Source organism: Paraburkholderia lycopersici, from assembly GCF_900096975.1.
GTDB lineage: Bacteria > Pseudomonadota > Gammaproteobacteria > Burkholderiales > Burkholderiaceae > Paraburkholderia > Paraburkholderia lycopersici.
On the sequence record NZ_FMYQ01000014.1, the window covers coordinates 114497 to 167393 of the forward strand.

Sequence of the window (52897 nt, forward strand, 5' to 3'; positions counted from 1 at the left end):
CGGAAAAATTCGCGCTGCCCGGGCCGATCGATCACTGGCGCGAACTGCGCGCGACGATCCACGCCACCATTTGCGAGCGCAGCTTCAACAGGGAGCTGAACTCTTTCACGCAGATCTACGGCGGCACCGACCTCGACGCGAGCCTGCTGCTCATGCCGCTCGTCGGCTTCCTGCCCGCCGCCGATCCGCGCATGGCCGGCACGGTGGCGGCGATCGAACGCGACCTCATGTGCGAAGGCTTCGTGATGCGCTATCGCACCACCGAATTCGACGACGGTCTGCCGCCCGGCGAAGGCACCTTCCTCGCGTGCAGCTTCTGGATGGTCGACAACCTCGCGCTTCAGGGCCGCATGGACGACGCACGCCACATGTACGAACGCCTGCTTTCGCTCGCCAACGACGTGGGATTGCTCGCGGAGGAATATGACCCCATTGCGGGACGCCTCGTCGGTAATTTCCCGCAGGCGTTCTCGCACGTGGCGCTCGTGCACACGGGTCTGAACCTCATGCGGCACGAACAGGAAATGGCGAAGGAAACGGGTCATCCGGCCGTCGACGGCGCGGCCGCCGAGCCGGCTGTTGCATCCGCATCGTAATTGTTCGAAAGCGCCTGGACGTTTGCACGAGCTGGGGTACACTAGGGTTGCTGCGTTGCACAACGGCGAGGCGTAGTAGACTGCCCGCGCCGCCTTGCAACGGGGCGCTCGCGTGCGCCACCTTGCAGCAAGCTTTCAGACAATCTCTGCCGGCGCATGCGGGTCAGCCCGCGCTAAAGCCCCCCGTACGCCGGCCGATAAACAACTTGACCGACCAACCTTGCCGGCCCGCATCTGCTCCGCGCTTCACTTGCGCGCGACCCGGGTGCGAACCGCACCTTGAAGATGCCGGAGCGCCCATGCTCTATCAAATCCGTGAATTCCAGCGCGCGTTGCTGAGCCCGCTGACTGCCTGGGCCCAGGCCGCTTCGAAATCGTTCTCGAATCCGTCGAGCCCGTTTTCGCTCGTGCCGGGTGCAACGCGCCTCGCCGCAGGCTACGAACTGCTCTACCGTCTCGGTAAAGACTACGAGAAGCCCGAATTCAACATTCGGCAAATCGTGAAGGACGGCTTCAACATTCCGATCGTCGAGCAGACCATCATCGAGAAGCCGTTCTGCCGCCTGCTGCGCTTCAAGCGCTATGCCGACGACACGGGCGCCGTGGCGGCGCTCAAGGACGAACCCGCCGTGCTGGTGTGCGCGCCGCTCTCGGGCCACCACGCCACGCTGCTGCGCGACACCGTGCGCACGCTGCTGCAGGACCACAAGGTGTACATCACCGACTGGATCGACGCGCGCATGGTGCCGCTCGAAGCCGGTCCGTTCCATCTCGACGACTACGTCGCGTACATCCAGGAATTCATCCGCCATATCGGCGCGAAGAACGTGCACGTGCTGTCCGTTTGCCAGCCTACGGTACCGGTCCTCGCGGCCATCTCGCTCATGGCGAGCCGCGGCGAAGACACCCCGCTGACCATGACGATGATGGGCGGCCCAATCGACGCTCGCCGCAGCCCCACCGCCGTGAACTCGCTCGCCACCGAGCATTCGCTCGAGTGGTTTGCGAACAACGTCATTCACCCGGTACCCGCCAACTATCCCGGCGAAGGGCGCGAGGTGTATCCGGGCTTCCTCCAGCACGCGGGTTTCGTCGCGATGAATCCGGGCCGTCACACGACCGCGCACTGGGACTTCTACAAGAGCCTCTTGCGAGGCGACGAAGAGGACGCCGAAGCACATCGCCAGTTCTACGACGAATACAACGCGGTGCTCGATATGGCCGCCGAGTACTACCTGGACACCATCGAGACCGTGTTCCAGGCCTTCCGCCTCGCGGAAGGCACGTGGGACGTGGCCGGCGAGCGCGTGCGTCCGCAGGATATTCGCGACACGGCCCTCTTCACGATCGAAGGCGAGCTCGACGACATTTCCGGCGCTGGCCAGACGCGTGCCGCGCACGATCTGTGCACCGGCATTCCCGAGACCAACCGGCATCATCTGACCGCCGAAAAATGCGGCCACTACGGCATTTTCTCGGGCCGCCGCTGGCGCACGATCATCTATCCGCAACTGCGCGACTTCATCCGCAAGCACGAGGCGGCCAGCGGCCACACGGGCAAGCAGCCTTCCGCGCGCGGTCGCTCCGCGCAAGGCGCCGTCGCCTGACGATGCCTCGCGCGTGTCGCCGGCGCGCCGACTCGAAAACACGTTCGCAGCAAAACGCCGCGCCGTCCCTGGACGGCGCGCGGCGTTTGTAGGGCGTGCAACGCTCTCGCAAGCGAATGCGCGTTACCTGCGCATCAGATACGCGAGCAGCATCTCGGTATTGAGCTGGATGATTTCCGCGCGCTCGGCAGCCGTGCTGAAGTCGCGCCCGAGCGTCGCGTTGAGCGTGTAGCGGTTGGAGACGATGTAGTAGCCCATGCCCGAGAGCGTCACATAGAGCCGCAACGGGTCGATGCTCGGGCGAAACAGTCCCGCGGACTCGCCGCGCGTGAGGATCGCGCCGAGCGTGGCCACGATCGGCGAGATCATCTCGCGTATGCGCGTGGACTTCTGCATGTAACGCGCTTCGTGCAGGTTCTCGTTGTTCACGAGCCGCAGCAGTTCGGGATGGTCGCGATAGTAATCCCAGACGAAATGCGCGAGTCGCGTGATCGCCTCGACGGGGGCGAGGCCGCCGAGATCGAGTGCCCGCTCCGCTTCGTTGAGCGCGCCGAAGGCATATTCGAGTACGGCGGTAAACAGCTGCTCCTTGCTGCCGAAGTAGTAATAGAGCATGCGCTCATTGGTTTCCGCGCGACGCGCAATCTGGTCGACGCGTGCGCCGAACAGGCCGCCATTGGCGAATTCTTCCGCCGCGGCAAGCAGAATGCGGCGGCGCGTGCCTTCAGGATCTCTTTTGATTTTTGGCTGATTCATGGTGGCAGGATCTCGGTAAGCCGCGTTGTCCGGTTGACGCTGTGAGCGATGCCACGCCGGACCTCTCCTGGCGTTCGTGGCGACAGCGTTATGCGGGGCGCGCCAGGTTAATGGACAGACACCCTCCGACCTACGGTCTTGCGTTCCTTCTTGCTTGTTTGATGTCGTTGCGATCCGGCATCGTTCTTCCCCCTGTCTGCTCCATGCAATGCGCTCCGCCTGCCGTGTATCGCTTACGTCTATTGATTTCCCCTGGATTGCATAGCGCTTCGCATTAAGCGCTTTGATTATGGCACATGGTCCGCCGATGGCAATGCGGGAAATCGGCGATAATGCGAGCTTTGGCGCTGTGCGTATGCGCCCTGTCGGGCCTGTGCGCCCAAGGTCATGCCGCCGCACGGGCCACCCAGAAGTTTGCGACCGTGAACGATTCCAAAACACTCGCAGATCGCATCGAAGATCTGCTGCCCCAGACCCAATGCACGAAGTGCGGCTACGACGGCTGCCGGCCCTATGCCGAAGCCGTGGCCGCCGGCGCTGCCAACTATAACCAGTGCCCGCCCGGCGGCGTTGAGGGCGTCGCGCGCCTCGCGAACCTGCTCGGCAAATCCGTCATTCCGGTCAATCCGGACAACGGCGTGGAACGTCCGCGCCCGGTGGCGTTCATCGACGAGCAGTTGTGCATCGGCTGCACGCTGTGCATGCAGGCCTGCCCCGTCGACGCGATCGTTGGCGCTCCCAAGCAGATGCACACCATCGTCAAGGATCAATGCACGGGCTGCGACCTGTGCGTCGCGCCCTGTCCGGTCGACTGCATCGCAATGATTCCCGTTACAGGCGAGGCAACCGGCTGGGACGCATGGACGCAGCAGCAAGCCGACGAAGCACGCGCGCGCCATGACCGGCGTGTTGCGCGCCAGGCCGCCGAACGCAACGCAGCCGAGGCGCGCGCGGCCGCGCGGCGCGCCGCCACGAGCGCGCAGGTGCGGGCGCCCGCGCTGGAAGACGACGCCAAACAAGCGAACGCCGCACAGCCGGCAAGCTCCCCCGCAGACGACGCCGAAGCGAGGAAGAAAGCGATCATCCAGGCGGCGCTCGAACGCGCGCGCCGCAAGAAGGCTGAGATGGCCGAACAGGGTGTGGGCCCGCGCAACGTCGAGCATGTAAGCGCCGACGTGCAGGCGCAGATCGACGCCGCCGAGGCGCGCCGCAAACGCATCGGCATCGGCATCGGCTCGGATGCCGCGGACGCTCACGGCGAAAAACACGGCGCGCCCCATGACGACGACCCGTCCGCGCAATAGCGAACCACCGACCACCGCACGACCCACGGCCCCACGCACAACGAGCATGAACGCCACCAAGCGCCGCGCCATTTACGAAACGCTGCAAAGTCTCGATCCGCATCCCACCACCGAGCTCGAGTTCAACACACCGTTCGAACTCCTGATTGCCGTGATGCTCTCGGCGCAGGCCACCGACGTTTCGGTGAACAAGGCCATGCGCAGGATGTTTCCGGTAGCCAATACGCCGGAGACGCTGCTTGCGCTCGGCGAGGAAGGCGTGGCCGACTACATCAAGACGATTGGCCTCTATCGCACCAAGGCAAAGAACGTCATTGCGACCTGCCGCATCCTGATCGATCAGTACGGCGGCGAGGTGCCGCAAACGCGCGAGGCGCTCGAGGCATTGCCGGGCGTCGGGCGCAAGACGGCGAACGTCGTGCTCAATACGGCGTTCGGCCAGCCGACCATCGCCGTCGACACCCATATCTTTCGGGTTGCGAACCGAACGGGACTCGCGCCCGGCAAAGACGTGCGCGCCGTCGAAGCCGCGCTCGAAAAGTTCACGCCGCCCGAGTTTCGCCAGGACGCGCATCACTGGCTCATTCTGCATGGCCGCTATGTGTGCAAGGCGCGCCGGCCCGAATGCTGGCATTGCGTGATCGAGCCGCTGTGCGAGTTCAAGCCGAAGACGCCGCCGCCGGAACTCTGAGCGGGAATGCGCCCCCGGGCGTAAAATGAGCGGCCCAGGCGCCGCAGCAGCGGCGCCGCATGCCTGCGCTTCACCAATAGAACCGACCCGAGATGTTCAACCCCAGCCGCGACGAAGTCCGCCGCTTTTTCACCGAGACCTGGCGCAAGCAGCGCGCGGGCGAGATTCTCACGCCGCTCGAGGCGATCGCCGCCGACTGGATCGTCGAGCACCCCGAGTATCACGCCGAACTCGCCGATGCCGATGCGGCCGCCGCGCAGGATTACTCGCCCGAACGCGGCCAGAGCAACCCGTTCCTGCATTTGTCGATGCATCTCGCGATCAGCGAGCAGCTCTCGATCGACCAGCCGCCCGGTATCCGCGCCGCGCACGACCGGCTCGCCGCACGCCTCGGCTCCGCGCACGACGCGCAGCACGCGATCATGGAATGCCTCGGCGAAACGATCTGGGAAGCGCAACGCACGAACACCCCGCCCGACACCGACGCCTATCTCGCGCGCATCGAGCGCCGCGCTTCGCGCGACTGACCGCGCGACCGAACCGAAACCGCCCCAAAAAAACACCCCGCGCGGGCCTCGCCGAAAACGAGGCCCGCGCGGGGTGTTTCGCATGACGCGGCACGCGTGGCGCGCGCCGCCGCCGCGCTTACTTCTTGTTGACGAGATCGCCCTTGAGCGACTCGATGTACGCGGCGAGATCCCTCATGTCGTTCTGCGAAAGATTCTGCACCTGCGCCTGCATGATCGGGTTGTTGCGGCCCAGATGCGGGTTGCCGCTGCCCATCTGGTACTGGCGCAGCGCCCAGTAGATGTAGTCGGCGTGCTGACCGGCGAGCTTCGGATATTCGGGGCTCACGGGCTTGTTCAGGCCCGGACCGTGACAGGCCGCGCAGTTGTGGCCCTCGGCGAGGACCTTGCCGTTGGCGGCGTCGGCCGCATGCGCGGGATTGAGCGCGAGCGCGGCGGCCAGCGCGAGCCCGGCGCCCGCGAGCTTGATGGTTGCACCGGCAATCGAAGGCACAGCCGTGTAGGGCTTGTTCATGGATTCTCTACCTGCCGGTTATTTATTGGGATTGTCCTTCGACGCGGCCGTTTGCGACGCATAGTAGGCCGCGATGTCGGCGATGTCCTGCTCGGTGAGCGAGGACACGATCGCGTGCATCGTCTCGAAATGCCGGTCGCCCTTCTTGTAGGCGTGCAGCGCGCTCATGAGGTACTGCGCGTTCTGGCCGCCCAGGATCGGCACGTGATAGACCTCGGGATAGGCGGTGCGGTAGTCGGGAATACCATGACAGCCGATACACATCGCCACTTTGTCCTGACCCGCCTTCGCGTTGCCCACGACGTCCGCGTGAGCCGTGACCGCGAAGCCCGCCAGCACCGAAAATGCGCCGATGACGACGTGCTTGCCGACAATTTTTTTCATAGCATCCAACCTGGCTTGAGGGGATTCGAACACCCGAACCGCAGGCCACGGCCTGCGCCGCATTACTGCTGTTTTACTTTTGGGGTCGCCGTGCAGGCCGAAAAAAATCGGTCCGAGTATACCGCGACGCCGCGCCGGCCGTCCACCGGCGGCCCCACGCCCAGCGGGCCTCGAACGGGCCTGCGGCGGCGCCCGCGCGGCCCTGGGGCGCCCGCAGGCGCCGGCTGCGCGCGCCTTTGCGGCGGCCGGCCGGGAAGAAACCCGGAGGAACCCTGGCACGAGCGGTGGGCCCGCATGAATGGCACGGCGACCGGCGCGACCGCGCCCCAAAGCGCGGACCCAACGATACGCGAGGCGCCTCCGACGCAACACCCCATCTGACTTATACTGGGATTTTTTTCCCAGCGAGCGGATTGACCATGCGCGCCACGCGTTTCGAAGGCTCATCGCAGTACGTCGCCACCGACGACCTCAAGCTCGCGGTCAACGCCGCGATCACGCTGAAGCGCCCCCTGCTCATCAAGGGCGAGCCCGGCACCGGCAAGACCATGCTGGCCGAGGAAGTCGCGGCGGCGCTCGACATGCCGCTCATGCAGTGGCACATCAAGTCGACCACCAAGGCGCAGCAGGGGCTCTACGAGTACGACGCGGTCTCGCGCCTGCGCGACTCGCAGCTCGGCGACGAGCGCGTGAAGGACATCGCCAACTACATCGTGAAGGGCGTGCTGTGGCAGGCATTCGAGGCCGGGGAACAAAGCGTGCTGCTGATCGACGAGATCGACAAGGCCGACATCGAATTCCCGAACGACCTCCTGCGCGAACTCGACCGCATGGAGTTCTACGTGTACGAGACGCGCGAGCTCATCAAGGCGAAGCAGCGTCCGCTCGTCATCATCACGTCGAACAACGAGAAGGAGTTGCCCGACGCCTTCCTGCGCCGCTGCTTCTTCCATTACATCAGTTTTCCCGATCCGGCCACGATGCAGCGCATCGTCGAGGTGCACTATCCGGGCATCCGCAAGGAGCTGCTCAATGCGGCGCTCGAGAGCTTCTTCGAGCTGCGCAACGTCGCGGGCCTGAAAAAGAAGCCTTCGACCTCCGAACTGCTCGACTGGCTCAAGCTGCTGCTTGCCGAAGACGTGCCGCTCTCCGCGCTGCGCGCGGCCGACGGCGCGAAGACCATGCCGCCGCTCGCAGGCGCGCTGCTCAAGAACGAGCAGGACATGACGCTGTTCGAACGCCTCATCTACATGAACCGCCACAACCGTTGACACGGACCGCGCAAGAGGACCCCGCAGGCAAGAGCCGGAGACACCGCATGCTGATCGACTTCTTCTACACGCTGCGCGACGCGAAGCTGCCGGTTTCCGTGAAGGAGTACCTCACGCTCGTCGAGGCGCTCAAGGAACGCGTGATCGCGCCTTCGCTCGACGACTTCTACTACCTCGCGCGCATGACGCTCGTGAAGGACGAGCAATACTTCGACCGCTTCGATCAGGCGTTCGGGGCGTATTTTCGCGGCATCGAGAAGAAGTCGGCACTCGCCTTCGAGATTCCCGAAGACTGGCTCAAGAAGCGGCTCGAACGCGACTTCACGCCCGAGCAGCGCGCGCAGATCGAAGCGATGGGCGGCCTCGACAAGCTGATGGAGCGCCTCAAGCAGCTCTTCGAGGAACAGAAGGAGCGCCATGAAGGCGGCAGCAAGTGGATCGGCACGGGCGGCACGTCGCCGTTCGGCAACGGCGGCTACAACCCCGAGGGCATCCGCATCGGCGGCGAAGGAGGGCAGCGCAGCGCCGTGAAGGTGTGGGACGCGCGCGCGTTTCGCGACTACGACGACCAGGTCGAGATCGGCACGCGCAACATCAAGGTGGCGCTGCGGCGCCTGCGCCGCTTCGCGCGCGAAGGCGCGGCCGAAGAACTCGATCTTGCCGGCACGATACGCAGCACCGCCGCGAACGCGGGCTGGCTCGACCTCAAGATGGTGCCCGAGCGCCACAACAACGTGAAGGTGCTCATGCTGCTCGACGTGGGCGGCTCGATGGACGACCACATCAAGCGCACCGAGGAGCTGTTCTCGGCGGCCAAGGCCGAGTTCAAGCATCTCGAGTTCTACTACTTCCACAACTGCGTCTACGACTATCTGTGGAAGAACAATCGCCGCCGCCACGCCGAACGCACGCCCACGTGGGACCTGCTGCACAAGTTCACGCCCGACTACAAGCTGATTTTCGTCGGCGACGCCACCATGAGCCCGTATGAGGTGCTGCAGCCGGGCGGCTCGGTCGAGTACAACAATCCGGAAGCGGGGGCCGTGTGGCTGCGCCGGCTCGCCGACCAGTTTCCGCATTTCGCCTGGCTCAATCCCGAGCCCGAGCGACTATGGGAGTACCGCCAGTCGGTGTCGATCATTCGCGAGATTCTCGGGCACCGCATGTATCCGCTCACCGTCGCCGGGCTCGAAACAGCCATGCGCGTGCTGAGCAAGTAGGCGCGAGCCCCTCCCTCTGCTTTTGTCCGGGGCGGCGCGTGCCACGAGGCCGCGCCGCCGCTTCCCCTCGCCGCTCCCCATACGCACAATCCGGAGACCACCAGCATGACCGCGCCCTCCTCTCCCAACCTGCCAGCAAGCGTCAGGCCGGGACCGCTGCGCCCCTTCGCCGACACGTCGATCGCGACAGTCGTGGCTGGCTTCGTCGCGATGATGACCGGCTACACCAGCTCGCTCGTGCTGATGTTCCAGGCCGGCCAGGCCGCGCATCTCTCCGACGCGCAGATCTCCTCGTGGATCTGGGCGCTCTCCATCGGCATGGCGTTGAGCACCATCGGCTTGTCGCTGTGGTTCCGCGCGCCCATCGTGGTCGCGTGGTCCACGCCGGGCGCGGCGCTCCTCATCAGCTCGCTGCCGCATGTGCCCTACGCCGAGGCGATCGGCGCCTACATCGTCTGCGCGGTGCTGCTCACGGCCGTGGGTCTCACCGGCTGGTTCGACGCGCTCATGAAACGCATTCCCGCCGGCATCGCCGCGGCGCTGCTCGCGGGCATCCTGTTCGAGATCGGCATCGAGATCTTCCATGCCGCCCAGGTGCAGACGCCGCTCGTCCTCACGATGTTCTTCGGCTACCTGATCGTGAAGCGCCTCGTGCCGCGATATGCGATCGTCGCGACGCTCGCGATCGGCATCGCGGCAGCCGCCGCGCTCGGGCTGCTCGATTTCAGCCACTTCCGCGTGGCGGTGGCGCGGCCCGTGTTCACGATGCCGGCGTTTTCGGTCACCGCCGTCGTGAGCATCGGCATTCCGCTCTTCGTGGTGGCGATGGCCTCGCAGAACGTGCCCGGCATCGCCGTGCTGCGCGCCGACGGTTACGACCACACGGTCGCGCCCTCCTCGCCGCTCATCGCCACGACAGGCCTCGCCTCGCTCGTGCTCGCGCCGTTCGGCTCGCACGGCGTGAATCTCGCGGCTATCACCGCGGCGATCTGCACCGGCCCGCACGCGCACGAGGACCGCACGAAGCGCTACATGGCGGCCGTGTGGTGCGGCGTCTTCTACCTGATCGCGGGCACCTTCGGCGCGACGATCGCGGCGCTGTTCGCGGCGTTTCCGCAGGCGCTCGTGGTATCGATCGCGGCGCTCGCGCTGTTCGGGTCGATCATGAGCGGCCTCACCAACGCCATGCAGAACCCGAGGGAGCGCGAGGCCGCGCTCATCACGTTCATGGTGACCGCCTCGGGGCTCACGCTGCTCTCCATCGGCGCGGCGTTCTGGGGACTCGTGGCGGGGGTCGTCACGCAGCTCGCGCTGCACGCGCGGCGCGCGTGATGCGTTCGGCGCGCCGTGGATCGCAGCGCCCGGCACGGGCATGCGGCCTGCGGCCCCTGGCGCTGCCGTCGCGCCCGCGTCAAAACGCTACGCCACCCGTTTCCGCCATAAAATGACGATGTGAGCCGCGCACGATCCGCGCGGCGAATCGCGCCGCTGCCGGTCGGGTTCGCGCGCCTCACCGCCCAAGCCGGCCGGCAACGACGCAGCGCCTTTTCGCGTTCCGCCCGGCGCGCCCGAGTTCACGCTCGGTGCGCACCGGCCGTCCAACTCTCACCGATGCCGGCGCGCACGCGCCCCACAAGGCCTGACATGACTACCGCACTCGATCAGCTCAAGCAGTACACCACCGTCGTCGCCGATACGGGCGACTTCCAGCAATTCGTGCAATACAAGCCGCAGGACGCGACCACCAATCCGTCGCTGATCCTCAAGGCGGTCCAGAAAGCCGAGTACAGGCCGCTGCTCGAGAAAACCGTGCGCGATCACGCGAGCGAATCGCTCGAGTCGATCATCGACCACCTGCTGATCGCGTTCGGCACCGAAATCCTCAAGATCATTCCGGGTCGCGTCTCGACCGAAGTGGACGCGCGCCTCTCGTTCGATACGAAGCGCTCGATCGAGAAGGCGCATCACATCATCGACCTCTACAAGCAGGCCGGCATCGAGCGCGAGCGCGTGCTCATCAAGCTGGCGTCGACCTGGGAAGGCATTCGCGCCGCCGAGGTGCTGCAGAAGGACGGCATCCGCTGCAACATGACGCTGCTCTTCTCGCTCGCGCAAGCCGCCGCGTGCGCCGAAGCCGGCGCGCAACTGATCTCGCCGTTCGTGGGCCGCATCTACGACTGGTACAAGAAGGCCAAGGGCGCCGACTGGGACGACGCCAGCGACGGCGGCGCGAACGACCCGGGCGTTCAGTCGGTGCGCAAGATCTACGCGTACTACAAGAAGTTCGGCTACAAGACCGAGGTGATGGGCGCGAGCTTCCGCAACACGAGCCAGATCGTCGAACTGGCCGGCTGCGACCTGCTCACCATCAGCCCGGACCTGCTGCAAAAGCTCCACGACAGCAACGAGAAGGTCGAGCGCAAGCTCTCGGCGCAAGCGTTCAAGGACGCGCACATCGAGCGCGTGGCCGTGGACGAGCCGTCGTTCCGCTTCCAGCTCAACGAAGACGCCATGGCGACGGAGAAGCTCGCGGAAGGCATCCGCGCTTTCGCCGCCGACGCGATCAAGCTCGAAAAGATGATCGAAGCGCTGCGCGCGAAGTAACGCCCCCTAGTAACGCCCCCTCGCGTGCGACAGGAAGCACGAGTCGCGCGAAGCGGGCGCCGCCGGCCCGATGCCGACGCCCCCAAGGGCCGCACATGCCGCATGTGCGGCCCTTGGCGTTGCTGGCGCCGCCGCAACGCCCGTTCCCGTCCGCGCTCTCGCAAACCCTGGCGAAGATCGCTCGGCGGCGGCCCGGCGCGCGCCTAGAATCAGGGCTGCGGCGCGAACCGCCGCGCGATCCGGCCCCGCGTCAACCCGCGCGCCAAAGAGCGAAGGGGCCGCCCCACGTCCACTCCGCAAGGAAACCGACGATGCACATCCAGCCCTATCTCTTCTACCCCGGCAATTGCGACGAGGCGATCGCGTTCTATCGCGAGGCGCTCGGTGCGCAGGAGCTGTTCAAGATGCGCTTCAAGGAGGCGCCGCCCGATCCGGAGCGCCCCATGCCGCCGGAGCTCGCCGAAAAGATCATGCATGCGACGCTCCAGATCGGCGACGCGCAGCTCATGATGTCCGACGGCGGCTGCATGACGCAGAACGACAAGTTCCTCGGCTTCAGCGTCTCGCTGACCGGCTCCGACGCCGCCACAGCAGAGCGTTATTTCAACGCCCTCGCCAAGGGCGCAAACGTGACGATGCCGTTCCAGAAGACCTTTTGGTCGCCGGGCTTCGGCATGCTGACCGACAGGTTCGGCGTGCCCTGGATGGTCACGGCGCCCCCGCTCCAGCAACCCGCCTAGCCAAGCCTCGGCCTCGGCGGGCGAGGCGCGCGAGACGTCACACCATGCGGTGCGACGCGGCGCGCTCGATGTTCCAGCGCGGCTCGATGTCGAGAAGCAACGCGCGCAGGCGCTCCACCTGCTCTTCCACGCGCAGGCTGAGCCAGTATGGCCCTTGCATCTGGGGCGCCAGTGCGCCGCCCGCGGCCTCGGGCAAAGCGCCTGCGCTCGCCCCTCGCCCGTCCCCAACGCGTCCTCGCCCGTTCGCGACTGCCGTGCGCAACGCCTGCGCCGCCGCGCCGGGTTGACGCCCGCCGCCAAAGCGCAACGCGCGCGCCGTGGCGAGGAGCGCGCGGCGCACCGTGTCGCCGCGCTCGGCGAACGCCACGCGCACGAGCGCCTGTTCGTAACCGCCCGTACCGGTCGAAAGCATTTCCAGCGCGCTCAGGATCGAGCGATGCAGCCGCTGCACCTGTTCGAGCCGCGCGAGCGGTACGTCGATCTCCCTGGCCACCGACGGCATCAGGCCGCGCAACTGCACGAGCCGCGCGTTCAGACGCATGAAGGTCTGCGCCTGCTCGTCGGCGTCCACGTGCTCGCCGTTCGCCGCTTGGGCGTACATGCGCGCGCATTCGCGCAGATTGTCGGCGAGGCGGTAGCGCCACGAATACGTGGCGTGCAGCGGCAAGGCGAACGAAAACGCGAGCGCGATGACGATGCCGATCATCACATTGAGCGTGCGCCAGAGTCCCGTATCGATGAGGTTGTCGCCGTGGCCCGCGACGATGCACATCGTGATGGCGGCCAGTAGCGCGACGTAGCCCGGCTTGCCGATCGCGTAATAGCCGCACACGGCGGCGGCAAGCGACATCAGCGCATAGGTGAGCGGCGCGGAGCCCGTCGCGGCCTGCACGACGATCAGCACGAGGCCGATCGCGGCGCCGAGCAACGTGCCGAGCGCGCGCTCCGCGGCCTTCTTGCGGATGTTGCCGTGATGCTGAAGCCCGCCGATCACGACGAGCAGCGTGACCGACGCCCAGATGCCGTGAGGAATGTCGATGCCCGTGGTCGCGAGAATCGAGGCGAGCATCGCGAGGCCGACGCGCACGCTGTGAATCACCTTGGCGTTGCGGTAGCGGTAATACGGCGAGGTCAGCGAACGCCACATGCGCGCGAAACGTGAACGGCGACGCGGCGGCCGCAGGCGTTGGGCGCCGCCGTGCGGGGAAGAGTCGGTTTCGGATGAGGCCATGGCGCGAGCTGGATGTGAGCCGGTTGAAAACCGGACGCCCGGCAAGGCAGCGTCCCAGCGGCCATCGTGCACCAGAAAAACAAATGCCCGCAACCGTTCGTTGCGGGCATTGCGGCAAAGGACCAGGCAAAACCCGGCCCGGCGGCGCGCGCCGGGCCGGATCCGCTCAGCTCTCGACGACGTCGAGATAGTCTTCCGGACGCGTGCGGTCCTCGCCCTTCTGCATGCCGAACACGTGCACGAGCGCGGACACGGCGACCGAGACCACGAGATTCACGATCAGCGACCACACGGCGGCATAACCCGGAACGGCCATGCCGAACAGGTGGATCGTGAAGATCGAGCCCGCGAGCTTGAGCGAAATGGCCATCCACGTGCCGGTCGCGATGCCGGCCGCCCAGCCGACCAGCAGGCCGCGATAGTCGAGCACGCGCGTATAGAGGCCGAGCACGATGGCAGGCAGCGTCTGGATGATCCAGATGCCGCCGAGCAGTTGCAGCTGGATCGCGTACGTGAGCGGCAGCCCGAGGATGAACGCCACCGCTCCGACCTTCACGATCAGCGAGACCAGCTTGGCGATGTTGGTCTCCTGCTCGTGGTTCATGTTGCGGTTGATGAACTCCTTGTGGATGTTGCGCGTGTACAGGTTGGCCGCCGCGATCGACATGATGGCCGCGGGCACCAGCGCGCCGATGCCGATCGCCGCGAACGCCACGCCCACGAACCACGACGGGAAGAAGTGCAGGAACAGCGCCGGCACCGCGAAGTTCGGGCCGAAGGCCTTGAAGTACGGCGCGAATTCCGGCATGTCCTTCACGCCCGCGGCGAGCGCCATGTACCCGAGCAGCGCGAGCAGGCCGAGCACGAGCGAGTACGCGGGCAGCATCGCCATGTTGCGGCGGATGGTGTTGCCCGACGACGACGAGAGAATCGCCGTGACCGAGTGCGGGTACAGGAACAGCGCGAGCGCCGAGCCCACCGCGAGCGTCGCGTACGCGCTATAGCCGTTCAGGCTCGCGGCGTCGGGCGACTTCAGCAGCAGCTTGGCGGGCGGGACCGCACCGAAGATGTGGCCGAAACCGCCCATCTGCGCGGGAATCACGATGATCGCCACGATGATCGTGATGTAGATGAGGATGTCCTTCACCACCGCGATCATGGCCGGCGCGCGCAGGCCCGACGTGTACGTGTACGCGGCGAGAATCGCGAAGGCGATGATGAGCGGCAGGTCGCCGACGAAACCCGTGGTGTCGAAACCGAGCGCGCCGATCACCACTTCGATGCCCACGAGCTGCAGCGCGATGTACGGCATGGTCGCGACGATGCCCGTCACGGCGATGGCGAGCGCGAGCATGCGGCTGCCATAGCGCGCGCTCACGAAGTCGGCCGAGGTGACGTAGTGGTGGCGCTTCGCGATGGCCCAGAGCTTCGGGAACACGACGAACGCGAACGGATAGATGAGGATCGTGTACGGGAGCGCGAAGAAACCCGTTGCGCCCGCACCAAACACGAGCGCCGGCACGGCGACGAAGGTATAGGCGGTGTAGAGGTCGCCGCCGAGCAGGAACCAGGTGACGACCGTGCCGAAGCGGCGGCCGCCGAGGCCCCATTCGTCGAGGTGCGCGAGGTTGCCCTTGCGCCAGTGGGCGGCCACGAAGCCGAGAACCGTGACGCCGAGGAAGAACAGGACAAAAACGATCGTTGCGGTGACGTTCATTGTGCGCCCCCTGCGTCGCCCTTGCGGGTCTTCGTCTTGTGATAGACGAGCGCGGTAATGACGGCGCTGATCAACACCCAAAGAAGCTGATACCAGTAGAAGAACGGGAAGTCCCACAGTGTGGGCTCGACCCTGTTGTATGACGGCACCCAGATCATCGCGATCCAGGGCAGCAGCAAAAGCCATAGCCAATGCTTGCTTGATTTTCCGGCGTCGGCGTCGTGAGCCATGACGTCTCCTCGTGCTTATGTAGTTATGCGACCTTGCTTCGTTTGCGGTCCGGCGCCCGACGTGAGGCGGCGGATGGCCTCGCGAACGGATAGCCCGCAAGGTCCCCGAAAGCGCTGAAAAGAGTATAGAGGCCACGCCGCATGGTCAAGCAGGGCGGACCCCAATCAGAAGGCCGTTGTCAAGAGCCGACGCTTGCGCTACGTCCTAAAAACCGTCCGGAATCGCGGTGAGGAGCCCGCGCGGACGCAAAAAAGCCGGCCCGTGGTTGCCACGTGGCCGGCTTTCAGGGTGATGAAGCGGCGCCAGCGCCGCTCGCGCGGATCAGATCGAGAACGTCGCGCCGTTCTGGCCGCTCGATTCGCGCAGCGCCTTCACCCACTGGTGTGCGGGCAGACCGAGCTTGCTTTCGAGCAAACGCGCGCGCTTTTCGAGCGCCTCGTAGGTCACTTCGAGCGCCGGGCCCGAGAACGCCAGCACCACGCGATTGCCTTCGTGCACCTCGGGCAGCGCGATCACGCGGCCGTCGAAGGCTTCCTTCAGGCGCTTCATGTTGCGCACGAAGCTCGGATGATCGCCGAACAGGTTGATCGTCGCGACGCCCGCATCGGCGAGACACGCGCGCACGGCGCGGTAGAACGCCACGCTGTCGAGCACCGGGCCGCGCGCGGTCGCGTCATAGACGTCGATCTGCAACGCGCCGATCGTGCCGTGATTGGCGCGGTCCTGCACGAAGTCCCATGCGTCGAGTTCGCGCACGGTGAGGCGCGCGTCGTCGCTGGGCAGCTCGAACATCGTGCGCGCGGCCACCACGACCGCCGGATTCAGCTCGATCGCCTCGACCTTCGCGGGACGCAGGTAGCGGTGCGCGAACTTGGTGAGCGCCGCGGCGCCGAGACCCAGTTGCACGATGCGCGCGGGCGTGGCGAGAAAGAGCAGCCAGGCCATCATTTGCTGCGCGTATTCGAGCTCGATGTGCTGCGGCTTCGACAGGCGCATCGCACCCTGCACCCATTCGGTGCCGAAGTGCAGATAGCGCACGCCGCTCTCCTCCGAAAACGTGACGGGTGCGAAACGCGGCTTGCGCGGCGCTTCGATGACCGGAGCGTCGTCGAGGTCGTCGGCGGCAGCGGTGGCGCGGCGCGGGCTCTTCGTCACCCTTGCGGTCTGGCTCGTCTGCGTTGCGGCGCTGGCTTTCTTGAATGCGCGTGCCTCGGCGGAGGCGCGCTTGATGAGAGTCGTCATGTAAAAAATCGCTTGCTGTGGGGGCGCAGATGCAGGTGCATCTGCTCGGGCGACCGAGAGCATAGCATTCGCGGCGCATCGAGCCCGGTATCGCAGGCACGCCGAGACCCGGGCCGCGACGCGTGCGTCAATGGCTATCGTCCGCAAGTGCCCTGCCATTGTGCTCGCCGCCGATCCCCGGCTGCCCCGGCTGCAACGCAAGCGGATCGACCCGCACTCGATGGAAATGCATGTCGATGCGCGCGAGATGCAATGCGCGCGGCACGGCGGGCAACGGTCCGGCGGCATCGATCGCGCGTTCGACGGCTTCGTCGAGATCGTCGTTGCCGCTCGGGCGCAACAGCTTCACGGAGACGATGGAGCCGTCGGACGCGGCGCGGATCGACACGATGGCTTCACTCTCCATCGGCACTTTCTTCGGATTGACGAGCATGTTGCCGCCGAGCTTGCAGCTCACGTAGCGCTTCCATTGCCAGGCGCCCAAGGTCGCCTCCGTGGGCGGCGCGAAGCCTGGCGTCGCGACGGCCGCGAGGCACCGGTTCATGACCTCCTGCGGCGACGGGCGCACGTGCGGCCCCACCGACGAGACGTCGTCGGACGCGCAGGCACTCAGAAAAAGCGTAAGGGAAAAGACGATCGGGGGCAGGCGTTTCTTGTTCATTATGGTCTCGTGTCCCGTCGGTGGACGCGCACCGAGGCGTTCGCGAGACCATGCTAGCGCGGCCAGATTGCAGCGCGCTTACGCCTGTGTTCGCTAGCGCTCGCATGACCCGCATGCCCGTTATACGAACGCATCCCATGCGCGCCATTGCGCGCGCTTCGCGGCGAATGTCATCGGCGCGCAGGCCGCAGGGGCGGCAAGGAAGGCGATATCGTTCGGCGCGGGTTACCCCATCGACGCAAAGGGTTTGTGCATCGGAGCATCAGGCGGGCGTAGCATGTATCCATGCACTACTCATGCATGTTTGATGTTCCGCCCTGCGCCGGGACTGGAGGCATTTCCATGCCGGCGTGACGTTAGTCACACTCATCTGATTCCAAGAATCATGTCCATCGTTACCACGCTGAAGCACGAGCACCAGGAAATTTTCAAACTACTCGAGAAGGTTCAGACACTCGGCTTGTCGGATGAAGGGCGAAAGTACCTCAAGCAGGCGCGCAGCCTGGTCGTAGGTCACCTCGCCCGCGAGGACAGCAAGCTGTACCCTCAAATGCTGGCTCGCGACCAGACCAGGGAACTGGCGGCGTCTTTCGCATCGGAGATGAAGAACATTTCGAAAGAAACCTTGTCTTTCTTCGACGCGCTCGAAAGAGGGGAATCCGGTCTGGATTTTGCGCGCCAGATGGGCGGCGCGATTGCCCATTTGCGGCAGCGCATGACGCGCGAAGAGGTGCGCCTGTACCCCGCCTTCGACCGGCATTGCGCCTGAGCGCTGCAAAAGCGGCGACGATGCATTGGATGCGTGCCCGCACACATGCCGGCCGCCAATGTCATCCTTCCCGCCAGTCTCGCAGCTTGCACCAGATCGCCAGTTTTTCCTTATATGGCATTGCCGCGTACGCGGGGCTGCTCGACGGCAAATGCACGAGGTGGTAGGCGGCGGCCTTTTCTCCGAGCGCCCGCGTGCCGATTCTGGCCGCCGTTCCCCCGTTGAAGGCGATGACGGCCAGATTCGGCAACGTCTCCACCAGCGCGACGAGATCGTTGCTCGCATGATTGCGGATACGGCTGTCGAGACTGCCGATGCGCTGCGCTTCGGCCACGACGTCCCACAACCCGATGCGATGTTCGAGTAGCGCATCGAGCCGGGCGGGATATGCCATGCCTGCCAGATCCCGTTTGATAACGTCGCCGATCAGATGCCAGAACCTGTTCTGCTTGTGCGCGTAGTACTGCTGATGCGCGAGCGACACCTCGCCCGGCAGGCTGCCAAGGATGAGCACGCGCGTATGCGCGTCGACGACGGGATCGAAGCAGCGCTTGAAGGTCATGGCGAGGCGCGAAACGTTCAACGCGGCGCGTGATGCGCGCGCGACGCGGTGTGATCGAGCGGCCCGCGCTCGCGTCCGAGGTGCACGGCCGTTTCGGGCATGAGCGGGTCGCGCGAGAGGCGCGACCATAGCGCGGGAAGCATGCATTCGGTCACGAGCAGCGGCGCGCCTGCCCGCTCGAACACCGAGCGGCGCGCGACGAACACATGATGTGCCTGCGCGGCCGGGGTCTCGCGCGCCGCGAGCGCGTGGAGCGGGTGCCGCGCGCTCACACGCCGGCTCACGAGCGCCGACCGCGCCACGCCGCTATCGCTATAGAGCAGTTCCGCGAGCGGCCGCGTGCGCAGGCGGCGCATGGCCTGCCACACACCGTGACTCGCGGCGAGCGGCGTCGCGCTGTGCGCCGCGACGAACGGCACGCCATCGACCGCGAGCACGATCTCGCGCACCCACGCGCGCGCGCGCGGCGCAAGGCCGAGCGCCGCGTATTCGTCGGGCCAGGGCATATCGACGGCTTCGCGCGTCACGCGAACTTCGACGCGTCCGAGCGTGCGCAAATGCGCCGTGAGCGAACCGCCGCGCGTGAGCCAGTCTTTCTGGCCGGCGCTCAAGGCGGGCAAGGGCTTGACGCACCAGCGCGCGTCAGCGGCATCGAATCGGAGAGGCATGGCGCGCATTATAGGCCGCGGGGGTTTCGGTCCGCCGCGAGCTTGCCGGTCAAACGAAAAACCCCTTGCGGCAAATAACCGCAAGGGGTTCGCGACTGCGGGAAACCGCGCCTCAAGCCCGCGCGATCAACAGTGCGTTCGTGCGCTTCACGAAGCTCGCGGGATCTTCCAGCACGCCGCCTTCGGCAAGCAGCGCCTGATCGAACAGCAGATGGCACCAGTCGCCGAAGTCGGCGCTATCGGCGCGCAGCGCCTTCACGAGCGGATGCTCGGGGTTCACTTCGAGAATGGGCTGCATCTGCGGCGCCTGCTGACCCGCTGCCTTGAGCATGCGCTGCAGATAACCGCTCATGTCGCCTTCGTCGGCCACGAGGCACGACGGCGAATCGGTCAGGCGGAACGTGAGGCGCACGTCCTTGGCCTTGTCCTTGAGCGCTTCCTTCATGTGCTCGACGAGCGGCTTGAACGCCTCGTTCACCTTCTCCTGCTGCTGCTTTTCCTCGTCGTTGAGCGCGCCGAGGTCGAGGTCGCCGCGCGCCACGCTCGCGAGCGGCTTGCCGTCGAACTCGTTGAGGAACGACAGCATCCACTCGTCCACGCGGTCGGTGAGGAGCAGCACCTCCACGCCTTTCTTGCGGAACACTTCGAGGTGCGGACTATTCTTCGCCGCCTGCCACGTGTCGGCGGTGACGTAGTAGATCTTCGTCTGCTCGGGCTTCATGCGCGCAACGTAGTCGGCGAGCGAAACAGTCTGCTCGCTCGTGTCGTTGTGCGTCGACGCAAAGCGCGCGAGCTTCGCCACGCGCTCGCGGTTGGCGTGATCCTCGCCGATGCCTTCCTTGAGAACCTGACCGAACTCGGTCCAGAACGTGGCGTACTTCGCCTTGTCCTCTTCCTTTGCTTCGGTGTCCGTAGCGACGTTCGCCATCTCTTCGAGCATCGAGAGCACGCGCTTGGTCACGCCGTCGCGAATCGCCTTGACGTCGCGGCTTTCCTGCAGGATTTCGCGCGAGACGTTGAGCGGCAGGTCGCTCGAATCGACCACGCCCTTCACGAAGCGCAGATAGTTCGGCAGCAGCTGTTCGGCGTCGTCCATGATGAACACGCGCTTCACGTAGAGCTTCAGGCCGCTCTTGTGATCGCGGTTCCACAGGTCGAACGGCGCATGCGACGGCACGTACAGCAGCTGCGTATATTCGCTGCGGCCTTCCACGCGGTTATGCGTCCACGCGAGCGGATTCTGGTGATCGTGCGCGAGGTGCTGATAGAACTGCTGGTACTGCTCGTCGCTGATGTCGCTCTTCGCGCGCGTCCAGAGCGCGCTCGCCTGGTTGATGGTCTCGTATTCGTCCTTCGTGACCATCTCGCTCTTTTCGGCGTCCCATTCTTCCTTCTTCATCTCGATGGGCAGGCCGACGTGATCCGAATACTTCTGGATGATCGACTTGAGCTTCCACGCGGAAAGCAGCTCGTCCTCGTCTTCGCGCAGATGCAGCGTGATGCTCGTGCCGCGTTGCGCGCGCTCGATCGCCTCGACCGAGAACTCGCCCTCGCCCGCGCTCGTCCAGCGCACGCCTTCGGCCGCCGGCAAGCCCGCGCGGCGGCTTTCCACCGTGATCTTGTCCGCGACGATGAAGCCCGAGTAGAAGCCCACGCCGAACTGGCCGATGAGCGCCGCGTCCTTCTGCTGGTCGCCCGAGAGCTTGCCGAAGAACTCCTTCGTGCCCGAGCGCGCGATCGTGCCGAGGTTCGACACGGCTTCGTCGTGGCTCATGCCGATGCCGTTGTCGTCGATCGTGATCGTGCGCGCGGCCTTGTCGAAGCCCACGCGGATGCGCAGGTTCGGATCGTTTTCGTAAAGCGCGCTGTTCCCGATCGCCTCGAAGCGCAGCTTGTCCGCCGCGTCCGACGCGTTCGAAATCAGCTCGCGCAGGAAAATCTCCTTGTTGCTGTACAGCGAATGGATCATCAGGTGCAGAAGCTGTTTCACTTCTGCCTGGAAGCTCATGGTTTCTTGTGCCATGGTCGGGGTCCTCTTTCGTTGCAGTTCTGGTCTGACAGATCGTGAGCCGCGAGTTCGATGGAAATCGCTTCGCGGCGCGCCGCCCGCCCACTTGGGGACAGGCGGCGACGTTTTCAAGAGCCGCCCTCCGGATTCACATTTGCGCGCCGCCGCGCCGCTCGACGCCGCCCAGATAGTCGCCGAGAAACGCCGGCAGCGCCGGGTCGCCGCAATTGGCGATGTTGAAGCGCATCCACGTGGTAGGCGACTGGTGCGGCGAGAAAAGACTCCCCGGCGTGAGCAGGAAGCCCGCTTCGTGGCCCGCCGCGGTCAACGCGTCCGCGTCGACGCCCGTGTCCGCCCACAGGAACATGCCCGCGCCGGGCGCCGAGAAGAGCCGGCAACCGGCGCGCTCCAGCATCCGCGCGGCCTTGTCGCGCACGCCGTCGAGGCGCGCGCGCAGGCGCTCCACGTGGCGCCGGTAGTGGCCTTCGGTGAGCACGCGGTAAAGCACGCGCTCGTTGAGCTCGGGGCTCGTCATGCCGACGAGCATTTTCTGGTCCGCCACGGCCTGGGCCACGTCGGGCGCACTGGCGATGTAGCCCACGCGCAGATTCGGCGCGAGCGTCTTGGAAAAGCTGCCGAGGTAGATCACGCGACGCAGCTGGTCGAGGCTCGCGAGCCGGGTGGCCGGATAGCCCGCCGGGCACAGGTCCCCGTAGATATCGTCCTCGACGACGATGAAGTCGTGCTGCTCGGCGAGCCGCAGGATGCGAAACGCCTGCGCGGCCGTGAGCGAGGTGCCCGTGGGGTTTTGCAGCACCGAGTTGATGACAAGCATCTTCGGCTGCCAGGTTTCGACCAGCGCTTCGAGTGCGTCGAGGTCCGGGCCTTCGGGCGTGTACGGCATGCCCACGAGCCGCGCGCCCTGCGAGGCAAAGCGGCCGAACATCTGGAACCACGCGGGATCGCCGACGACGACCGTGTCGCCGGGTTGCACGTAGATGCGCGCGAGCAGGTCGATGGCCTGGGTGATGCCCGAGACGAGCACGATCTGCTCGGGCGTCGCGCCGATCTCCAGCTCCGCCATGCGCGTCTGGAGCTGCTGCCGCAGCGGCAGGAAGCCTTGCGGCGAACCGAAGCCGAGCAGTTGCGTGCCGCTCTGGCGGCCGAGCGAGCGCATCGCGCCCGTCAGCAGCTCGCCGTCCAGCCAGCGCGCGGGCAGATAGCCGAGACCCGGCCCTTTTTCGGGGCGCGTCGACGTATGGAGCATGTTGCGCAGCAGCCAGACCACGTCGATGGTGGGAGGCGCGGCACCGGCAGCGTTGCCGTCGGCGCGCGCGGAAGCCCCTGCCGCCGCCGGCGCGCGTTCGCCCGCGACAAGCGCGAGCCGCTCGCGCACGTAGAACCCCGAGCCGCGCCGCGAGTCGAGATAGCCCTGGGCGACCAGCCGTTCGTACGCCTCGACCACGGTGAAGCGCGACACGCCCTTGTCGAGCGCGAGCTTGCGGATGGACGGCATCCGCATGCCGGGGCGGAACACGCGCTCCTCGATGCGGCGGCGACCCCACTGCACGAGCTGGTCGACGAGCGTGAGCGTCGCCGCGTCATGCGGCGCGGGAATCTGGTCTAGCGGGACGGCGGACATGACTTCTCCCGGAACTTGAACTGTACAGTGCACTATCGGGCCGATTGTACCGTTACTGTCCGCAGCCATACCGGTACATTTGATCGCACGCGTACCGGTAAGGATCCGGCTGCGGCCCTTTGCGCACCGTTCGGGCGCAGGGGTCCGCCTTCTTCCTTCCGGCTCCGGCCCGCTCCCTGCTCCGCTTCCCCATGAACGTGAATGCCTCGCCGCTTCGCCTCGATCATCTCGTCGTCACCGCGCGCACGCTGGAACAAGGCGTGCAATACGTGAGCGACGCGCTCGGCGTCGCGCCCGCAGGCGGCGGCGCACACCCGCTCATGCGCACGCACAACCGGCTGCTCGGGCTGTGGGGCGACGCATATCTGGAAGTCATCGCCGCCGATCCCGGCGCAAAAAGCGGTGCGAATGCCCGCGCGCGGCTCTTCGCGCTCGACGACCCCGCCGTACAGGCGCGGCTCGAACGCGGCCCGTACCTCGCGCATTGGGTCGCGCGCGTCGAGCCGCCGAAGAACCTCGCGCGCTGGCGGGACCAATACCCGCAGCGCATTCCCGAACTCGTGCCGATGACGCGCGGCGACTTCTCCTGGCAGCTCACGGTGGCGGACGACGGCGCCTTCCCCGCGTGGCAAGGCGCGGGCGACGGCGTCCTCCCCTCGCTGATCCAGTGGGACACCGCCCGCCACCCGGCGCAGTTGCTCGCCGATAGCGGCATCGCGCTCACGTCGCTCACCGGCTTCCATCCGCAGGCGCAGCGCGTGCGCGAACAGCTCCAGTGGCTCGGCGCCACGCACCTGATCGCCGTGGAGGCAGCCCTTTCCCCCGCGCTCGTCGCGCAGTTCGAAACCCCGTCCGGACCGCGCACGCTCGGCGCGCCGGCATGCTGATCCGTCGAGCGCAAGCCACGCAAGGCATCGCATGAAAGCACGCGAAACCCAAGGCATGCTGCTCGGCCTCGTCGGCGTCATGATCTTCAGCCTGACGCTGCCGATGACGCGCATCGTCGTCGCCGAATTCCACCCGCTCCTCAACGGGCTCGGCCGCGCGCTCGCCGCCGCCGTGCCGGCCGCGTTGCTGCTCGCCATCCGGCGCGAGAAGCGGCCCACCTGGCCGCAGGTCAAGAGCCTCGCGGTGGTGTCGCTGGGCGTGATCGTCGCGTTCCCGGTGTTTTCGGCCTTGGCGATGAAGACCGTGCCGGCCTCGCATGGCGCCATCGTCAACGGGCTGCAGCCGCTCGCCGTGGCCATTTACGCGGCGTGGCTCTCGCACGAGCGGCCCTCGAAGGCGTTCTGGGCCAGCGCGCTCATCGGCAGCGCGCTCGTGATCGCGTTCGCGCTCCAGGCGGGCGGCGGCGCACTGCACGCGGGCGACGCGTGGATGCTCATCGCCGTCGGCATCGGCGCGCTCGGCTATGCAGAAGGCGCGCGCCTCGCCCGCCAGCTCGGCGGCTGGCAGGTGATCTGCTGGGCGCTCGTGGTTTCCGCGCCGTTCCTCGCGCTGCCCGTGGGCTGGCTCGCATGGGCGCACCACGTCGCGCACCCCGGGCCCGTCGCGCTCAAGACCTGGCTCGCCTTCGGCTACGTCACGCTGTTCTCGCAGTTCATCGGCTTTTTCGCCTGGTACGCGGGGCTCGCCATGGGCGGCACGGCGCGCGTGGGCCAGGTGCAGCTGTTGCAGATTTTCTTCACGATGGCCTTCTCGGCGCTGCTGTTCGGCGAGCAGGTCGCACCCTCGGCATGGCTCTATGCGGCCGCCGTGATCGCCACGGTCATGCTGGGCCGGCGCGCCGCGATCGGCGCCGTCCCCGCTCCGGCGCGCGCGTGAACAGGTTTCGCGTCATAATCGACGGTTTTCGGCGGCAGCCGGCCGCACGCGATCGCGCCCGGTACCGCCGCCTCGATTCGCATCCGGATATATGTATTCGTATCTTCTCGCCCGACCCCAATAAAGGAGACCCCATGGACCAAAGCGATCTCAAGGCCGCCCCCGCGTGGCAACTGTCCGAGCGCGCGATCAAGCTGACCAGCTCGGCAATTCGCGAAATCCTGAAGGTCACCGAACGCCCCGAAGTCATTTCGTTCGCGGGCGGCCTGCCCGCGCCGGCCAGCTTTCCGGCCGAGGAAATGCGCGCCGCCGCCGACCGCATCCTGCGCGAGGACCCCGCCGGCGCGCTCCAGTACAGCGCGACCGAAGGCTACATGCCGCTGCGCGAGTGGGTGGCCGCGCGCCACTCGGTGGGCGGCGCGAAGGTTCGCCCGTCGCAGGTGCTCATCACGACGGGTTCGCAGCAGGCGCTCGACCTGATCGGCAAGGTGCTCGTCTCGCCCGATAGCCCCGTGCTCGTGGAAACGCCCACCTACCTCGGCGCGCTGCAGTCGTTCTCGCTCTACGAGCCGAAATACGTGCAGGTCCCGACCGACGAAAAGGGCCTCGTGCCCGAAGGCCTCACGCCCGAACTCACGGCCGGCGCGCGCCTGCTCTACGCGATCCCGAACTTCCAGAACCCCACGGGCCGCCGCCTGCCGCTCGAACGCCGCCAGGCGCTCGCGGAGTTCGCCAGGCGCTCGCCCTTCCCCGTCATCGAAGACGATCCCTACGGCGCGCTCGACTACGCGGGCAACCCGCTGCCCACGGTCCACTCGCTCGCGCCCGAGCACGTCGTGCATCTGGGCTCGTTCTCGAAGGTGCTGGCGCCGGGCCTGCGCGTGGGCTACATCATTGCGCCCGAAGACCTGCACTTCAAGCTCGTGCAGGCCAAGCAGGCCACCGACCTGCACACGCCGAGCTTCACGCAGCGCATCGTCTACGAGGTGGTGAAGGACGGCTTCCTCGACACGCACATCCCGAAGGTGCGCGCACTCTATCGCGACCAGTGCGAGGCAATGCTCGACTCGCTCAAGCGCAACATGCCCGAAGGCGTGAGCTGGAACCGCCCCGAAGGCGGCATGTTCGTGTGGGTGACGCTGCCCGCCCACGTCGACAGCATGAAGCTCCTCGCCGAAGCCGTCGCGCAGAACGTGGCCTTCGTGCCCGGCGCGCCGTTCTTCGCAAACGATCCGCAACACAACAAGCTGCGCCTGTCGTTCGTCACGGTGCCGCCCGCGAAGATCGAAGAAGGCGTCGCGAAGCTCGCGGCCCTGATCCGCGCGCACGCCTGATACGACGCCGGGCCTTTATCGATTCACCACCCGAACGAGGAATCCTGATCATGGCTGACATCAACATCTACGACCGTCTCGAACAGCTCGGCATCGAACTGCCGCAGGCCGGCGCCCCCGCGGCGGCCTATGTGATGAGCGCGCAGAGCGGCAACACGGTGTACCTGTCCGGTCACATCGCCAAGAAGGACGGCAAGGTATGGGCCGGCAAGCTCGGCGACTCGCTCACGACCGAGGAAGGCAAGGCCGCCGCGCGCTCGATCGCCGTCGACCTGCTCGCCACGCTGCACGCCCACACGGGCGACCTCAACAAGGTCAAGCGCGTGGTCAAGCTCATGAGCCTCGTGAACTCGACGCTCACCTTCACCGAGCAGCACATCGTCACGAACGGCGCTTCGGAGCTGATCGCGGACGTGTTCGGCGAGAAGGGCAAGCACGCGCGCTCGGCCTTCGGCGTCGCGCAGATTCCGCTCGGCGCGTGCGTCGAGATCGAGCTGATCGCCGAAGTCGAATAAGCGGCCAGCGGTAACTCGCGCGGGCCGTCTCGTCGCCCGCGCGTTCCCTGCGCTCCGTGGTTGAGCACTCGCGCAATCGCTCCTCCGTCACTCCTCGCCCCGCCATGACCCAGCACAGCGTGCGCTTCAAACAGGTCGACGTCTTCACGTCGCGTCCATTCAAGGGCAACCCGCTCGCCGTGGTGTTCGACGCCGACAAGCTGAGCGGCGACGAGATGCAGGCCATCGCGCGCTGGACGAATCTTTCGGAAACGAGCTTCCTGCTCGAGCCGACCGACGCGCGCGCCGACTATCGCGTGCGCATCTTCACGACCAAAGGCGAGCTGCCCTTCGCGGGCCACCCCACGCTCGGCACGGCGCACGCGTTCCTCGAAAGCGGCCGCACGCCGAAAAGGGCCGGCCGCCTCGTGCAGGAATGCGGCGCGGGCCTTGTCGAGCTCGCCGCCGGCGAGCACGGCGCGTGGGCCTTCGCCGCGCCGCCCGCGCGCACGACGGCGCTCGCAGCCGCGCAGCACGACGCGTTGCGCGCGGCGCTGCGCTCGGACGCCATCGACTTCACGGCGACGCCCTGCGGCGTCGACAACGGCGCGCCGTGGCTCGTCGTGCGGCTCGCATCGGCGCAAGCGGTGCTTGCGCTCGACATCGACTACGACGCGCTCGAATCGGTTGCCGCGAGCGTCGGCGCGCACGGCCTCGCCGCCTACGGCCCGCATGAAGCCGACGGTCCCGCCACCTTCGAAGTGCGCTGCCTGATGACGGGCCTCGGCAAAGGCGAAGACCCCGTGACCGGCAGCGCGAACGCCGCCATCGCCATGCTGCTCGAACGGCAGAACCGGCGTCCGGGCGCGCGCTACACGGTGCGCCAGGGCACGGTACTGGGCCGCGATGGCCGCGTGCAAATCGATTACGGCAACGCCGCAGGCGTCGATGATGCAGCCGGCAAGATCTGGATTGGCGGGCATTCGGTGACGGTCGTCGACGGGACCTGCCGGCTCGACTGAACAACGGCGAGCGCGAGGTGCCCCCCGCGGCCTTCGCCTCCGTCCTCATGCGCGCGGCATGGTCCGCCGCCATGCGCCGCGTCGCGTTTATGCACCGCACATGGGCATCGCCGGGCCGTCGAGACGACCCTCGTGTATACCCGGGGGACCATAGCTTCCTTAATCCATCCCCAACCAGTAATATCGAAACATCGGACGCGTGACGCGTCCGGCGTTCATTGTCCGCGCGCAATGCGCGTCTTCCCCAGCCGTCCGTCACTCATGCCGCCGATCCATCCGAGCGCTCCGTTGCCATTCCGGCCGCCGCATCCGCGGTGTGGCGCTACGCGCGTGCGGCGGCCGCGATGAGCGCGATCCGGAGTCCGTTCTCCCGCGATTCGAGCCTGCGCGGCGCGCCGGGTCCAGCCTGGACGCGGCCGCGCGCGCTGCTCGCCATTCCGCTGCTCGGCGTGCTGGTGCTGGTGCTGTTGTGGGCGGTCATCTTCGCGCGCCTCTCGGTCGAAAAGGATGCGACGATGCGCGAGGCCGCGGCCTCGGCGGCCATCCTCTCGGCGGCGCTCGAACAGCACACCGTCAAGGCGATCCACCAGGTCGACCAGATCACGCGTTTCGTGAAGTACGAGTTCGAGAAGTCGCCGGGGCGCTTCAATCTCGCGAGCACCGTCGAGAAGGGCGTGGTGCAGAGCGACTCGCTCGTGCAGGTGTCGATCATCGACGAGCACGGCAAGCTCGTCGCCAATACGGCCGATCCGAACCCCAAGCCCATCGATCTCTCGGACCGCGAGCACTTCAAGGTGCACGAGCACGAGAACGACGACCAGCTCTATATCAGCAAGCCGGTGCTCGGCCGCGTGTCCGGCCACTGGACCTTGCAGATGACGCGCCGCCTCAATCATCCGGACGGCTCGTTCGCCGGCGTGGTGGTGGTGTCGGAGGACCCGGGCTACTTCACGAGCGACTTCTACAACAACGCGGCGATCGGCCGTGACGGCGTGATCGCCGTGATCTCGGACAGCGGCGCCGTGCTCGCGCGCCGCACGGGCAACGCCGAACGCGCGGACGGCACGTTCTCGGCGAGCGGCGTGTACCCGATCTCGGAGCATGTTTCGGGTACCTACGTCGACCCGATCGACCACGTCACGCGCATCGTCTCGTACCGCCATATCGACGGCTATCCGCTCGCCGTGCTGGTCGGTCTTTCGCAGGCCGAAGAATTCGCCGACTACAACCACACGCGCGACGTCTACCTGATGATGGCGACGTTCATCTCGCTCGCCATGCTCTCGTTCTTCGCCGTCGCCACGGGCCTGATCGGCAAGCTGCTCGGGCGCGAGCGCGAGATGTCGCAGCTCGTGCAGTACGACCTGCTCACGGGCCTGCCCAACCGCTACGCCACGCTGCAGCGCCTGCGCCACGAAGTCTCGCAGCCCGGCAACCTCGGGCGCCTCGCCATCCTCTTCATCGATCTCGACAACTTCAAGACGGTCAACGACACGCTCGGCCACAACGCCGGCGACATCGTCCTGCAGATGAGCGCCGCGCGCCTTGCCGACGCCGTGAGCGGCGCAGGCACGCTCGCACGCATCGGCGGCGACGAGTTCGTGGTGATCGTGAAGGGCGACGACATCGAAAAGCGCGCCATCGCGCTCGCCGAGGCCACCAGCGCCGCGTTCACGCATCCGTTCGACGTGCGCGGCAGCGCTTTCGTGCTGCACGCGAGCACGGGCATCGCACTCTTCGCGGTCGCGCACGAAAGCGAAATCGATCTGCTGAAAAAAGCCGATCTCGCCATGTACGCCGCGAAGGAGGCCGGGCGCAACTGCTTTCGCTTCTACTCGCCGCAACTCGCCCACCGCGCCGACCACTTGATGAAGTGGGAGCAGCAGCTACGCGTCGCGCTCGCCGAGGACCAGCTCTTTCTCGCCTACCAGCCGAAGATCGATCTGCGTCGGCGCTGCATCACGGGCTTCGAGGCGCTCGTGCGCTGGAACCACCCGCAGTACGGGCTCATTCCCGCAGGCGAATTCATTCCGGTGGCCGAATCGACGGGCCTCATCGTGCCGGTGGGCGACTTCGTGATCCGCACCGCGTGCGCGCAGCTCGCGCGGTGGCAGCAGCAGGGCTACGAATCGCTCACGCTCGCCATCAACATTTCGGCGGTGCAGTTCTGGCGCGGCGACCTCTACGAGACCGTTGCGCGCGCAATCGAAGAGACCGGCATCGCCGCGCACCGGCTCGAACTCGAAATCACCGAAACCGCGATGATGGAGTACCCGGAGCTCGTCTCCGAAAAGATCTTCGCGCTGAAGCGTCTCGGCGTGCGCGTCGCGCTCGACGACTTCGGCACCGGCTATTCTTCGCTGTCCTACCTGAACCGCTTCGCCGTCGATACGCTCAAGGTCGACCGCTCGTTCGTGCAGGCCATTCCCGCCGACCGCAGCGTGTGCGTGATGGTGTCGGCGATCGTCAATCTCGCGCGTTCGCTCGGGCTCACCGTGGTCGTGGAAGGCACCGAGACCGAGGAGCAGATCGCCTGGCTCTCCGCGCTCGGGCCGATCGAGGCACAGGGCTTCCTGTTCTCGCGCCCGGTGCCCGTGGAAGGCGTGGCCGCGCTGATCGAGCGCTTCGGCGTGTGCAGCGCCGCGCAGCCGCCGGGCGCGAATGCCGCGCGCGAAGCACGCAACAACGAGCGCCTGAGCGACGCGCCGCAGTCGCACTGACGCCCCCGCAGGCGAGCCGCTTGCGCGCGACGCGCACGCGCACGCATCTTGCGCATGCCGGTGCAGATAGATTCACACGCTCCCCCGCATGCATGATCCGGTCATGCAAACCCGCACCGACGACGCACTCGCGACGCCCGCCCGCGACGAAGACGAACCGCTTCCGACGCTCTTTCGCATCGTGCTGACCTTGTCATCGGTGTCGTGGGGCGGCCTCGCGCTCATGGCGCAACTGGAGCAGCACGACGTGGCGCGCGGCTCACGCAAACGGCGTTTTCCGATCTCGCCGCGCTCGCGTGGTTGGTGCCGGGGCCGATGGGCTGCAACGTCGCGGTGCAACTGGGTCACGTGCTGCGCGGACGTGCAGGCGCCTGGGCCGCTCCTGAACGTGGTGCCCTTCTTCGGCTATCTCGTGTGGATGGCTAGGTAGGCGCGCTCGTCGCCACGCTCGCGCAGTTCGTGCCGTCGGGCTGCCTCGCCGCGCCTTCCGCGAGCGCCTCTTCACCGGCAGGCGCGACTTTTCGGACGTTGCGTGAGATTGCGCGCCGGAGCGCCGGGTTCAGAACCCGCGTGCGAGTACCGCGAAGCCGATCGTCACGAGACCGAGCACGAGGTTGATGACGACGAGCCGGCGCACGGTGCCCACGGCGCGCGCGCCATCGGGCCACTTCTGCGCCTGCACGGCGCGGCGAATGCGCGGAAACACGGCGAAGCGGATGTGCCCGAAGATCAGCATCATCAGCACGCCGAGGCCCGCCATCGCATGGAGTTGCCAGGTGGCGCGCTCGCCGCCGAACTGCATGAGGAGGAAGCCGCCGGAAAGCAGGATGACGATGACCGCCGCGCCCACCCAGTTGAAGAAGCGCCCGAACACCGATTCGATGAGCGGCAACCGCAGTTGCGGCGAAAGGTCTTCGAGCGCCGGGCGCAGGCAGAAGTGCGCGAAGATCATGCCGCCCACCCAGACGGCGACGCCCAGAAGATGCAGATAGAGCGCGATTGCGATCGCGTGACCCATGCTTGATATCCCTCGTAACGTATATGTATCCGGCCGTCGGCGGGAGCAAGCGCTGAAGCGCCCGCTCCCGTCCCTTGCAGCGCCGTCCGCCGGCCTTGCGCGGCATTATTCCATGCCGCGCCGCCTGTCGCGCGGAGTCGGTGCGCCGGCACGGACGCCGGCCCCTGCGCCGGACAAGCTCGCCCGTTATTGCGTCAGCACCGGACGCATGCCCGTAATGACCTTGAGCTTCGAGTCCGGCGCGCGGCCCTTGCGCGCGCGCTTGCCGATCTGCGGGGCCAGCACCGCGCCTGCCATCAGGTCCTCGCCGGGCTTGTTGCCGCGGCCCGTGCCGATCAGCACCACGCCGGCCGCGCCGATCGCGAGCGCCTGCAGGAGCTTCTCGTTGTCGTCGAGCTGCATCAGCGTGACGCCACGCCCGCCGCCCGAGAGCGTCTTCAACTCGTCGAGGCCGAACACGAGCAGACGCCCGCCCGACGACAGACACGCCACCTGGATCGCGCCGGGCAGCATGGGCATCGGCGCGAGCGGCACGCTGCCTTCGTCGATCGTCATGAACGCCTTGCCTGCCTTCACGCGGCTCACCATGTCGCCGATCTTCGCGATGAAGCCGAAGCCGTTGCTCGACGCCAGCAGCAATGGCTGCTCCGCGTTCGCCGCGAAGTAATGCAGCAGATGCGTGCCCGCTTCGAGCTCGATCAGCGAGGTGACGGGCACGCCGTCGCCGCGGCCGCCCGGCAGTTGCGCGACCGCCACCGAGTAGACGCGCCCGTTGCTGCCCCATGCGATGAGCGTGTCGGGCGTGCGGCACAGGAACGTCGCGTAGAGGCCGTCGCCGGCCTTGAACGTGAAGCCCTGGGGGTCGAGCCCGTGGCCCTTCAGCGCGCGCACCCAGCCCTTCTGCGAGACGACCACCGTGACCGGCTCGTCGGCCACGCGCACTTCGAAGCTCGCGCGCTTTTCCTGCTGGATGAGCGTGCGGCGGTCGTCGCCGTACTGCTTCGCGTCGGTTTCGATTTCCCTCACGATGAGCCGCTTCATCGACGACTCGTTCGCGAGCAGTTCTTCGAGCTTCGCCTTTTCCTCGCGCAGTTCGGCGAGTTCCTTCTCGATCTTGATCTTTTCGAGCCGCGCCAGCTGGCGCAGACGGATTTCGAGAATGTCCTCGGCCTGGCGCTCGGAGAGGCCGAACGCGCTCATGAGCGCGCTCTTCGGCTCGTCCGACTCGCGGATGATGCGGATCACCTCGTCGATATTGAGGAAGACGATCATCCGCCCTTCGAGGATGTGAATGCGGTCGTCGACCCGGGTCAGGCGGTGCTGCGTGCGGCGCGTGACCGTGGCGAAGCGAAAGCCGATCCATTCGCCGAGGATTTCGCCGATGCCCTTCTGGCGCGGCCGGCCATCGGCGCCGATCATCACGAGATTCAGCGACGCGTTCGATTCGAGGCTCGTATTCGCGAGCAGCGAGTTGACGAATTCAGCCTGGTCGATGCGGCTCGTCTTCGGCTCGAACACGAGGCGCACGGGCGCGTCCTTGCCCGACTCGTCGCGCACGGCGTCGAGCAGCGCGAGCATCGACTGCTTGTTCTGCAACTGCTCGGGCGTGAGCGTCTTCTTGCCGAGCTTGAGCTTCGGGTTCGTCAGTTCCTCGATCTCTTCGAGCACCTTCTGGCCTGAGGTGTTCGGCGGCAGTTCGGTGACGACCAGTTGCCACTGGCCGCGCGCGAGGTCTTCGATCTTCCAGCGCGCGCGCACCTTGAGGCTGCCGCGGCCCGATTCGTAGGCCGCCGCGATTTCCGCCTCGCTCGAAATGATCTGGCCGCCGCCCGGAAAGTCCGGCCCCGGCAGCCTCTCCATGATCTCGGCGTGGGAAAGCTTCGGATTCCGGATCATCGCCACGGCCGCCGACGCGACTTCGCGCAGGTTGTGCGCCGGAATTTCCGTCGCGAGACCGACCGCGATGCCGGAAGCGCCGTTGAGCAGCAGCATCGGCAGGCGCGCGGGCAGCGTCCTCGGCTCCTGGAACGAGCCGTCGTAGTTCGGCATGAAATCGACGGTGCCCATGTCGATTTCGTCGAGCAGCAGCTTCGCGATGGGCGTCAGGCGCGCTTCGGTGTAACGCATGGCCGCCGCGCCGTCGCCGTCGCGCGAGCCGAAATTGCCCTGGCCGTCGATGAGCGGATAGCGCATCGAGAAGTCCTGCGCGAGCCGCACGAGCGCGTCGTACGCCGACTGGTCGCCGTGCGGGTGGTACTTGCCGAGCACGTCGCCGACCACGCGCGCCGATTTCACGGGCTTGGCGTTGTCGCCGAGACCCATCTCGTTCATCGCGTAGAGGATGCGGCGCTGCACGGGCTTCTGGCCGTCGCAGACGTCGGGCAGCGCGCGGCCCTTCACCACGCTCACCGCGTAATCGAGGTACGCGCGTTCCGCGTAGTGGCCGAGCGTGAGCGTGTCGCCTTCGGCGCCGCCGGTCACTTCAGCAAAGAGGTCGTCCATGTTCAATCAATCCGTAATCGTGTGCGAGCGCGTGGGCGCGTCAAATGTCCGCTTCGACTTCGTTGCCCTTCTCTTCGAGCCACGAGCGGCGCGAGGCCGCCTCGCCCTTGCCCATCAGCATCGTCATGCGCGCGACGGTGGCTTCGTAGTCGAGGTCGCCGAGCGCGATGGGCGACAGGCGCCGCGTGTCGGGGTTCATCGTCGTGTCCCAGAGCTGCTCGGCGCTCATTTCGCCGAGACCCTTGAAGCGGCTGATGGTCCATTGCGTGTCGCGCACGCCGTCCTTGCGCAGCTTGTCGAGGATCGCTTCGAGTTCGCCGTCGTCGAGCGCGTAGAGCTTCTGCGCGGGCTTCTTGCCGCGCGCGGGCGCATCGACGCGAAACAGCGGCGGACGCGCCACGAACACGTGGCCGCGCTCGATCAGTTGCGGGAAGTGCTTGAAGAACAGCGTGAGCAGCAGCACCTGGATGTGCGAACCGTCCACGTCCGCGTCGGAAAGAATGCAGATCTTGCCGTAGCGCAGATTCGAGAGATCGACGGTGTCGTCGGGGCTGTGCGGATCGACGCCGATCGCCACCGAAATGTCGTGCACCTCGTTGTTCGCGAACAGGCGGTCGCGCTCGGTCTCCCACGTGTTGAGCACCTTGCCGCGCAGCGGCAGGATGGCCTGGTACTCCTTGTCGCGGCCCATCTTCGCGGAGCCGCCGGCCGAGTCGCCCTCGACAAGGAAAAGCTCGTTGCGCGCGATGTCGGTCGCTTCGCAGTCGGTCAGCTTGCCGGGCAGCACGGCCACGCCCGAACTCTTGCGCTTCTCGACTTTCTGGCCCGCGCGCGTGCGCGCCTGGGCCTGCTTGATGACGAGATCGGCGAGCTTCTTGCCGTGCTCGACGTGCTGGTTGAGCCACAGCTCCAAAGCCGGACGCGAAAACGACGAAACGAGCTTCACGGCATCGCGGCTGTTCAGGCGCTCCTTGATCTGCCCCTGGAACTGCGGATCGAGCACCTTGGCGGAAAGCACGAACGAGACGCGCGCGAACACGTCTTCGGGCAGCAGCTTCACGCCCTTGGGCTGAAGATTGTGCAGCTCGACAAAGCTCTTCACGGCCTGGAACAGGCCGTCGCGCAGGCCGCTTTCGTGCGTGCCCCCCGCGGGCGTCGGGATCAGGTTGACGTACGACTCGCGCGTGAGCGTGCCTTCCTCGCTCCACGCGACGACCCACGCGGCGCCCTCGCCTTCGGCGAAGGTGTCGTCGGTCGTGCGGGCGTCGGCGTAACGCTCGCCTTCGAAGAGCGGGATCAGCAGGTCGGCGCCGCCCATGCCTTCGAGCAGGTAGCCGCGCAGGCCGTCTTCGTACTTCCAGCTCTGGCGCTCGCCCGTCTTCTCGTTGACGAGTTCGACCTCCACGCCGGGCAGCAGCACGGCCTTCGAGCGCAGCAGGCGTTGCAGTTCGCCGAGCGGCAGGTTGGGCGAGTCGAAGTATTTCGGGTCGGCCCACGCGGTTACGCGCGTGCCGGTTTTCTTTTCGTCGCGCGCGGCGTTGCGCGTGGCGAGCGGCTTCGTGACGTTGCCGTCGGAGAAGCCGATTTCGGCGACCTTGCCGTCGCGCCAGACGGTCACGTCCAGACGCTTCGAAAGCGCGTTGGTGACCGACACGCCCACGCCGTGCAGGCCGCCCGAGAACGTGTACGCGCCGCCGGCCGCCTTGTCGAACTTGCCGCCCGCATGCAGGCGCGTGAACACGATCTCGACGACGGGCACCTTCTCCTCGGGGTGCAGGCCGAACGGAATGCCGCGGCCATCGTCCTCGACGGACACCGACTGGTCGGCGTGCAGCGTCACGGTGATGTGGCGGCCGTAGCCGCCGAGCGCTTCGTCCGAGGCGTTGTCGATGACTTCCTGGATGATGTGCAGCGGATTCTCGGTGCGCGTGTACATGCCCGGCCGCTGCCGGACGGGCTCGAGGCCCTTGAGCACCTTGATCGACGCTTCGCTATAGCCAGCGTTCGCGGCGTTGGACTTCTTCGTTGACATGGTGATCCACAGGGGTTGTCCGCGCGATTGTCCACAGGTCCTGTGGACATCTGCGGGGAAAACGCGTTGAGCGTTCAAAAAAACCGATACGAAACAACGGGGTGAACCGGCTGCGCACCGCGGTGGCAGGCGCGCTCGCGGCGGCGCAGTCGGCCGGATTCGCGAGGTATTGTACTGATTTGGGCTCGCGCGGCAATTTGGAAGGAGGTTGGCCGTTCGGCCGAGAGGCGAAGCATGAGGCGAGTCACGTAGAATGCGCCTCGCGCGGCGGCAGCCCGCCGGCACGGGTTTCGAAACGGCCCTCGTCGGGCCGCCTCGCTTTATTTGCGCTTGCTCTCCAGTTCCTCCCACCGCTCCAGCGCAACGAGCAGCTCCTCGTCGATCTGCGCATAGCGCTCGGTGAGCCTTGCGCCCTCCTGCGCGTCCTTCGCGAAAATCGAACCGTCCTCGATCTTCGCGCCGATGTCCTTCTGCTCCGTCTCCAGCGCCTCGATACGCTTGGGCAGCGCTTCGAGCTCGCGCTGCTCCTTGAACGAGAGTTTCACGGTGCGCTGCGCGTTGCGCCCCGCCGCGCTGTCCCTGGGCGCCGCGGATGCGGGCGCCGCGTCCTTCGGCGCACGCGCCTCGGCGATTTCCTGCGCGCGGGCGCTCTGCGTCTGCCAGTCCGTGAAGCCGCCCACGTACTCGCGCCAGCGCCCTTCGCCTTCGGACGCGATCACCGACGTCACCACGTTGTCGAGAAACGCGCGGTCGTGGCTCACGAGCAGCACGGTGCCGTCGTAATCGGTCAGCAGTTCTTCGAGCAGTTCGAGCGTGGGGATATCGAGGTCGTTGGTCGGTTCGTCGAGCACCAGCACGTTCGCCGGACGCGCGAACAGGCGCGCGAGCAGCAGTCGATTGCGCTCGCCACCCGAAAGCGACTTCACGGGCGAGCGCGCCCGCTCGGGCGCGAACAGGAAGTCGCCCAGATAGCTCATCACGTGCTTCCTCGCCCCGTTGATCTCGACCCAGTCGCTGCCGGGGCTGATCGTGTCGGCGAGGCTCTTTTCGAGGTCGAGCTGCGCGCGCATCTGGTCGAAATACGCGACCTGCAGGTTCGTGCCCACGCGCACCGTGCCTTCGTCGGGCTTCAGTTCGCCGAGAATCAGCTTGAGCAGCGTGGTCTTGCCCGCGCCGTTCGGACCCACGAAGCCGATCTTGTCGCCGCGCATGACCGTGGCCGAGAAGTGATCGACGATCGCGCGGCCGCCATAGCGCTTCGTCACGTCGGTGAGCTCGGCGACGATCTTGCCGGACTTCTCGCCCTGCGCGACGTCGAGCCTCACGTTGCCCTGCACGTTGCGCCGTTCCTCGCGCTCGCGGCGCATCTGCACGAGGCGCGCGATACGTCCCACGCTGCGCGTGCGGCGCGCTTCCACGCCCTTGCGGATCCACACCTCTTCCTGCGCGAGCAGCTTGTCGAACTTCTCGTTCTCCACGCGCTCGACTTCGAGCTGCTGCGCCTTGCGCTCCTGGTACTGCGAGAAGTTGCCCGGATACGAAAGCAGCTTGCCGCGATCGAGTTCGACAATGCGCGTGGCCACGCGGTCGAGGAACGCGCGGTCGTGCGTGATGAAAAGCAGGCTGGAGCGCTGCGCGACGAGCAGTTCCTCGAGCCAGCGGATGCCGTCGAAATCGAGATGGTTGGTCGGTTCGTCGAGCAGCAGCACGTCGGGCTGCACGACGAGCGCACGCGCGAGCGCCACGCGCTTTTGCATGCCGCCCGAAAGCGAGCCCACGCGCGCGTCGCCTTCGAGCCCGATCTGCGCAAGCGTCGTGGCAACGCGCGTGCGCCAGTTCCAGGCGTCGGCCGTATCGAGCGACGATTGCAGCGTGTTCATGCGCGCGAGCAGCGCGTCGTGCTCCGCGCCTTCGGGCGTGTCGGCGAGCTGGTGCGCGACCGCGTCGTATTCGTCGAGCAGCGCGCGCACTTCGGCGAGGCCCGAGGCGACGGTGTCGAACACCGTGGCATCGGCGTCGAAATCGGGCTCCTGCGGCACGTAGACGGTCGAGAGATTTTGCTGGCGCGTGACGAGGCCGTCGTCGGGCTTCGCGAGATCCGCGACGATGGTGAGCAGCGACGACTTGCCCGCGCCGTTGCGGCCGATCAGCCCGACGCGCTCGCCGGCTTCGAGCGAAAAATCCGCGTGATCGAGCAGCGCGACGTGGCCAAACGCCAGTTGCGCGCCGGTGATGGTGTAGAGCGACATGGATGGAAAGCGATGCGTGCGATGGACCTGAAGCGGGCATTGTACCGGGCCGCGCAGGTCGGGCCGCGAAGGTCGGGCCGCGAAGGTCGGGCCGCGAAGGTCGGGCCGCGAAGGTCGGGCCGCGAAGGTCGGGCCGCGAAGGTCGTGGCCACGCAGGTCGGGCCGCGAAGGTCGTGGCCACGCAGGTCGGGCCGCGCAGGTCGTGGCCGGAGGTGCGTTGCCGCCGCTCGCCGCCGCGTGCGGCTGGCGCCACGGAGATCCCGGCCTAGCGTCCAAAGCGCCATATCCGTATGCGGCCCTGCGACGCGGCGGCACGCAGAACGTTTTCCGGTAAGATCGCGGGTCGCCCGCGCCGCCCTGCCGACCAGGCATAAAGGGCCGCATGACGGGCATGCATCGAATCGACTAGACGAAGGACGCGCTGTGAGCGAAGTAATCGAATACAAGAGCTGGGTCTGCCTGATCTGCGGCTGGATCTACAACGAGGAAGAAGGCTTGCCCGACGAAGGCATCGCCGCCGGCACGCGCTTTGCCGACATCCCCGATGACTGGCGTTGCCCGCTGTGCGACGTGGGCAAGGGAGAATTCGCCGTCGTCGAGTTCTGATTCGCGGCGCGTTGCGAAAGCTCATGGCGTCATTTTCGCGCCGGGACGCCTTTGCTATACTCTTGGCCCTGCGTCGCGATATGCTCCGGGTCGGCAGAACCGAACCGCTTCGCGACGGCTCCGCGCCATGACGGGTCACTTGGGAAACATGGCGGTCTGACGGAGCCACGCATCGTGCAGTGCTCGACCTCGTGCTCCCTGTAGTTCAATGGATAGAACAAGTGCCTCCTAAGCGCTAGATGCAGGTTCGATTCCTGCCAGGGGGACCAGCCGCCCGAGCACCCGTATCGGTACACGATGCCGCGGCACTTCGCCGGTCCCGTCTTTCTCGCGCGCTCGCGCACCCATTTCCCCAAGCAGGTCTTCCATGGACATCAACAAGCAAATCGCTGCCCTTACCGCTTCCGAGCTGCAAACGGCCGGCGCGAGCCAGGCCACCGCCATCGCCGTGAGCGTGCTGTTGCGCCATCTCAACTCGCCCGAACTCGCCCGCCAGCTGGGCGCGGCGTTCGAGAACCACCAGGCCGTCATGCTGCAAACGCCCTGGCCCGAGCAGATGCTGAACTCCTTCGAAGCGACGCGGCGTTTCTTCGAAAGCGCAGCCCAGGTGCAAGGCGCGACGCCGCCGGACGTGGACTAAGCGGCCCAGCTCGATCCGGCGCACCTGCGCGCCGTCGAAAGAACCTGGGGTATATACCGACTCAAATGCCCCTAAAGGCGCGAAAAAAAGTGCCGTAATGCCGGTTATGGACAGTCCGCGTCCCCTCCCCGCCGGCTATATGATGTCGAACCTCATCGACCAGGATATCGCGCACATTCGACGCGTGATGCCGCTCTCGCTCGCCGGCGACTTCGGCGGACCGATCCTCCCCGCGCGCTACTGGCGCCAGCGCCTGCACCGGTTGCTCGACACCGGTCTCGTGAACAAAGGCCAGTTGTGCGAAATCGATAGCCTCCTGCTCATCCTCGATCTGCACGAACTCAACGTCGCGACGACTGCCGCCGCGATGCCCAAGCAGGCAAACGCCGGCCCGCAGCCCACCTGAACTCGCCGTCTTCCCGTTTTTTCTCCACATGCGCGCCACGCGGTGCTTGCGTATGCGGGAGCGTCGGGAATTCCTGGTGCCGCGGGTCGAGCATCGGTCATAATGTCCGCAAAAATACCCTAACGAGGACTCCGTGCTCACGGCTAAACCGAGAGACCTGCTCCAGCAGGCACGCAAGCGTTTCACGCAGCAGCAGATCGCCGCCCACGTCGGCAGGGACGTAAAGACCGTGCGGCGATGGGAAAAAGGCGAGACGCGCTGCCCCGCGATGCTCGAAGCCGCGCTGCGCGAACTGCTGCAAAGCGGCGCGCGCGAGCCGGGTCACGCATCGCGTTTTCGCTTCATCGATCTGTTCGCGGGCATCGGCGGCATTCGCAAGGGCTTCGAGGCGCAGGGCGGCGAATGCGTCTTCACGAGCGAGTGGAATCCGTTCTCGCGCAAGACCTATCTGGAAAACTACGGCGAGGACCACCCGTTCATCGGCGACATCACGGCCGTGGACGCCGCCGACGTGCCCGACCACGACGTCCTGCTCGCGGGCTTTCCGTGCCAGCCGTTCTCGATCGCCGGCGTGAGCAAGAAGAACGCGCTCGGCCGTCCGCACGGCTTTGCGTGCACGACGCAGGGCACGCTGTTCTTCGACGTCGCGCGCATCATCGACAGGAAGCGGCCCGCCGCGTTCCTGCTCGAGAACGTCAAGAACCTTCTTTCGCACGACCGCGGCCGCACCTTCGACGTGATCCTCCAGGTGCTGCGCGACGAGCTCGGCTACGACGTGCACTACCGCGTGATCGACGGACGTCATTTCACGCCGCAGCATCGCGAGCGCATCATCATCGTCGGGTTTCGCGAGCCGACCGCCTTCTCGTGGGATGCACTCGCGCTGCCCGAGGATGGGCCGCGGCTCGCCTCGATCCTGCATCGCGCCGACGGCCTCGAGCCGCTGCTGCCTTGGGACGGCGAGCGTTTCTTCGATCACGGCGCGCGCCGCGTGCAGCCGAAGTACACGCTCACGCCAGGGCTCTGGGCCTATCTGCAGCAATACGCGGAGAAGCACCGCGCGGCCGGCAACGGTTTCGGCTACGGGCTCGCGTTTCCCGACAGCGTCACGCGCACGCTGTCTGCGCGCTATCACAAGGACGGGTCGGAAATCCTCGTGCATCAAGGCGAAGGACTGCGCCCGCGCCGCCTCACGCCGCGCGAGTGCGCGCGGCTCATGGGCCTGCCCGACACCTTCCGCATTCCCGTGAGCGACACCCAGGCGTACCGCCAGTTCGGCAACAGCGTGGTGATGCCGGTGATGCGCGAGGTCGCGCGCACGATGATGCCGCACCTCGACGCATTGCTGGCCGCGCGGCGCGAAGCGGCGCCCGCCGCGGCCGTTGCCTGCGCTGCGCGCCCGAGCCGAAGCGCCGCCCCGGCGGCGGCCATGGCGGCGGGCCGCTGAGCGGCGCGCGCCACGGCCAGACGAAGCGAGGCGACGGACGATGATCGATGTCGTCGACAAGGCAACGCGCAGCCGGATGATGTCCGGCATCCGCGGACGCAACACGAAGCCCGAGAAAGTGATCCGAAGCCTGCTGCACCGGCGCGGCTTCCGCTTTCGCCTGAACGTGCGCGAGCTGCCCGGCCGGCCCGACATCGTGTTGCCGCGCCGGCACGCCGTGGTGTTCGTCCACGGCTGCTTCTGGCATGGCCACAATTGCGCGCTCTTCAAGTGGCCGCAAACACGTCCCGAGTTCTGGCGCGAGAAGATCGCACGCAACCGTCTGAACGACGCCAGGGCGCTCGCCGCGCTCGCCGCGCAAGGCTGGCGCGTGGCCGTGATCTGGGAATGCGCGTTGCGCGGCGCCCGGCACGATCCGCAGACAGTGGTCGAGCGTCTCGCCGCGTGGCTCGAGGACGAGTCGTCCGCATGGTTCGAGGCGCGCTCGTGACGGCGCGCCGCGGCCCCTGCCGGAACGGCCCTCGGTGATAAACTCGATCGATCGGCTGCGCCCGTGCTTTGCCTGTCGGACGCGAACGCGCAACCGTCCCACTTCTACCCGCAAAGGAGGCAACCGATGGCTGATTTCCGACTTTGGTCCGATGACTTTCCCAGCAACGGGTTCATGCCGAAGGCGCAGGAGTTCGACGACCGGGCCTTCGGTGTCGACGGCGACAACGTCTCGCCCGCGCTGCAATGGGACGAGCCGCCCGCCGACACGCAAAGCTTCGCGCTCACCGTCTACGACCCCGACGCGCCCACGGGCAGCGGCTTCTGGCATTGGGTCGTGGTGAACATTCCCGCCGACGTGCGCTCGCTCGCGCGCAACGCCGGCAAGGCCGACGGCAGCCTGCTGCCGCAGGGCGCAGTCCAGCTGCGCAACGACTACGGCACGGTGGGCTTTGGCGGCGCGGCGCCCCCGCGCGGCGACAAGCCTCACCGCTACATCTTCCGCGTGCACGCGCTCAAAGCCGCCCAACTGCCCGTCACGCCGGAGACGACCAACGCGGTTGCGCGCTTCATGACGCATCTGAACGAACTGGACTCGACCACCTACGTCGGGCTCTACGAACTGAAATAAACCGCCAAAAACAACAGCCAGCGGCGCACCCCGCAAGGATCCAGTCGGGCGCGCGCCGCCTCTCCAGTCGATGCCCACGCTTTCCGAACGCTCCGCCGCCTCCGCAGACACCGAAACCGGCCTGCCCTTCCCACAGCGCTACTATGCGATCCTCGTGGTCGCGCTCGGCATCACGCTCGCCGTGCTCGACGGCGCAATCGCCAACGTCGCGCTGCCGACCATCGCGCGCCATCTGCGTGCGAGCGCGGCAAGCTCGATCTGGATCGTCAACGCCTATCAGCTTTCGGTCACCATCTCGCTCCTGCCGCTCGCCTCGCTCGGCGACCGCATCGGCTATCGCCGCGTGTACCTGAGCGGCATGGCGCTCTTCACCGTCGCCTCGCTCGGCTGCGCGCTCGCGACCTCGCTGCCCGAACTCGCGTTCGCGCGCACGGTGCAGGGCTTCGGCGGCGCGGGGATCATGAGCGTGAACACGGCGCTCGTGCGCATGATCTATCCGCGCACGCAACTGGGCCGCGGCGTGGCGATCAACGCGATGGTCGTCGCAATTGCCTCGGCGGTCGGACCGACGCTCGCATCGGGCGTGCTGGCGGTCGCATCGTGGCCATGGCTGTTTGCGATCAACGTGCCGATCGGCATCGCCGCGTTGGTGCTGGGCCTGCGCGCGCTGCCGGTGAACGAGCGGCACCCGGCGCCCTACGACTATCTGAGCGCCGTGCTCAACGCCCTCGTGTTCGGCCTGCTGATCTTCGCCGTCGACGGCCTCGGCCACGGCGAGGGCAAACGGTGGGTCGCGCTCGAATTCGCGGGCGCGGTCGTGATCGGCTGGTTCTTCGTGCGGCGCCAGCTCACGCAGCCCGCGCCGCTTTTGCCCGTCGACCTGCTCGCCAATCCCGTGTTCGCGCTCTCGATCAGCACCTCCGTCTGCTCGTTCTGCGCGCAGATGCTCGCGTTCGTCGCGCTGCCCTTCATGCTGCAGGAGACCTTCGGTTTCTCGCAGGTCGACACGGGGCTGCTCATGACGCCCTGGCCGCTCATCATCATCGGCGCGGCGCCGCTCTCGGGCGCGCTTTCCGACCGCTATCCAGCGGGCATGCTCGGCGGCATCGGGCTCGCGCTGTTCGCGGCCGGCCTGCTCTCGCTCGCGACGCTCGGCGCGCATCCCACGGTGTTCGATATCTGCTGGCGCATGGCGCTGTGCGGCGCGGGCTTCGGCGTCTTCCAGTCGCCCAATAACCGGCAGATTCTTTCCTCCGCGCCGCGCGAGCGCAGCGGCGGCGCAAGCGGAATGCTCGGCACCGCGCGCCTCACCGGACAGACGCTCGGCGCGGCGCTCGTCGCGCTCATCTTCGGCATCGCGCCGCAACATGGGCCGACCGTGGCGCTCTACGTCGCCACGGCCTTTGCCGCCGTGGCGGCCGTGGTGAGCGTGCTGCGGCTGATGCCGGGCGCCGCGGCGCGCATGCCAGGCTGAAGCGCCCGCCGCTCGCCGTGGCCTAACCGTGCGCGTCTGCAGGCACTAACATGGGGTTAGGGCACGCCGCATTCGCGGCGGCGCCCGGTCTTTCCGTATTCCGGCGAGTCAACCTGCCGAATCCGGCAAAGGGGGCCTCCCATGTCTCTGATCGTCGCTGGTCGGTTTACGACCTTTCCCGCCGCCGAAGCCGCCGCCGAAAAGCTCTACGCCGGCGGCTTCCTCGAAGAAGACGTCAGCCTGCTCTTCGTCAATCCGCGCGGCCAGCACGCACGCCACGTCATGCACGGTGCCGGCTTCGCGGCGAACGCGCCGCCCGCCGCCGTGCCGCCGCATCACGCGCGCAACATCACCGCGGGGGCCGTGGCCGGCGCCGTGGCGGGCGTGGTGATCTTCAGCGCGTTTTCAGCGACGTTGCCCGCCGTCGTGATCGCGGCCGGCGTGGGCGCGTGGATCGGCGCGTGGATCGGCGCGCGCATCGGCGCAAGCATCGGCGCGAAAGCGCTCGTGCAACAAGCGCTGACGCCTCACGAGCGCGTGCGCCACGAAACGCGCAACTCCGGCGTGCTGCTCTCTGTGCACGTCTGCTACGAAAACCAGGATCTCGCCGCGCAGTTGCTGCGCGACGCGGGCGCCGCCGATATCGAGTGCGCCTCGGGCCAATGGCACGACGGCCACTGGGCCGATTTCGATCCGACCCGCGCGCCGATGCCGTTCGGCGAGCCGCACGGTCAGCGCGCCTGAGCGTTCCCGCTGCGCCTCGCGGCGGCGGACGACGCAAAAAACGCGGCGGCCCGAAGGCCGCCGCGCGAGTGGATTTGCGTCAAACGAGTGCGGTCAGCAAGCCGTCTTTACGCCCTACCGCGTGCCTTACTGCGCACGTGCAGCCCGCGGCGCTTGCGCGGACGCGGGCGTCTGTCCAGACGTCTTTGCCGCCGGGGCGGCATTGCGCGCCTTCGCGGTCACCGAAACCGCCGTCGCGACGCTGCGCAGATCCGCGAGGAACGTATCGCGCCATACCGAGAGATTGTTTTCGCGCAGCGAAGCCATCATGTCGTTGTAGCGCGAGACCCGCTCGGCGTGCGGCATCGAAAGCGCCCGCTCCAACGCCTCGGCCGTCTGGTTCAGGTCGTAGGGATTCACGACCAGCGCGCCCGGCAACTGCTCCGCCGCGCCCGCAAACTGCGAAAGCACCAGCACGCCGGGGTCCTCGGGGTTCTGCGAAGCCACGTACTCCTTCGCGACCAGATTCATGCCGTCGCGCAGCGGCGCCACGTAGCCCACCTGTGCCTCGCGAAAGAGCGCCATCAGCAGGTTGCGCTCGTACTTGCGGTTCAGATACTGGATCGGCGTCCAGTCGAGCTGCGCGAAACGGCCGTTGATGCGGCCCGCCTCCCCTTCGAGGTTGCGGCGGATCGTCTGATAGGTCTGCACGTCGGAGCGCGTCGGCGGCGCGATCTGCAGCAGCGAGACGCGGCCGTGCCAGCCGGGCCCGTTCTGCAGCAGCCGCTCGAACGCCTGAAAGCGCTCGGCGAGCCCCTTCGAGTAATCGAGCCGGTCCACGCTCATGATGAGCTTGCGGCCGCGCATCGCGTCGCGCAGGCTGCGCACGGGCTTGCGGTCGGAGAACTGCGACGACGCCTTGGCGATCGCATCGGGATAGATGCCGATGGGGTACGCGCCCACCTTCAGAAAGCGGTCCCACGCGTGCACCATGCCGTCCTCGCTCGCCGTGCCATGGCCGCCGCGCTCGACGTAGTCGAGGAAGGCCTGACGGTCGGCGTCGGTCTGGAAGCCCACGACGTCGTAGTGGCACATGAATTTCATGAGCTCTTCGTGCGGCGGCACCGAGCGCATGACTTCGGGCACCGGCAGCGGGATGTGCAGGAAGAAGCCGATCGGATTCTTCACCCCGAGATCGCGCAGGCAGCGCGCGAACGGGATCAGGTGATAGTCGTGGACCCAGATGATGTCGTCGGGCTCGATGAGCGGCTGCAACTGGCGCGCAAGCGAGACGTTCACGCGCAGATAGCCGCCGTATTCCTGGCGCTCGTAGCGCGCGAGGTCGTTGCGATAGTGGAACGTCGGCCAGAGCGTCGTATTGGAGAAGCCCTTGTAATACTGGTCATAGTCACGCCGGGTGAGACCTACCGTCGCGTAGGTGACGCTGCCTTGGTGCTCGATGACCGGTGCGGACGGCTCCGCGACGGTCTCGCCGCTCCACCCGAACCACACACCGCCGGTTTCCTTGAGCGCGTCCAGTACGCCGACCGCGAGTCCGCCCGCTGCGGGGCGTCCCTCCTGGGTCGGCGCAACGCGATTCGATACCACGATCAGTCTGCCCATTGCGGCTCTACCTCCTGTTTCGTTGGGTCCGAAGACGATGCGTGACAGAGGCACGCAAGACGCGTGCCGGTTCGGCAGGGTCTGGAGAAAAAACTTTGCCGGCGAACCACGGGACGAGCGAATTCCGCCCGACGGGACCACATGGCAGAACAGCCCGATGATCTCCGAGGCCGCGAAGCCGGCCTGCAAGCGGCGCGCGGCGAGCGCCGGTTCGAGCGCGATCAGGCGTCCTGTTCGGAACCGAGATCGCGTTGGTACTCGAGGCCCTCGGCCCGCGCGCCGCCTTGATTGTGCTCGCCGTCGGGCGGCACGCCGGGCGCCGCGCGGTTCTGGCCAGCAGGGTCGGGCGCGAGCGAAGGCGGAGGACCGCTCTTCTCTTGCGAATCGCGCGGGCCGCGCTTGCCCGAGTAACGGGCGGAGCGGCGCAAGGCAGGATGTCTCATGTCGATGCCTCCAGCGGAAGGCGGCCACGCGGCCACGGCGTTTTTTATAGTCTAGGGTTCACCGCGTGAATTCGCCGGTAAAAATGGCGAAGCGTTTGTAACTCGTACATAAAATCCGTCAGATTCGATTGACGGCCTCAGCACCTCGGCACGCCGCGCGTTTCGCCAGTGCCGGGCGTCCACGACACCCAGCGGGCCCAGCGTGTCCACACGGCGTTGCGCTCCGGAGCGGCGGCCAGCACGGCGGGTCCGGCGCGACGCGAACCTCGAAACCGGGAAGTCGCCGGCCGGTCGCATCGAGGTCCCGAATGCGGCACTTCACCCGGTTGCGCCGGCGGATCGCCGATCGGCGGCACGTCGGGCTCGCCGGGCTGATCTGGAGGCGGTTCGTCGGGCTGAGGAGTGTGTGCGAGCCAGGGCCTCGCGCGGACGGCATCGATGGATTTGCAGCTCGGCATCTTTCGCTCCTCATGATGGACGCGAAACTCACACTGCAAGCGTCGTACCGCCCGTGCGCCCGCATGAAGCGCACACCCGGCCGTTCGCCGCTCAGGCGCCGCCGGCCACGCGCGCAGGCGCGTCGCCCTTGCCACCGCTTTCGTTGCCGTACTCGACGAGCCGGTTGTAGAGCGTTTTCAGGCTGATGCCGAGGATTTCCGCCGCGCGCGTCTTCACGCCGCCGCACTGCTCGAGCGTCGCGAGTATGAGCTGGCGATCGGCGTCGGCTAGCGAGGTGCCGAACGGGATCGTCACCGCAGTGCCTGCCACGGGCTTCGAAAGCGAGATCTGCAGCGGCACCGTCGCCGTGAAGTCGCCGTCGTTGCCGGACATGATGTGCGCGCGCTGCACGTAGTTTTTCAACTCGCGCACGTTGCCGGGCCACGGGTAGGCCGCCAGCATCTCGCGCACCGCCGCGGGAAACTGCTTCTTCGTGCCGTGGCGCTCGTTCAGCTCGTCGAGGAACGACTGGGCGAGCAGCTCCACATCCTTGCCGCGCTCGCGCAGCGGCGGCAGGCTGATCGGAAACACGTTCAGGCGGTGATACAGGTCCAGACGCAGCTTGCCTTCGGCCACGGCCTGCTCGGGGTCGCGATTGGTCGCCGCGATCAGGCGCACGTCTGTCTCGATTTCCTTGGTCGTGCCCACGCGCATGAACATGCCGGTTTCGAGCACGCGCAAGAGCTTCACCTGCAGCTCGATCGGCATTTCGGTGATTTCGTCGAGGAACAGCGTGCCGCCGTTCGCGCGCTCGAAATAGCCCTTGTGCTGCCGGTCGGCGCCCGTGAACGAGCCGCGCTCGTGACCGAACATTTCGGATTCGATCAGGTTCGGCGAAATCGCGCCGCAGTTCACCGCGAGGAATTCGTGCTTGCGGCGCAGACTCAACTGGTGGATGGTCTGCGCGGCCACTTCCTTGCCGGTGCCCGACTCGCCCACCAGCATGACCGAGGCGGGCGTAGGCGCCACCCGGCTGATCTGGTCGTAGACCTCCTGCATGGTCGGCGAATTGCCCAGCATCAGGCCGAAGCGCCCCATCCGGCGCAACTCCCCGCGCAGCGTGCCGATTTCGGCCTTGAGGTCGCCCGCGCGCGGCAAGCGGTTCAGGATCGACTTCACGCGCTGGAGGTTGATCGGCTTCACCAGGTAGTCGATCGCGCCGGACTTGAGTGCATCGACGGCCGTCTCCACGGTCGCGTGGCCCGTGATGACCACGAGTTCCACGCCCGAGCGCGGGTCGAGATCCTCGAAAAGGTCGGTACCGCTGCCATCGGGCAGCTTCAGGTCGGTGAAAACCACGTCCGGCATCTGGCGCACGAGCTGAATGCGTGCTTCGCGCAGGTCGCCGGCCTGCGCTGTGGTGAGCCCGTCTTCGCTCACCACGGCGGCTAGCGCCTCGCGAGTTTCAGCGTCGTCATCGACAATCAATACATGTGGCATCGCGTCTCGTCAGCCTGGATAGGTGAATGGCTCCAAAGCGCGTGCGCCGCGCCCTTCGCAAGCGCGCCGGACAGGGTTGCCCGGCGCCGCAAAAGTCGCGGCACAGGAAGTAGCGCTGCAGTGGAGTACGAAACGGTCGGGTGCACGCCCAAGACGGCGTGAAATCCGCGGTTTTGCTACGTATGAGCAACAATACCGCAAGCTACGCGCAGCCCGAACCTCGATTGTTGTTGATATAACTATTATAGACTTATTCAAGATAAGCGGGCACGGCTCTCGCGAGGCGCGTCCGCTCGTTCCCGGCTAGCTGTGCGGAAACGGCCACGGCATGCCGCTCGCACCGTTGACACCATTGGACGCGCCGTTCGCATCGTGTGCATCGTTTGCCGTCGCGCCCTTCATGCCATGCCTCGGCGCGTCGTCGCGCGCTCGCACCGCCGGGCCGCCGCCCATGACCCTTTCCGCGCCGAGACCGGTGTCGCCGGCGGCTTCGGCAAGCGAGCCGCCTTCGCCCTCCCATCGGCTCAGATCGCGGTAAAAGGATTGCCGCTGCATGCGGTGGCGCTGCGCGAAGCGCCACGCCAACATGCCCGCCATGGCGCCGAGCGCGCCGACGGTCACCAAGGTTCCTACCCAACCGCTGCTGTTCTTCGACATATCGCTTTCTCCCAGATACGCCTCGTGAAGACGGAAGACGCGATGGCATCGCCCGAGGCGTGGCCGATGCGCCGTCCCTGAAAACGCAGACGGCGCCCGTCTGTCCAAGTTCCGCAGCACGATGCGTGCCAGAGAGGTCGCGGCTTGCGCCGCCTTGCACGTGCAAGGCCGGCAGAACAGCGGAAAATAGCCGCCCTGGCGCCGCAAAACCGCCAGCGCAGCCAGCTTCCGCGCCTTGCGCCATGGTCCCCGCGCACGGCGACGATGCACCGCCCGCGCAGCGACCGCGGTGGCCACAGCGGCCCGGTAGATTGCCCACTCGCATGCGGCAGTGGTTAAATGTTTATGAGATGCAAACCTCGCGGCCGTCGGAGCGGCAAGTTCCGCACCTGTCCTGGACGGCCAGCCCCGGATCGCAGGGTCGGATCGCGACTCGCGCAAATGTGTGCAAAAGCATGCAGATGCGCACAGAAGCGGCCGCCCGCACTACCTTTGCAGGACGAACATCCCTATGGCGTCAATCGAGCCGGGCTCGCCCGCCGCCAAACGAGACATCGCACGGGGCGCCGATGCGCGCGTCGCGGGCTTGCAGTCGTACGGTCTGCTCTACGGCTCGTCGGCGATCATGCTGGACCTTTACGCGCAGATCGAACGCGTGGCCGTGACCGAGGCCACGGCGCTCATCGTCGGCGAATCGGGCACGGGCAAGGAACTCATTGCCCGCACGATTCACGCGCAGAGCGAACGGCGCGACGGCCCTTTCATCGCGGTGAACTGCGGCGCGATTCCCGACGAGCTGATCGAAGCCGAACTCTTCGGCCACGAGAAAGGCAGCTTCACAGGCGCCGTGCAATCGCGCGACGGCCACTTCGAGCACGCACGCGGCGGCACGCTTTTCCTCGACGAAATCACCGAAATGTCGCTGCTCCATCAGGTGAAGCTGCTGCGCGCGCTCGAAACAGGCGAATACTTCCCGGTCGGCGGCAATGAGGCGATTCGCGGCGACGTGCGCATCATCGCCGCGACCAATCGCGACCCCGTGACGGCCGTGAAGGAAAACTGCCTGCGCGAGGACCTGATGTACCGCCTCGCCGTGTTCCCGCTACGCGCGCCGCCGCTGCGCGAGCGCGAACGCGACCGCGAACTGCTCGCGCAGCATTTCCTCACCGAGCTCAACGAGCAGGAAGGCGTGCAAAAGGCCTTCAGCAAGCGCGCGCTCGAAACCGTGCGCAACTGGTCGTGGCCGGGCAACGTGCGCGAGCTGAAGAACGCCGTGTACCGTGCGTTCATCCTCGCGGAGAAGGTCGTGGAAATCGCTCATCCGCAGCTCGTTCCGCGCGTGAAGAAGCCCGTCACGCAAGGCGACGCGATGAGCGTGTGGATCGGCACGCCGCTCGCCGATGCGCAAAAGCAGATCATCCTCGGCACGCTCAAGTATTGCGGCGGCGACAAGCGGCTCGCGGCCCGCACGCTCGGCGTGAGCCTGAAGACGCTCTACAACCGGCTCGGCAGCTATGGCGCCGACGAAGGCGACGCCGAGATTCCCGAAGACCCGGATGCATCCGAAGCGTGAGCGCGGCACGCTAGTTGCGCACTCAAGCATCGAAGCGGCAGGCCGACCAGAGATCGGCTTGCCGCGCACGCCCTTTTGCAATTGCTTGCACTTTCACTATCCCCGATAACAATCCGATGCTGCACAATCCGCAGCACGTAAAGTACGCAAACGTGCCGGATGTCCGCGCAACGCGGCGCCATCTGGCAAAGCGGCAGGGAATGATCATGCAAGAACGAAGTGCTCGGGCGCGCGTTGCGCCGTCGCCGCTCCAGGCGGTCGCGGAACCGATTGGCGGCGCGCCGCCTCTCAAACGCGCCGCCGCTTCCACCCGCAGGCGACGCCCGCTAGCGCTCACGCTGCTCGCCGCCGCGGCGAGCCTCGCGTGCTCGGCGTGCAGTTCCCTCTACTCCGAAGGCGCGCAAACGGGCGCCGGCATTGCGGGCGCGGCGGTCGCCTCCAAGGTCACGAACAATGCCGCCGTGGCGACCGGCATCGGCCTCGGTGCCGTGGCCGCCGCGAAAGCCGGCGTGCAGTACTCCGAGCGCGTCGTGCATCGCAACACCCAGGACAGCATCGCGAAAGCGGCGGGCCCGCTCGAAGTCGGCGCCGTCGCGCCCTGGTCGATCACGCATTCGTTCCCGATCGAAGACGACGAACACGGCCGCGTCACCGTGAGCCGCACGATCAGCAGCGGCGCACTCGACTGCAAGGAGATCGTGTTCTCCGTCGATCACGAGGCCGCGAAGGACAAGCCGGCCTCGAGCGCGTTCTTCGTCGCTTCCGTTTGCCGCGACGGCGACGCGTGGAAGTGGGCCTCGGCCGAACCCGCCACCGACCGTTGGGGCGCGCTGCAATGAGCCGCGTGAAAGCGCGCGCGAAACGCGCACAGCGGTCCGCCAGGAATCAGCCGATACCGCGCCCCGCAAGACTCGTCGTGCTCGCCGCGCTCTGCGCCGGTGCGGCGCTCGCGGCGAGCGGCTGCGCGTCGATCGGGGCCGCGAGCGGCGCCGCGGCCGCCGCGGCCACCGGCATCGTCACGGCGAATCCTGCCGTGGGCATCGGCGTGGGCATCGCCGTGCAGGCGGCGACCGACGAAGCCGTCGGTCGCTTCATGAAGAACATGCACGCGGACCAGCAGGCGCTGATCGCCGAGACTGCCGGACGCCTGCCCGTGGGCGGCATGGACATCTGGCGCATCAAGCACCCGTTGCCCGTGGAAAACGGCCACGGCCAGGTGCGCGTGACGCGCGCGTTCGCAAACGCGCTCACGCTGTGCAAGGATTTCGTGTTCTCGGTGCAGGACGGCGACAAGGCCGACGCGCCCGAACAGTGGTTCACGGCGAGCGCCTGTCAAGACCCGTCGGGCTGGAAGTGGGCCACGGCCGAGCCCGCCGTGGAGCGCTGGGGCACGCTGCAATAGTGTCGTCAGCCAACGAAAAACGGTCGCCGCGGCGACCGTTTTTCATGCAGCTCACGAAGCGCGCACAAGGCGGGCGAAACGCCGCTCAGGACTCCACGTCTTCCAGACTGAAGATTTCCGACTGGTCGTTGTACGAGAAGATCTCGCCGTAACGGCCCCAGTCGATCACGGTGTCGAGCGTTTCTTCCGCGGCGCCGTCGGAGAGGAAATCCTCCAGTTCCTGCTCGAAGCGCACACGCGGCGCACGATGGCCGGGCCGCTCGTTGAGCACCTTCTTGATCCGCGCGGCCAGCGGCACGTGGCGCAGCAGATGCTCGGCGAACATCATCTTGCGTTCCTGCGTGCCGAATTCGGCGAACACGCGCGCGGGCGGCGTGAGCAGCACGTCGCCTTCGCGCACGTCGGCGAAACCGAGGTGCTGCAGCACCTCCGCGATCGGGAACAGGTCGTCCACTTCGAGATGCAGCGAACGCGCGATTTCCGGCATGTCGGCGCGGCCGTGATACGGCGCGGCAGCGAGCGTTTCGATGAGACCCGCCATCAGGTTGGTCGACACGCGCGGCAGCCAGCTACCGAGCTCCAGCCCCTTCTTCGTCGTCTCGTCGGTCTGGCGCGCGGTCATCTTCGCGTAGATGTCGTCCACGAGCTTGCGGAACGCCGGGTCGAGCCGGTTGCGCGGATGCTTGAACGGCACCTTGATCTCCG

49 protein-coding genes, 1 tRNA gene and 1 pseudogene (1 of these 51 only partly in view) are annotated in these 52897 nt (G+C 66.8%); 30 read left to right on the forward strand and 21 right to left on the reverse strand.

The features are described from left to right. On the forward strand, positions 1-596 hold the 3' end of the coding sequence (locus BLU17_RS16765) for a glycoside hydrolase family 15 protein (RefSeq protein ID WP_091998547.1). 1270 nt of this gene lie to the left of the window's left edge; 596 of the gene's 1866 nt are visible here — the last part of the coding sequence; the start codon falls outside the window, past its left edge; it ends in the stop codon at positions 594-596. Positions 597-895: 299 nt separating this feature from the next. After that, the gene (locus tag BLU17_RS16770) at positions 896-2203 is read left to right on the forward strand and encodes a polyhydroxyalkanoate depolymerase (protein ID WP_091998394.1); all 1308 of its coding nucleotides are present in this window, start codon (positions 896-898) and stop codon (positions 2201-2203) included. A gap of 123 nt (positions 2204-2326) precedes the next feature. On the opposite strand, the gene BLU17_RS16775 is transcribed toward BLU17_RS16770, so the two are convergent. Beyond that, positions 2327-2959: a TetR/AcrR family transcriptional regulator gene (locus tag BLU17_RS16775; protein WP_091998395.1), complete on the reverse strand. Its 633-nt coding sequence runs from the start codon at positions 2957-2959 to the stop codon at positions 2327-2329. Between the two features lie 332 nt (positions 2960-3291). Between BLU17_RS16775 and rsxB the strand changes: the two genes are divergently transcribed. The 3 genes from rsxB to BLU17_RS16790 all read left to right on the forward strand — a co-directional run bounded on the left by rsxB (position 3292) and on the right by BLU17_RS16790 (position 5481). Then, complete coding sequence (gene rsxB, locus BLU17_RS16780; RefSeq protein ID WP_091998396.1) at positions 3292-4263, forward strand: electron transport complex subunit RsxB; 972 nt, start codon at positions 3292-3294, stop codon at positions 4261-4263. A gap of 46 nt (positions 4264-4309) precedes the next feature. Further along, positions 4310-4954, forward strand: coding sequence for an endonuclease III (nth, locus tag BLU17_RS16785; protein ID WP_091998397.1), 645 nt, complete (start codon positions 4310-4312; stop codon positions 4952-4954). A 92-nt stretch (positions 4955-5046) separates the two neighbouring features. Continuing rightward, the gene (locus tag BLU17_RS16790; protein WP_091998399.1) at positions 5047-5481 is read left to right on the forward strand and encodes a DUF1841 family protein; all 435 of its coding nucleotides are present in this window, start codon (positions 5047-5049) and stop codon (positions 5479-5481) included. A gap of 118 nt (positions 5482-5599) precedes the next feature. On the opposite strand, the gene BLU17_RS16795 is transcribed toward BLU17_RS16790, so the two are convergent. Both BLU17_RS16795 and BLU17_RS16800 read right to left on the reverse strand, forming a co-directional pair. After that, on the reverse strand, positions 5600-5995 hold the full coding sequence (locus BLU17_RS16795) for a c-type cytochrome (protein ID WP_091998401.1): 396 nt from the start codon (positions 5993-5995) through the stop codon (positions 5600-5602). Between the two features lie 18 nt (positions 5996-6013). After that, positions 6014-6379: a c-type cytochrome gene (locus BLU17_RS16800; protein WP_091998403.1), complete on the reverse strand. Its 366-nt coding sequence runs from the start codon at positions 6377-6379 to the stop codon at positions 6014-6016. Between the two features lie 419 nt (positions 6380-6798). On the opposite strand from BLU17_RS16800, the gene BLU17_RS16805 reads away from it, so the two are divergent. From BLU17_RS16805 to BLU17_RS16825, 5 genes are all read left to right on the forward strand, one after another. After that, a complete protein-coding gene (locus tag BLU17_RS16805) occupies positions 6799-7650 on the forward strand; it encodes an AAA family ATPase (protein ID WP_091998405.1) in 852 nt (283 codons plus the stop codon). 47 nt (positions 7651-7697) lie between these two features. Beyond that, positions 7698-8870 (forward strand): vWA domain-containing protein, encoded by a 1173-nt coding sequence (locus BLU17_RS16810; protein ID WP_091998408.1) that lies wholly within the window; start codon positions 7698-7700, stop codon positions 8868-8870. Positions 8871-8975: 105 nt separating this feature from the next. Further along, on the forward strand, positions 8976-10202 hold the full coding sequence (locus BLU17_RS16815) for a benzoate/H(+) symporter BenE family transporter (RefSeq protein ID WP_091998410.1): 1227 nt from the start codon (positions 8976-8978) through the stop codon (positions 10200-10202). A 312-nt stretch (positions 10203-10514) separates the two neighbouring features. Beyond that, positions 10515-11474 carry a transaldolase gene (tal, locus tag BLU17_RS16820; protein ID WP_091998412.1) on the forward strand — a complete coding sequence of 320 codons (960 nt, stop codon included), beginning with the start codon at positions 10515-10517 and terminating at the stop codon, positions 11472-11474. Positions 11475-11785: 311 nt separating this feature from the next. Beyond that, positions 11786-12214 (forward strand): VOC family protein, encoded by a 429-nt coding sequence (locus BLU17_RS16825; RefSeq protein ID WP_091998415.1) that lies wholly within the window; start codon positions 11786-11788, stop codon positions 12212-12214. Positions 12215-12251: 37 nt separating this feature from the next. Here BLU17_RS16825 and BLU17_RS16830 read toward each other — a convergent pair whose 3' ends face one another. The 5 genes from BLU17_RS16830 to BLU17_RS16850 form a co-directional block, all read right to left on the reverse strand. Continuing rightward, entirely contained in the window at positions 12252-13361 is a 1110-nt protein-coding gene (locus BLU17_RS16830; protein ID WP_425434100.1) for an FUSC family protein, read from the reverse strand. Between the two features lie 250 nt (positions 13362-13611). Further along, positions 13612-15162, reverse strand: a complete 1551-nt coding sequence (gene mctP / locus BLU17_RS16835; protein WP_091998419.1) for a monocarboxylate uptake permease MctP — start codon at positions 15160-15162, stop codon at positions 13612-13614. Next, positions 15159-15392, reverse strand: coding sequence for a DUF3311 domain-containing protein (locus BLU17_RS16840; protein ID WP_091998421.1), 234 nt, complete (start codon positions 15390-15392; stop codon positions 15159-15161). Before BLU17_RS16840 ends, mctP begins: the two co-directional genes overlap by 4 nt. A 322-nt stretch (positions 15393-15714) precedes the next feature. Next, on the reverse strand, positions 15715-16635 hold the full coding sequence (locus BLU17_RS16845) for a class I SAM-dependent methyltransferase (protein WP_091998423.1): 921 nt from the start codon (positions 16633-16635) through the stop codon (positions 15715-15717). Positions 16636-16762: 127 nt separating this feature from the next. Then, entirely contained in the window at positions 16763-17296 is a 534-nt protein-coding gene (locus BLU17_RS16850) for an energy transducer TonB (RefSeq protein ID WP_091998425.1), read from the reverse strand. Positions 17297-17681: 385 nt separating this feature from the next. On the opposite strand from BLU17_RS16850, the gene BLU17_RS16855 reads away from it, so the two are divergent. After that, positions 17682-18065 (forward strand): hemerythrin domain-containing protein, encoded by a 384-nt coding sequence (locus BLU17_RS16855; protein ID WP_091998428.1) that lies wholly within the window; start codon positions 17682-17684, stop codon positions 18063-18065. A 61-nt stretch (positions 18066-18126) separates the two neighbouring features. On the opposite strand, the gene BLU17_RS16860 is transcribed toward BLU17_RS16855, so the two are convergent. The 4 genes from BLU17_RS16860 to BLU17_RS16875 all read right to left on the reverse strand — a co-directional run bounded on the left by BLU17_RS16860 (position 18127) and on the right by BLU17_RS16875 (position 22945). Next, on the reverse strand, positions 18127-18627 hold the full coding sequence (locus tag BLU17_RS16860) for a DNA-deoxyinosine glycosylase (protein WP_091998551.1): 501 nt from the start codon (positions 18625-18627) through the stop codon (positions 18127-18129). A 17-nt stretch (positions 18628-18644) separates the two neighbouring features. After that, positions 18645-19295, reverse strand: a complete 651-nt coding sequence (locus BLU17_RS16865) for a chorismate--pyruvate lyase family protein (protein ID WP_091998554.1) — start codon at positions 19293-19295, stop codon at positions 18645-18647. Positions 19296-19407: 112 nt separating this feature from the next. Further along, positions 19408-21318 carry a molecular chaperone HtpG gene (htpG, locus tag BLU17_RS16870; protein ID WP_091998430.1) on the reverse strand — a complete coding sequence of 637 codons (1911 nt, stop codon included), beginning with the start codon at positions 21316-21318 and terminating at the stop codon, positions 19408-19410. A gap of 133 nt (positions 21319-21451) precedes the next feature. Next, positions 21452-22945, reverse strand: a complete 1494-nt coding sequence (locus BLU17_RS16875; protein ID WP_091998433.1) for an aminotransferase-like domain-containing protein — start codon at positions 22943-22945, stop codon at positions 21452-21454. 197 nt (positions 22946-23142) lie between these two features. Between BLU17_RS16875 and BLU17_RS16880 the strand changes: the two genes are divergently transcribed. The 7 genes and pseudogenes from BLU17_RS16880 to BLU17_RS16910 all read left to right on the forward strand — a co-directional run. Then, a complete protein-coding gene (locus BLU17_RS16880; RefSeq protein ID WP_091998556.1) occupies positions 23143-23832 on the forward strand; it encodes a VOC family protein in 690 nt (229 codons plus the stop codon). A gap of 31 nt (positions 23833-23863) precedes the next feature. Next, a complete protein-coding gene (locus BLU17_RS16885; protein WP_091998436.1) occupies positions 23864-24769 on the forward strand; it encodes a DMT family transporter in 906 nt (301 codons plus the stop codon). A gap of 134 nt (positions 24770-24903) precedes the next feature. Further along, positions 24904-26103: an aminotransferase-like domain-containing protein gene (locus BLU17_RS16890; RefSeq protein ID WP_091998439.1), complete on the forward strand. Its 1200-nt coding sequence runs from the start codon at positions 24904-24906 to the stop codon at positions 26101-26103. A 50-nt stretch (positions 26104-26153) separates the two neighbouring features. Next, the gene (locus tag BLU17_RS16895) at positions 26154-26618 is read left to right on the forward strand and encodes a RidA family protein (protein WP_091998442.1); all 465 of its coding nucleotides are present in this window, start codon (positions 26154-26156) and stop codon (positions 26616-26618) included. A 104-nt stretch (positions 26619-26722) separates the two neighbouring features. Then, positions 26723-27619, forward strand: a complete 897-nt coding sequence (locus BLU17_RS16900) for a PhzF family phenazine biosynthesis protein (RefSeq protein ID WP_091998445.1) — start codon at positions 26723-26725, stop codon at positions 27617-27619. Between the two features lie 344 nt (positions 27620-27963). Continuing rightward, positions 27964-30339 carry a bifunctional diguanylate cyclase/phosphodiesterase gene (locus BLU17_RS16905; protein WP_091998559.1) on the forward strand — a complete coding sequence of 792 codons (2376 nt, stop codon included), beginning with the start codon at positions 27964-27966 and terminating at the stop codon, positions 30337-30339. A gap of 103 nt (positions 30340-30442) precedes the next feature. Then, positions 30443-30720: pseudogene (locus tag BLU17_RS16910) on the forward strand (chromate transporter); the annotation flags it as partial. 178 nt (positions 30721-30898) lie between these two features. Here the strand turns inward: BLU17_RS16910 and BLU17_RS16915 are convergent. The 4 genes from BLU17_RS16915 to BLU17_RS16930 form a co-directional block, all read right to left on the reverse strand. After that, the gene (locus tag BLU17_RS16915; RefSeq protein ID WP_091998448.1) at positions 30899-31357 is read right to left on the reverse strand and encodes a CopD family protein; all 459 of its coding nucleotides are present in this window, start codon (positions 31355-31357) and stop codon (positions 30899-30901) included. A gap of 186 nt (positions 31358-31543) precedes the next feature. Beyond that, on the reverse strand, positions 31544-33859 hold the full coding sequence (gene parC, locus BLU17_RS16920; RefSeq protein WP_091998451.1) for a DNA topoisomerase IV subunit A: 2316 nt from the start codon (positions 33857-33859) through the stop codon (positions 31544-31546). Positions 33860-33899: 40 nt separating this feature from the next. Next, positions 33900-35891 carry a DNA topoisomerase IV subunit B gene (locus tag BLU17_RS16925; RefSeq protein ID WP_091998454.1) on the reverse strand — a complete coding sequence of 664 codons (1992 nt, stop codon included), beginning with the start codon at positions 35889-35891 and terminating at the stop codon, positions 33900-33902. 320 nt (positions 35892-36211) lie between these two features. Continuing rightward, positions 36212-38140: an ATP-binding cassette domain-containing protein gene (locus BLU17_RS16930; RefSeq protein ID WP_091998457.1), complete on the reverse strand. Its 1929-nt coding sequence runs from the start codon at positions 38138-38140 to the stop codon at positions 36212-36214. Positions 38141-38563: 423 nt separating this feature from the next. Here BLU17_RS16930 and BLU17_RS16935 point away from each other — a divergent pair, with 423 nt between their 5' ends. The 9 genes from BLU17_RS16935 to BLU17_RS16975 all read left to right on the forward strand — a co-directional run bounded on the left by BLU17_RS16935 (position 38564) and on the right by BLU17_RS16975 (position 44577). Beyond that, positions 38564-38746 carry a rubredoxin gene (locus BLU17_RS16935; RefSeq protein WP_091998460.1) on the forward strand — a complete coding sequence of 61 codons (183 nt, stop codon included), beginning with the start codon at positions 38564-38566 and terminating at the stop codon, positions 38744-38746. A gap of 194 nt (positions 38747-38940) precedes the next feature. Then, positions 38941-39015 (forward strand) — tRNA-Arg (locus BLU17_RS16940). 98 nt (positions 39016-39113) lie between these two features. Further along, the gene (locus tag BLU17_RS16945; protein ID WP_091998463.1) at positions 39114-39386 is read left to right on the forward strand and encodes a hypothetical protein; all 273 of its coding nucleotides are present in this window, start codon (positions 39114-39116) and stop codon (positions 39384-39386) included. Positions 39387-39528: 142 nt separating this feature from the next. Next, complete coding sequence (locus tag BLU17_RS16950) at positions 39529-39792, forward strand: hypothetical protein (RefSeq protein ID WP_143189269.1); 264 nt, start codon at positions 39529-39531, stop codon at positions 39790-39792. A 133-nt stretch (positions 39793-39925) separates the two neighbouring features. Next, positions 39926-41239, forward strand: coding sequence for a DNA (cytosine-5-)-methyltransferase (gene dcm / locus BLU17_RS16955; protein ID WP_091998469.1), 1314 nt, complete (start codon positions 39926-39928; stop codon positions 41237-41239). Positions 41240-41279: 40 nt separating this feature from the next. Beyond that, positions 41280-41729 (forward strand): very short patch repair endonuclease, encoded by a 450-nt coding sequence (locus tag BLU17_RS16960; protein ID WP_091998472.1) that lies wholly within the window; start codon positions 41280-41282, stop codon positions 41727-41729. Positions 41730-41855: 126 nt separating this feature from the next. Then, a complete protein-coding gene (locus tag BLU17_RS16965) occupies positions 41856-42359 on the forward strand; it encodes a YbhB/YbcL family Raf kinase inhibitor-like protein (RefSeq protein ID WP_091998474.1) in 504 nt (167 codons plus the stop codon). Positions 42360-42429: 70 nt separating this feature from the next. Further along, on the forward strand, positions 42430-43833 hold the full coding sequence (locus BLU17_RS16970; RefSeq protein ID WP_091998477.1) for an MFS transporter: 1404 nt from the start codon (positions 42430-42432) through the stop codon (positions 43831-43833). Positions 43834-43974: 141 nt separating this feature from the next. Further along, positions 43975-44577, forward strand: coding sequence for a hypothetical protein (locus tag BLU17_RS16975; protein WP_091998480.1), 603 nt, complete (start codon positions 43975-43977; stop codon positions 44575-44577). A gap of 126 nt (positions 44578-44703) precedes the next feature. On the opposite strand, the gene otsA is transcribed toward BLU17_RS16975, so the two are convergent. From otsA to BLU17_RS32425, 4 genes are all read right to left on the reverse strand, one after another. Then, complete coding sequence (otsA, locus tag BLU17_RS16980; RefSeq protein ID WP_091998483.1) at positions 44704-46179, reverse strand: alpha,alpha-trehalose-phosphate synthase (UDP-forming); 1476 nt, start codon at positions 46177-46179, stop codon at positions 44704-44706. Between the two features lie 221 nt (positions 46180-46400). Next, a complete protein-coding gene (locus BLU17_RS16985) occupies positions 46401-46622 on the reverse strand; it encodes a hypothetical protein (RefSeq protein WP_091998487.1) in 222 nt (73 codons plus the stop codon). 549 nt (positions 46623-47171) lie between these two features. Next, positions 47172-48560 carry a sigma-54-dependent transcriptional regulator gene (locus BLU17_RS16995; protein WP_091998493.1) on the reverse strand — a complete coding sequence of 463 codons (1389 nt, stop codon included), beginning with the start codon at positions 48558-48560 and terminating at the stop codon, positions 47172-47174. A 303-nt stretch (positions 48561-48863) separates the two neighbouring features. Then, positions 48864-49514, reverse strand: coding sequence for a hypothetical protein (locus tag BLU17_RS32425; protein WP_143189270.1), 651 nt, complete (start codon positions 49512-49514; stop codon positions 48864-48866). Positions 49515-49728: 214 nt separating this feature from the next. Here BLU17_RS32425 and BLU17_RS17005 point away from each other — a divergent pair, with 214 nt between their 5' ends. The 3 genes from BLU17_RS17005 (at position 49729) to BLU17_RS17015 (ending at position 52192) form a co-directional block, all read left to right on the forward strand. Continuing rightward, positions 49729-50790 (forward strand): sigma-54 interaction domain-containing protein, encoded by a 1062-nt coding sequence (locus BLU17_RS17005; RefSeq protein ID WP_091998499.1) that lies wholly within the window; start codon positions 49729-49731, stop codon positions 50788-50790. Between the two features lie 206 nt (positions 50791-50996). Next, positions 50997-51629: a hypothetical protein gene (locus tag BLU17_RS17010; protein WP_245746893.1), complete on the forward strand. Its 633-nt coding sequence runs from the start codon at positions 50997-50999 to the stop codon at positions 51627-51629. After that, entirely contained in the window at positions 51626-52192 is a 567-nt protein-coding gene (locus tag BLU17_RS17015; RefSeq protein WP_245746894.1) for a hypothetical protein, read from the forward strand. The genes BLU17_RS17010 and BLU17_RS17015 overlap by 4 nt, the downstream gene beginning before the upstream one ends. 85 nt (positions 52193-52277) lie before the next feature. On the opposite strand, the gene BLU17_RS17020 is transcribed toward BLU17_RS17015, so the two are convergent. Continuing rightward, a partial coding sequence (locus BLU17_RS17020) for an AAA-associated domain-containing protein (protein ID WP_176929120.1) occupies positions 52278-52897 on the reverse strand: 620 nt, incomplete at its 5' end.

What these genes read in the sequence shown, in the direction of transcription:
- BLU17_RS16770 (WP_091998394.1), top strand. Translation starts at nt 896, where the DNA reads ATGCTCTATCAAATCCGTGAATTCCAGCGCGCGTTGCTGAGCCCGCTG.
- BLU17_RS16775 (WP_091998395.1), bottom strand. Translation starts at nt 2,959, where the DNA reads ATGAATCAGCCAAAAATCAAAAGAGATCCTGAAGGCACGCGCCGCCGC.
- rsxB (WP_091998396.1), top strand. Translation starts at nt 3,292, where the DNA reads ATGCGAGCTTTGGCGCTGTGCGTATGCGCCCTGTCGGGCCTGTGCGCC.
- nth (WP_091998397.1), top strand. Translation starts at nt 4,310, where the DNA reads ATGAACGCCACCAAGCGCCGCGCCATTTACGAAACGCTGCAAAGTCTC.
- BLU17_RS16790 (WP_091998399.1), top strand. Translation starts at nt 5,047, where the DNA reads ATGTTCAACCCCAGCCGCGACGAAGTCCGCCGCTTTTTCACCGAGACC.
- BLU17_RS16795 (WP_091998401.1), bottom strand. Translation starts at nt 5,995, where the DNA reads ATGAACAAGCCCTACACGGCTGTGCCTTCGATTGCCGGTGCAACCATC.
- BLU17_RS16800 (WP_091998403.1), bottom strand. Translation starts at nt 6,379, where the DNA reads ATGAAAAAAATTGTCGGCAAGCACGTCGTCATCGGCGCATTTTCGGTG.
- BLU17_RS16805 (WP_091998405.1), top strand. Translation starts at nt 6,799, where the DNA reads ATGCGCGCCACGCGTTTCGAAGGCTCATCGCAGTACGTCGCCACCGAC.
- BLU17_RS16810 (WP_091998408.1), top strand. Translation starts at nt 7,698, where the DNA reads ATGCTGATCGACTTCTTCTACACGCTGCGCGACGCGAAGCTGCCGGTT.
- BLU17_RS16815 (WP_091998410.1), top strand. Translation starts at nt 8,976, where the DNA reads ATGACCGCGCCCTCCTCTCCCAACCTGCCAGCAAGCGTCAGGCCGGGA.
- tal (WP_091998412.1), top strand. Translation starts at nt 10,515, where the DNA reads ATGACTACCGCACTCGATCAGCTCAAGCAGTACACCACCGTCGTCGCC.
- BLU17_RS16825 (WP_091998415.1), top strand. Translation starts at nt 11,786, where the DNA reads ATGCACATCCAGCCCTATCTCTTCTACCCCGGCAATTGCGACGAGGCG.
- BLU17_RS16830 (WP_425434100.1), bottom strand. Translation starts at nt 13,361, where the DNA reads ATGTGGCGTTCGCTGACCTCGCCGTATTACCGCTACCGCAACGCCAAG.
- mctP (WP_091998419.1), bottom strand. Translation starts at nt 15,162, where the DNA reads ATGAACGTCACCGCAACGATCGTTTTTGTCCTGTTCTTCCTCGGCGTC.
- BLU17_RS16840 (WP_091998421.1), bottom strand. Translation starts at nt 15,392, where the DNA reads ATGGCTCACGACGCCGACGCCGGAAAATCAAGCAAGCATTGGCTATGG.
- BLU17_RS16845 (WP_091998423.1), bottom strand. Translation starts at nt 16,635, where the DNA reads ATGACGACTCTCATCAAGCGCGCCTCCGCCGAGGCACGCGCATTCAAG.
- BLU17_RS16850 (WP_091998425.1), bottom strand. Translation starts at nt 17,296, where the DNA reads ATGAACAAGAAACGCCTGCCCCCGATCGTCTTTTCCCTTACGCTTTTT.
- BLU17_RS16855 (WP_091998428.1), top strand. Translation starts at nt 17,682, where the DNA reads ATGTCCATCGTTACCACGCTGAAGCACGAGCACCAGGAAATTTTCAAA.
- BLU17_RS16860 (WP_091998551.1), bottom strand. Translation starts at nt 18,627, where the DNA reads ATGACCTTCAAGCGCTGCTTCGATCCCGTCGTCGACGCGCATACGCGC.
- BLU17_RS16865 (WP_091998554.1), bottom strand. Translation starts at nt 19,295, where the DNA reads ATGCCTCTCCGATTCGATGCCGCTGACGCGCGCTGGTGCGTCAAGCCC.
- htpG (WP_091998430.1), bottom strand. Translation starts at nt 21,318, where the DNA reads ATGGCACAAGAAACCATGAGCTTCCAGGCAGAAGTGAAACAGCTTCTG.
- BLU17_RS16875 (WP_091998433.1), bottom strand. Translation starts at nt 22,945, where the DNA reads ATGTCCGCCGTCCCGCTAGACCAGATTCCCGCGCCGCATGACGCGGCG.
- BLU17_RS16885 (WP_091998436.1), top strand. Translation starts at nt 23,864, where the DNA reads ATGAAAGCACGCGAAACCCAAGGCATGCTGCTCGGCCTCGTCGGCGTC.
- BLU17_RS16890 (WP_091998439.1), top strand. Translation starts at nt 24,904, where the DNA reads ATGGACCAAAGCGATCTCAAGGCCGCCCCCGCGTGGCAACTGTCCGAG.
- BLU17_RS16895 (WP_091998442.1), top strand. Translation starts at nt 26,154, where the DNA reads ATGGCTGACATCAACATCTACGACCGTCTCGAACAGCTCGGCATCGAA.
- BLU17_RS16900 (WP_091998445.1), top strand. Translation starts at nt 26,723, where the DNA reads ATGACCCAGCACAGCGTGCGCTTCAAACAGGTCGACGTCTTCACGTCG.
- BLU17_RS16905 (WP_091998559.1), top strand. Translation starts at nt 27,964, where the DNA reads ATGAGCGCGATCCGGAGTCCGTTCTCCCGCGATTCGAGCCTGCGCGGC.
- BLU17_RS16915 (WP_091998448.1), bottom strand. Translation starts at nt 31,357, where the DNA reads ATGGGTCACGCGATCGCAATCGCGCTCTATCTGCATCTTCTGGGCGTC.
- parC (WP_091998451.1), bottom strand. Translation starts at nt 33,859, where the DNA reads ATGGACGACCTCTTTGCTGAAGTGACCGGCGGCGCCGAAGGCGACACG.
- BLU17_RS16925 (WP_091998454.1), bottom strand. Translation starts at nt 35,891, where the DNA reads ATGTCAACGAAGAAGTCCAACGCCGCGAACGCTGGCTATAGCGAAGCG.
- BLU17_RS16930 (WP_091998457.1), bottom strand. Translation starts at nt 38,140, where the DNA reads ATGTCGCTCTACACCATCACCGGCGCGCAACTGGCGTTTGGCCACGTC.
- BLU17_RS16945 (WP_091998463.1), top strand. Translation starts at nt 39,114, where the DNA reads ATGGACATCAACAAGCAAATCGCTGCCCTTACCGCTTCCGAGCTGCAA.
- BLU17_RS16950 (WP_143189269.1), top strand. Translation starts at nt 39,529, where the DNA reads ATGTCGAACCTCATCGACCAGGATATCGCGCACATTCGACGCGTGATG.
- BLU17_RS16960 (WP_091998472.1), top strand. Translation starts at nt 41,280, where the DNA reads ATGATCGATGTCGTCGACAAGGCAACGCGCAGCCGGATGATGTCCGGC.
- BLU17_RS16965 (WP_091998474.1), top strand. Translation starts at nt 41,856, where the DNA reads ATGGCTGATTTCCGACTTTGGTCCGATGACTTTCCCAGCAACGGGTTC.
- BLU17_RS16970 (WP_091998477.1), top strand. Translation starts at nt 42,430, where the DNA reads ATGCCCACGCTTTCCGAACGCTCCGCCGCCTCCGCAGACACCGAAACC.
- BLU17_RS16975 (WP_091998480.1), top strand. Translation starts at nt 43,975, where the DNA reads ATGTCTCTGATCGTCGCTGGTCGGTTTACGACCTTTCCCGCCGCCGAA.
- otsA (WP_091998483.1), bottom strand. Translation starts at nt 46,179, where the DNA reads ATGGGCAGACTGATCGTGGTATCGAATCGCGTTGCGCCGACCCAGGAG.
- BLU17_RS16985 (WP_091998487.1), bottom strand. Translation starts at nt 46,622, where the DNA reads ATGAGACATCCTGCCTTGCGCCGCTCCGCCCGTTACTCGGGCAAGCGC.
- BLU17_RS16995 (WP_091998493.1), bottom strand. Translation starts at nt 48,560, where the DNA reads ATGCCACATGTATTGATTGTCGATGACGACGCTGAAACTCGCGAGGCG.
- BLU17_RS17005 (WP_091998499.1), top strand. Translation starts at nt 49,729, where the DNA reads ATGGCGTCAATCGAGCCGGGCTCGCCCGCCGCCAAACGAGACATCGCA.
- BLU17_RS17010 (WP_245746893.1), top strand. Translation starts at nt 50,997, where the DNA reads ATGCAAGAACGAAGTGCTCGGGCGCGCGTTGCGCCGTCGCCGCTCCAG.
- BLU17_RS17015 (WP_245746894.1), top strand. Translation starts at nt 51,626, where the DNA reads ATGAGCCGCGTGAAAGCGCGCGCGAAACGCGCACAGCGGTCCGCCAGG.